General features: G+C 63.6%; 51 protein-coding genes and 2 pseudogenes (2 of these 53 running past the window's edge). 29 read left to right on the top strand and 24 right to left on the bottom strand.

Annotated elements, in window-relative coordinates:
- On the top strand, positions 1-99 hold the 3' portion of the coding sequence (locus ACQKPS_RS05240) for an APC family permease (protein ID WP_054884736.1). The gene continues 1,440 nt to the left of window position 1, outside the view; only the last 99 of its 1,539 coding nucleotides appear in the window; its start codon lies off the left edge, out of view; the stop codon is at positions 97-99.
- Between the two features lie 35 nt (positions 100-134).
- On the opposite strand, the gene gmk is transcribed toward ACQKPS_RS05240, so the two are convergent.
- Together gmk and ACQKPS_RS05250 are read right to left on the bottom strand one after the other, a co-directional pair.
- On the bottom strand, positions 135-755 hold the full coding sequence (gene gmk, locus ACQKPS_RS05245; protein ID WP_254482311.1) for a guanylate kinase: 621 nt from the start codon (positions 753-755) through the stop codon (positions 135-137).
- 13 nt (positions 756-768) lie between these two features.
- Entirely contained in the window at positions 769-1,632 is an 864-nt protein-coding gene (locus ACQKPS_RS05250; RefSeq protein ID WP_254482310.1) for a YicC/YloC family endoribonuclease, read from the bottom strand.
- Positions 1,633-1,837: 205 nt separating this feature from the next.
- Here ACQKPS_RS05250 and rph point away from each other — a divergent pair, with 205 nt between their 5' ends.
- Positions 1,838-2,560, top strand: a complete 723-nt coding sequence (gene rph, locus ACQKPS_RS05255; RefSeq protein ID WP_082433665.1) for a ribonuclease PH — start codon at positions 1,838-1,840, stop codon at positions 2,558-2,560.
- A gap of 61 nt (positions 2,561-2,621) precedes the next feature.
- On the opposite strand, the gene ACQKPS_RS05260 is transcribed toward rph, so the two are convergent.
- Complete coding sequence (locus tag ACQKPS_RS05260) at positions 2,622-3,401, bottom strand: exodeoxyribonuclease III (RefSeq protein WP_008091582.1); 780 nt, start codon at positions 3,399-3,401, stop codon at positions 2,622-2,624.
- A gap of 80 nt (positions 3,402-3,481) precedes the next feature.
- Here ACQKPS_RS05260 and pyrE point away from each other — a divergent pair, with 80 nt between their 5' ends.
- A complete protein-coding gene (gene pyrE / locus ACQKPS_RS05265) occupies positions 3,482-4,123 on the top strand; it encodes an orotate phosphoribosyltransferase (protein WP_170033799.1) in 642 nt (213 codons plus the stop codon).
- A gap of 166 nt (positions 4,124-4,289) precedes the next feature.
- On the opposite strand, the gene argB is transcribed toward pyrE, so the two are convergent.
- The 4 genes and pseudogenes from argB to coaBC form a co-directional block, all read right to left on the bottom strand.
- Positions 4,290-5,198 (bottom strand): acetylglutamate kinase, encoded by a 909-nt coding sequence (argB, locus tag ACQKPS_RS05270; RefSeq protein WP_254482309.1) that lies wholly within the window; start codon positions 5,196-5,198, stop codon positions 4,290-4,292.
- A gap of 30 nt (positions 5,199-5,228) precedes the next feature.
- Positions 5,229-6,620: pseudogene (locus tag ACQKPS_RS05275) on the bottom strand (phosphomannomutase/phosphoglucomutase); the annotation flags it as partial.
- Between the two features lie 120 nt (positions 6,621-6,740).
- Positions 6,741-7,196 carry a dUTP diphosphatase gene (gene dut, locus ACQKPS_RS05280; protein ID WP_254482308.1) on the bottom strand — a complete coding sequence of 152 codons (456 nt, stop codon included), beginning with the start codon at positions 7,194-7,196 and terminating at the stop codon, positions 6,741-6,743.
- Positions 7,197-7,201: 5 nt separating this feature from the next.
- Positions 7,202-8,413: a bifunctional phosphopantothenoylcysteine decarboxylase/phosphopantothenate--cysteine ligase CoaBC gene (gene coaBC / locus ACQKPS_RS05285; protein ID WP_054886763.1), complete on the bottom strand. Its 1,212-nt coding sequence runs from the start codon at positions 8,411-8,413 to the stop codon at positions 7,202-7,204.
- Positions 8,414-8,541: 128 nt separating this feature from the next.
- Here coaBC and radC point away from each other — a divergent pair, with 128 nt between their 5' ends.
- Complete coding sequence (radC, locus tag ACQKPS_RS05290; protein ID WP_254482307.1) at positions 8,542-9,222, top strand: RadC family protein; 681 nt, start codon at positions 8,542-8,544, stop codon at positions 9,220-9,222.
- Positions 9,223-9,327: 105 nt separating this feature from the next.
- Here the strand turns inward: radC and ACQKPS_RS05295 are convergent, their stop codons facing one another.
- A complete protein-coding gene (locus tag ACQKPS_RS05295) occupies positions 9,328-10,917 on the bottom strand; it encodes an ABC transporter substrate-binding protein (protein ID WP_254482306.1) in 1,590 nt (529 codons plus the stop codon).
- A gap of 384 nt (positions 10,918-11,301) precedes the next feature.
- Here ACQKPS_RS05295 and rpmB point away from each other — a divergent pair, with 384 nt between their 5' ends.
- A complete protein-coding gene (gene rpmB / locus ACQKPS_RS05300; protein WP_003253504.1) occupies positions 11,302-11,538 on the top strand; it encodes a 50S ribosomal protein L28 in 237 nt (78 codons plus the stop codon).
- An 11-nt stretch (positions 11,539-11,549) separates the two neighbouring features.
- The gene (gene rpmG, locus ACQKPS_RS05305) at positions 11,550-11,705 is read left to right on the top strand and encodes a 50S ribosomal protein L33 (RefSeq protein ID WP_003253507.1); all 156 of its coding nucleotides are present in this window, start codon (positions 11,550-11,552) and stop codon (positions 11,703-11,705) included.
- Positions 11,706-11,773: 68 nt separating this feature from the next.
- Here rpmG and ACQKPS_RS05310 read toward each other — a convergent pair whose 3' ends face one another.
- Both ACQKPS_RS05310 and ACQKPS_RS05315 read right to left on the bottom strand, forming a co-directional pair.
- A complete protein-coding gene (locus ACQKPS_RS05310) occupies positions 11,774-11,977 on the bottom strand; it encodes a hypothetical protein (protein ID WP_254482305.1) in 204 nt (67 codons plus the stop codon).
- Between the two features lie 83 nt (positions 11,978-12,060).
- Entirely contained in the window at positions 12,061-12,420 is a 360-nt protein-coding gene (locus ACQKPS_RS05315) for a cupin domain-containing protein (protein WP_254482304.1), read from the bottom strand.
- Between the two features lie 196 nt (positions 12,421-12,616).
- Between ACQKPS_RS05315 and ACQKPS_RS05320 the strand changes: the two genes are divergently transcribed.
- The gene (locus ACQKPS_RS05320; protein ID WP_099815011.1) at positions 12,617-14,110 is read left to right on the top strand and encodes an aldehyde dehydrogenase; all 1,494 of its coding nucleotides are present in this window, start codon (positions 12,617-12,619) and stop codon (positions 14,108-14,110) included.
- A 127-nt stretch (positions 14,111-14,237) separates the two neighbouring features.
- Positions 14,238-15,377, top strand: a complete 1,140-nt coding sequence (locus tag ACQKPS_RS05325; RefSeq protein WP_427603063.1) for an MFS transporter — start codon at positions 14,238-14,240, stop codon at positions 15,375-15,377.
- A 2-nt stretch (positions 15,378-15,379) separates the two neighbouring features.
- Here ACQKPS_RS05325 and ACQKPS_RS05330 read toward each other — a convergent pair whose 3' ends face one another.
- Together ACQKPS_RS05330 and ACQKPS_RS05335 are read right to left on the bottom strand one after the other, a co-directional pair.
- Complete coding sequence (locus ACQKPS_RS05330; protein ID WP_427603065.1) at positions 15,380-16,936, bottom strand: phospholipase D family protein; 1,557 nt, start codon at positions 16,934-16,936, stop codon at positions 15,380-15,382.
- Between the two features lie 60 nt (positions 16,937-16,996).
- Complete coding sequence (locus ACQKPS_RS05335) at positions 16,997-18,427, bottom strand: PLP-dependent aminotransferase family protein (RefSeq protein WP_283723384.1); 1,431 nt, start codon at positions 18,425-18,427, stop codon at positions 16,997-16,999.
- Between the two features lie 179 nt (positions 18,428-18,606).
- On the opposite strand from ACQKPS_RS05335, the gene ACQKPS_RS05340 reads away from it, so the two are divergent.
- Positions 18,607-18,837, top strand: coding sequence for a DUF1127 domain-containing protein (locus ACQKPS_RS05340; RefSeq protein WP_176508479.1), 231 nt, complete (start codon positions 18,607-18,609; stop codon positions 18,835-18,837).
- A 27-nt stretch (positions 18,838-18,864) separates the two neighbouring features.
- Here ACQKPS_RS05340 and ACQKPS_RS05345 read toward each other — a convergent pair whose 3' ends face one another.
- Positions 18,865-20,157, bottom strand: coding sequence for an NAD(P)/FAD-dependent oxidoreductase (locus ACQKPS_RS05345; protein ID WP_427603067.1), 1,293 nt, complete (start codon positions 20,155-20,157; stop codon positions 18,865-18,867).
- Between the two features lie 102 nt (positions 20,158-20,259).
- Here ACQKPS_RS05345 and ACQKPS_RS05350 point away from each other — a divergent pair, with 102 nt between their 5' ends.
- Complete coding sequence (locus tag ACQKPS_RS05350; protein WP_254482298.1) at positions 20,260-20,613, top strand: YkgJ family cysteine cluster protein; 354 nt, start codon at positions 20,260-20,262, stop codon at positions 20,611-20,613.
- Between the two features lie 2 nt (positions 20,614-20,615).
- On the opposite strand, the gene dadR is transcribed toward ACQKPS_RS05350, so the two are convergent.
- Complete coding sequence (gene dadR, locus ACQKPS_RS05355) at positions 20,616-21,104, bottom strand: transcriptional regulator DadR (RefSeq protein ID WP_003258963.1); 489 nt, start codon at positions 21,102-21,104, stop codon at positions 20,616-20,618.
- 153 nt (positions 21,105-21,257) lie between these two features.
- Here dadR and dadA point away from each other — a divergent pair, with 153 nt between their 5' ends.
- From dadA to ACQKPS_RS05380, 5 genes are all read left to right on the top strand, one after another.
- Positions 21,258-22,562 carry a D-amino acid dehydrogenase gene (gene dadA / locus ACQKPS_RS05360; RefSeq protein WP_427603069.1) on the top strand — a complete coding sequence of 435 codons (1,305 nt, stop codon included), beginning with the start codon at positions 21,258-21,260 and terminating at the stop codon, positions 22,560-22,562.
- Between the two features lie 130 nt (positions 22,563-22,692).
- On the top strand, positions 22,693-23,766 hold the full coding sequence (alr, locus tag ACQKPS_RS05365; protein WP_283723381.1) for an alanine racemase: 1,074 nt from the start codon (positions 22,693-22,695) through the stop codon (positions 23,764-23,766).
- A 110-nt stretch (positions 23,767-23,876) separates the two neighbouring features.
- On the top strand, positions 23,877-24,425 hold the full coding sequence (locus tag ACQKPS_RS05370) for a cupin domain-containing protein (protein ID WP_254482295.1): 549 nt from the start codon (positions 23,877-23,879) through the stop codon (positions 24,423-24,425).
- A gap of 136 nt (positions 24,426-24,561) precedes the next feature.
- Complete coding sequence (locus tag ACQKPS_RS05375) at positions 24,562-24,984, top strand: c-type cytochrome (protein WP_254482294.1); 423 nt, start codon at positions 24,562-24,564, stop codon at positions 24,982-24,984.
- A gap of 133 nt (positions 24,985-25,117) precedes the next feature.
- A complete protein-coding gene (locus ACQKPS_RS05380; RefSeq protein ID WP_254482293.1) occupies positions 25,118-26,977 on the top strand; it encodes an acetyl-CoA hydrolase/transferase C-terminal domain-containing protein in 1,860 nt (619 codons plus the stop codon).
- A gap of 113 nt (positions 26,978-27,090) precedes the next feature.
- Here the strand turns inward: ACQKPS_RS05380 and ACQKPS_RS05385 are convergent, their stop codons facing one another.
- Both ACQKPS_RS05385 and rep read right to left on the bottom strand, forming a co-directional pair.
- Positions 27,091-27,663: a xanthine phosphoribosyltransferase gene (locus ACQKPS_RS05385; RefSeq protein ID WP_003253535.1), complete on the bottom strand. Its 573-nt coding sequence runs from the start codon at positions 27,661-27,663 to the stop codon at positions 27,091-27,093.
- Between the two features lie 62 nt (positions 27,664-27,725).
- Positions 27,726-29,735 (bottom strand): DNA helicase Rep, encoded by a 2,010-nt coding sequence (gene rep, locus ACQKPS_RS05390; RefSeq protein ID WP_054886748.1) that lies wholly within the window; start codon positions 29,733-29,735, stop codon positions 27,726-27,728.
- A gap of 300 nt (positions 29,736-30,035) precedes the next feature.
- Here rep and ACQKPS_RS05395 point away from each other — a divergent pair, with 300 nt between their 5' ends.
- Positions 30,036-31,703, top strand: a complete 1,668-nt coding sequence (locus tag ACQKPS_RS05395; protein WP_427603072.1) for a putative bifunctional diguanylate cyclase/phosphodiesterase — start codon at positions 30,036-30,038, stop codon at positions 31,701-31,703.
- 27 nt (positions 31,704-31,730) lie between these two features.
- Here the strand turns inward: ACQKPS_RS05395 and ACQKPS_RS05400 are convergent, their stop codons facing one another.
- The gene (locus ACQKPS_RS05400; RefSeq protein ID WP_254482290.1) at positions 31,731-33,113 is read right to left on the bottom strand and encodes a NorM family multidrug efflux MATE transporter; all 1,383 of its coding nucleotides are present in this window, start codon (positions 33,111-33,113) and stop codon (positions 31,731-31,733) included.
- Positions 33,114-33,269: 156 nt separating this feature from the next.
- Between ACQKPS_RS05400 and ACQKPS_RS05405 the strand changes: the two genes are divergently transcribed.
- The 3 genes and pseudogenes from ACQKPS_RS05405 to ACQKPS_RS05415 all read left to right on the top strand — a co-directional run bounded on the left by ACQKPS_RS05405 (position 33,270) and on the right by ACQKPS_RS05415 (position 36,285).
- Complete coding sequence (locus ACQKPS_RS05405; protein ID WP_254482289.1) at positions 33,270-34,196, top strand: LysR substrate-binding domain-containing protein; 927 nt, start codon at positions 33,270-33,272, stop codon at positions 34,194-34,196.
- A gap of 190 nt (positions 34,197-34,386) precedes the next feature.
- Positions 34,387-35,427, top strand: a pseudogene (locus tag ACQKPS_RS05410) (Cache 3/Cache 2 fusion domain-containing protein); the annotation flags it as partial.
- A gap of 135 nt (positions 35,428-35,562) precedes the next feature.
- A complete protein-coding gene (locus tag ACQKPS_RS05415; RefSeq protein WP_390898714.1) occupies positions 35,563-36,285 on the top strand; it encodes a methyl-accepting chemotaxis protein in 723 nt (240 codons plus the stop codon).
- Positions 36,286-36,324: 39 nt separating this feature from the next.
- Here the strand turns inward: ACQKPS_RS05415 and hglS are convergent, their stop codons facing one another.
- Both hglS and ACQKPS_RS05425 read right to left on the bottom strand, forming a co-directional pair.
- Positions 36,325-37,710, bottom strand: a complete 1,386-nt coding sequence (gene hglS, locus ACQKPS_RS05420; protein ID WP_254482287.1) for a 2-oxoadipate dioxygenase/decarboxylase HglS — start codon at positions 37,708-37,710, stop codon at positions 36,325-36,327.
- A gap of 138 nt (positions 37,711-37,848) precedes the next feature.
- On the bottom strand, positions 37,849-38,739 hold the full coding sequence (locus ACQKPS_RS05425) for a LysR family transcriptional regulator (RefSeq protein WP_254482286.1): 891 nt from the start codon (positions 38,737-38,739) through the stop codon (positions 37,849-37,851).
- Between the two features lie 136 nt (positions 38,740-38,875).
- Between ACQKPS_RS05425 and amaB the strand changes: the two genes are divergently transcribed.
- Together amaB and amaA are read left to right on the top strand one after the other, a co-directional pair.
- On the top strand, positions 38,876-40,366 hold the full coding sequence (amaB, locus tag ACQKPS_RS05430) for an L-piperidine-6-carboxylate dehydrogenase (protein WP_283723562.1): 1,491 nt from the start codon (positions 38,876-38,878) through the stop codon (positions 40,364-40,366).
- A gap of 160 nt (positions 40,367-40,526) precedes the next feature.
- Positions 40,527-41,813 (top strand): L-pipecolate oxidase, encoded by a 1,287-nt coding sequence (gene amaA / locus ACQKPS_RS05435; RefSeq protein ID WP_427603076.1) that lies wholly within the window; start codon positions 40,527-40,529, stop codon positions 41,811-41,813.
- A gap of 108 nt (positions 41,814-41,921) precedes the next feature.
- On the opposite strand, the gene ACQKPS_RS05440 is transcribed toward amaA, so the two are convergent.
- On the bottom strand, positions 41,922-43,349 hold the full coding sequence (locus ACQKPS_RS05440; RefSeq protein ID WP_427603078.1) for a mechanosensitive ion channel domain-containing protein: 1,428 nt from the start codon (positions 43,347-43,349) through the stop codon (positions 41,922-41,924).
- 220 nt (positions 43,350-43,569) lie between these two features.
- Between ACQKPS_RS05440 and ycaC (ACQKPS_RS05445) the strand changes: the two genes are divergently transcribed.
- The 4 genes from ycaC (ACQKPS_RS05445) (at position 43,570) to ACQKPS_RS05460 (ending at position 47,919) form a co-directional block, all read left to right on the top strand.
- Positions 43,570-44,199: an isochorismate family cysteine hydrolase YcaC gene (gene ycaC / locus ACQKPS_RS05445; protein ID WP_254482283.1), complete on the top strand. Its 630-nt coding sequence runs from the start codon at positions 43,570-43,572 to the stop codon at positions 44,197-44,199.
- A gap of 114 nt (positions 44,200-44,313) precedes the next feature.
- Positions 44,314-44,880 (top strand): antibiotic biosynthesis monooxygenase, encoded by a 567-nt coding sequence (locus tag ACQKPS_RS05450; RefSeq protein ID WP_254482282.1) that lies wholly within the window; start codon positions 44,314-44,316, stop codon positions 44,878-44,880.
- Positions 44,881-44,931: 51 nt separating this feature from the next.
- The gene (locus tag ACQKPS_RS05455; RefSeq protein ID WP_254482281.1) at positions 44,932-45,750 is read left to right on the top strand and encodes an alpha/beta fold hydrolase; all 819 of its coding nucleotides are present in this window, start codon (positions 44,932-44,934) and stop codon (positions 45,748-45,750) included.
- Positions 45,751-46,077: 327 nt separating this feature from the next.
- The gene (locus ACQKPS_RS05460; protein ID WP_254485635.1) at positions 46,078-47,919 is read left to right on the top strand and encodes an amidohydrolase; all 1,842 of its coding nucleotides are present in this window, start codon (positions 46,078-46,080) and stop codon (positions 47,917-47,919) included.
- A gap of 95 nt (positions 47,920-48,014) precedes the next feature.
- Here the strand turns inward: ACQKPS_RS05460 and ACQKPS_RS05465 are convergent, their stop codons facing one another.
- Positions 48,015-49,277 (bottom strand): OprD family porin, encoded by a 1,263-nt coding sequence (locus tag ACQKPS_RS05465; protein ID WP_427603081.1) that lies wholly within the window; start codon positions 49,275-49,277, stop codon positions 48,015-48,017.
- Between the two features lie 108 nt (positions 49,278-49,385).
- A complete protein-coding gene (locus ACQKPS_RS05470) occupies positions 49,386-50,243 on the bottom strand; it encodes a LysR family transcriptional regulator (protein ID WP_427603083.1) in 858 nt (285 codons plus the stop codon).
- Between the two features lie 129 nt (positions 50,244-50,372).
- On the opposite strand from ACQKPS_RS05470, the gene ACQKPS_RS05475 reads away from it, so the two are divergent.
- Positions 50,373-51,572, top strand: a complete 1,200-nt coding sequence (locus tag ACQKPS_RS05475) for a YbfB/YjiJ family MFS transporter (RefSeq protein ID WP_254482278.1) — start codon at positions 50,373-50,375, stop codon at positions 51,570-51,572.
- Here the strand turns inward: ACQKPS_RS05475 and ACQKPS_RS05480 are convergent.
- Positions 51,533-52,444, bottom strand: coding sequence for a LysR substrate-binding domain-containing protein (locus ACQKPS_RS05480; protein ID WP_054887115.1), 912 nt, complete (start codon positions 52,442-52,444; stop codon positions 51,533-51,535). The genes ACQKPS_RS05475 and ACQKPS_RS05480 overlap by 40 nt on opposite strands.
- Before the next feature lie 135 nt (positions 52,445-52,579).
- On the opposite strand from ACQKPS_RS05480, the gene ycaC (ACQKPS_RS05485) reads away from it, so the two are divergent.
- The 3 genes from ycaC (ACQKPS_RS05485) to ACQKPS_RS05495 all read left to right on the top strand — a co-directional run bounded on the left by ycaC (ACQKPS_RS05485) (position 52,580) and on the right by ACQKPS_RS05495 (position 54,078).
- Positions 52,580-53,209 carry an isochorismate family cysteine hydrolase YcaC gene (ycaC, locus tag ACQKPS_RS05485; protein ID WP_254482277.1) on the top strand — a complete coding sequence of 210 codons (630 nt, stop codon included), beginning with the start codon at positions 52,580-52,582 and terminating at the stop codon, positions 53,207-53,209.
- A gap of 293 nt (positions 53,210-53,502) precedes the next feature.
- Positions 53,503-53,781: a type II toxin-antitoxin system RelE/ParE family toxin gene (locus ACQKPS_RS05490; protein WP_197895730.1), complete on the top strand. Its 279-nt coding sequence runs from the start codon at positions 53,503-53,505 to the stop codon at positions 53,779-53,781.
- Positions 53,782-53,793: 12 nt separating this feature from the next.
- The gene (locus tag ACQKPS_RS05495) at positions 53,794-54,078 is read left to right on the top strand and encodes a HigA family addiction module antitoxin (RefSeq protein ID WP_254482276.1); all 285 of its coding nucleotides are present in this window, start codon (positions 53,794-53,796) and stop codon (positions 54,076-54,078) included.
- A 4-nt stretch (positions 54,079-54,082) separates the two neighbouring features.
- Here ACQKPS_RS05495 and ACQKPS_RS05500 read toward each other — a convergent pair whose 3' ends face one another.
- On the bottom strand, positions 54,083-55,684 hold the 3' portion of the coding sequence (locus ACQKPS_RS05500) for a monovalent cation:proton antiporter-2 (CPA2) family protein (protein WP_254482275.1). The gene runs 186 nt beyond the window's last position; only the last 1,602 of its 1,788 coding nucleotides appear in the window; its start codon lies beyond the right edge, outside the window; its stop codon occupies positions 54,083-54,085.

Below are 55,684 nucleotides of genomic sequence, written 5' to 3' on the forward strand. Positions count from 1 at the left end.
TTGGGCATCGTGCTGATGATGATTTCGCGGATGCGTGCGCCGGCTTACTTCCTCGGGGCGACCCTGCGTCAGCAGGCCACCCTGCCACTGCAGGACTAAGTAATTGGGGCCGCTTTGCGGCCCCATTTGGTCTATCAGGCGAGTAGTTCTTTCAGCAGCCCACTGTAACGCTGCTGCTGCTTCTTCAGCAGCAACCGGTTGGCCACGAATACTGCCTTCAACTCTTCCAGCGCCACATCGAAATCGTCATTGATGATGACGTACTCGTACTCGTCGTAGTGCACCATCTCGCTGACCGCTTCCTTCATGCGCCCGGCGATGATCGCTTCGCTGTCCTGACCGCGGCCATCCAGACGCTCGCGCAGGGCCTGCCGGCTCGGCGGCAGGATGAACACCGAACGTGCCTCAGGCATCAACTTGCGCACCTGCTGGGCGCCTTGCCAGTCGATTTCCAGGATCAGGTCATTGCCCCGGTCCAATACCTCCTGCAGCGCGCTGCGGGAAGTCCCGTAGAAGTTGCCGAACACTTCGGCATGCTCAAGGAAGTCACCCTTGGCGATCAGCGCCTTGAACTCGTCATGGCTGACGAAGTGGTAGTTCACGCCGTGCTCTTCGCCCGGGCGCATGGCACGGGTGGTGTGCGATACCGAGACGCTGACGCGCGGGTCGGCCTTGATCAGGGCGGTGACCAGACTGGTCTTGCCGGCGCCGGACGGTGCCGAAACGATATAGAGGGTGCCGCTGCTTTGATTCATGGTCGGGGAGGCCTTACTCGATGTTCTGTACTTGTTCACGCATCTGTTCGATCAACACCTTCAGGTTGACCGCCGCTTGCGTGCTGCGTGGGTCGAAGGCCTTGGAGCCCAGGGTGTTGGCTTCACGGTTGAGTTCCTGCATCAGGAAGTCCAGGCGCCGGCCAGCAGCACCGCCGGACTTGAGCACCCGGCGCACTTCGTTGACGTGGGTGCTGAGGCGGTCGAGTTCCTCGGCGACGTCGCTCTTCTGCGCCAGTAATACCATCTCCTGCTCCAGGCGCTGCGGGTCGAGCTCGGCCCTGAGGTCACTGAAACGGTCGATGATCTTCTGCCGCTGGGCGGCGAGCATCTGCGGCACCAGGGCACGCAGAGTGGTGACTTCGGTGGCCATGTTGTCCAGGCGCTCATTGATCAGCCGGGCCAGCTCCTGGCCTTCGCGCAGGCGCCCGGCCTTGAGTTCGGCCAGGGCCTCGTCGAACAGCGCCACGGCCTCGGCGTTCAGGGCCTGCGGGTCAGTGGCGTCGGCCACCAGCACGCCCGGCCAGGACAGCACTTCCAGCGGGTTGAGCGCGGCCGGTTGCCTGATCAGGCTGGCCACCTCTTCAGCGGCGGCGACCAGTTGTGCAGCGCGCTCGCGGTCGACCTTGAGCGGCTTGCCGTCGCTGTCTTCGTGCAGGCGCAGGGTGCATTCCACCTTGCCGCGCGACAGGCCCTGGCGCAGGCCTTCACGTACCGCGCCTTCCAGGTCGCGCAGGGCGTCCGGCAGGCGCAGGTGAGGTTCAAGGTAACGGTGGTTGACCGAGCGCAGTTCCCAGACCAGGGTGCCTTGGCTGCCTGCACGCTCGACACGAGCAAAAGCGGTCATGCTGTGCACCATGGAAAGTACCTCGCGTAAATGAATTGAAGGCGCGCGATTGTAGCGCAGTGCGCACGTGACGCCCAATCCACCCATGTTACAGAGCGCGTGGCGGTGAGTGGGAAAACTCGACAGGCTGCCCGGGGCGCGACAATAGGCATGTCCTCTGTGGGCGACGGGCTCTATAATGGCGGGCAGATTCAAAGTCCCAGTACAGGTATCCCAGATGAAACGTCCAAGTGGTCGCGCCGCCGATCAGCTCCGCTCGATCCGCATCACCCGCAACTACACCAAGCACGCCGAAGGGTCGGTACTGGTCGAGTTCGGTGACACCAAGGTCATCTGCACGGTCAGCGTCGAAAACGGCGTACCGCGCTTTCTCAAAGGCCAGGGCCAGGGCTGGCTGACCGCCGAGTACGGCATGCTGCCGCGTTCCACCGGCGAGCGTAACCAGCGCGAAGCCAGCCGTGGCAAGCAAGGTGGCCGCACCCTGGAAATCCAGCGTCTGATCGGCCGTTCGCTGCGTGCCGCACTGGACATGAGCAAACTCGGTGACATCACCCTGTACATCGACTGCGACGTGATCCAGGCCGATGGCGGCACCCGCACCGCATCGATCACTGGCGCCATGGTCGCCCTGTGCGACGCCCTGGCCGTGATCAAGAAACGCGGTGGCCTGAAGGCCGGCAACCCGCTCAAGCACATGATCGCCGCCGTATCGGTGGGTATGTACCAGGGCGAAGCGGTACTTGACCTGGACTACCTGGAAGATTCCGCTGCAGAAACCGACCTCAACGTGGTCATGACCAGCGCCGGTGGTTTCATCGAAGTGCAGGGCACCGCCGAAGGTGCACCGTTCCAGCCTGCAGACTTCAACGCCATGCTGGCGCTGGCGCAGAAGGGCATGAACGAAATCTTCGAACTGCAGCAGGCCGCACTGGCCGACTGATTGTTCAGATAGACACAAAAAAGCCGACATCACTGTCGGCTTTTTTGTGTCTGAGCAGCGCTCAGATGGTCAACGTCCAGTCGTAGTCGACGATCAGCGGCGCATGTTGCGAGAAACGCGGCTGACGCGGCAGTCGGGCGTTGCGCACGAAGCGGCGCAGGCCCGGGGTGAGGATCTGGTAGTCGAACCGGTAGCCCAGGTTGAGCATCTCGGCCTGCTCGTTGTCCGGCCACCAGCTGTACTGGTCGCCTTCACGGCTGACTTCACGCAAGGCATCGACGTAGCCCATGTCGCCGGTGATCGCATCCATCCATGCCCGCTCTGGCGGCAGGAAGCCCGGCGACTGCTGGCTGTCACGCCAGTTCTTGATGTCGAGCTTCTGCTGCGCCACGTAGAACGAGCCGCAATAGATGTATTCGCGACGCTTGCGACGCTGTTTGTCCAGGTACTTGGCGAAGTCGTCCATCAACTTGAACTTCTGGTTCAAGTCTTCGTCGCCGTTCATGCCCGAAGGCAACAGCAGGCTGGCAATACTGACTTTGTCGAAATCTGCTTGCAGATAACGCCCGTAGCGGTCGGCTGTCTCGAAACCCAGGCCGGTGATGACTGCCTTGGGCTGCATGCGCGAGTAGAGTGCCACGCCACCTTGGGCGGGTACCTCCGCGTCGCAGGCATAAAGGAAATAGCCATCGAGCTGGAAAGCTGGGTCGTCGAGTTCAAAGGCCGAGGCGCGGGTATCCTGAAGGCAGATGACGTCGGCATTCTGGGCTTGCAGCCAGCTGAGCAATCCACGCTCGGCCGCAGCCTGAATGCCATTCACGTTCACACTGATGATCCGCATAAATGGCCCCAAAAATCTCGTGCGTGTATGATACCCGAGCTCAACCCATTTAGCTAAATCCGTGGTGTCCGGGACTTTACATGCAGCCGTATCAGCGCGACTTCATCCGTTTTGCCATCGATCGCGGCGTACTGCGCTTCGGTGAATTCACCCTGAAATCGGGGCGTACCAGCCCGTATTTCTTCAATGCCGGCCTGTTCAACAGCGGTTCCGCCCTTGCGCAACTGGGCCGTTGCTATGCGGCAGCCATCGTCGACAGCAAGATCCCGTTCGACGTGCTGTTCGGCCCGGCCTACAAGGGTATTCCCCTCGCGGCGGCCACTGCCGTGGCGCTGGCCGAGCAGCATCAGCTCGACGTGCCTTGGTGCTTCAACCGCAAGGAAGCCAAGGACCACGGCGAAGGCGGCAGCCTGGTCGGCGCACCGCTGGCTGGAGAGGTGCTGATCATCGACGACGTGATCACTGCCGGTACCGCCATCCGTGAGGTCATGCAGATCATCAACGCCCAGCAGGCCAAGGCCGCTGGCGTGTTAATCGCGCTGAACCGCGAAGAACGCGGCAATGGCGAGCTGTCGGCGATCCAGGAAGTGGAGCGTGATTTCGGGATTCCGGTGGTCAGCATCGTTTCGCTGACCCAGGTACTGGAGTTCCTGGCAGACGATCCGCAGCTGAAGCAGCACCTGCCGGCTGTCGAGGCCTACCGGGCGCAGTACGGGATCTGATCCTGGCCTGGTAACGAAAAAAGGCGACCTTTTGTGAAGGTCGCCTTTTTTGTGCCGCCTGTTCCGGCTTCTTCGCGGGTGAACCCGCTCCCACTGAATCTCCACGCGGCCAAAGCCGGTGCTATTCCTGTAGGAGCGGGTTTCCCCGCGAAGAGGCCTGAGCCGGTTAACCGTGACGCTTGCGGTTGGTGATCAGGGTACCGACGCCGCTGTCGGTGAAGATCTCCAGCAGCACGGCGTTTGGCACGCGGCCGTCGATGATGTGCGAGCTGTTCACGCCGCCTTGCACTGCATCCAGCGCGCACTTGATCTTCGGCAGCATGCCGCCGTAGATGGTGCCGTCGGCGATCAGTTCGTTGACCTGCTCGGTGGTCAGGCCGGTCAGGACCTGGCCCTGCTTGTCCATCAGGCCGGCGATGTTGGTCAGCAGCATCAGCTTTTCAGCCTTCAGTGCTTCGGCAACCTTGCCTGCCACGAGGTCGGCGTTGATGTTGTACGACTCACCGTTGGCACCCACGCCGATTGGCGCGATCACCGGGATGAAGTCACCTTTGACCAGCATGTTCAGCAGGTCGGTGTTGACGCTCACCACTTCGCCGACGTGACCGATGTCGATGATTTCCGGCTGGGTCATCTCTGGGGTCTGGCGGCTGACGGTGAGCTTCTTCGCACGAATCAGCTCGGCATCCTTGCCGGTCAGGCCGATGGCGCTGCCGCCATGGCGGTTGATCAGGTTGACGATGTCCTTGTTGACCTGGCCGCCGAGGACCATTTCCACCACGTCCATGGTCGCCGCGTCGGTGACGCGCATGCCATCGATGAAGTGGCTCTCGATCGACAGGCGCTTGAGCAGGTCGCCGATCTGCGGGCCGCCACCGTGCACGACCACCGGGTTGATGCCCACGGCCTTCATCAGCACGATGTCACGGGCAAAGCCGGTCTTGAGCTCTTCGCTCTCCATCGCGTTGCCGCCGTACTTGATCACCAGGGTCTTGCCGACAAAGCGGCGGATGTAAGGCAGTGCTTCGGACAAAACCTCGGCTACATGGGAAGCGGCATCGCGATCGAGGGTCATGCAGGGCTCCTGTAAGGAACAGATAGTCGGTCAGAACGGCAGTTGCAACTCAGGGGCTACCCGCAGCAACTGGGCACGGAATACATCCTTGATACGTTGCAACTCGGCGGCGCTTTCAGCCTCGAAACGCAGCACCAGCACCGGCGTGGTGTTGGAAGCGCGGACCAGGCCCCAGCCGCTGGCGTAATCGACCCGCACACCGTCGATGGTGGTCAGGTTGGCTTCGCCCCAGTCGGCGTCGCGTTGCAGTGCATCAATGATGCTGAATTTACCCTCGTCGGTCACATCAATATTGATTTCCGGCGTGGAAATATCGTTCGGGAAGGCGGCGAACAGCGCTTCGGCGCTCTGCGAGGCCTTGCTGAGGATCTCCAGCAGGCGCGCGGCGCTGTAGATGCCGTCGTCGAAACCATACCAGCGCTCTTTGATGAAGATGTGCCCGCTCATCTCGCCAGCCAGCAGCGAGCCAGTCTGCTTCATCTTCTTCTTGATCAGCGAATGGCCGGTCTTCCACATCAGGGCGCGGCCACCGTGCTGTTCGATCAGCGGGGTCAGGCGGCGGGTGCATTTGACGTCGAAGATGATCTCGGCACCCGGATTGCGTTCCAGCACGTCCAGGGCGAACAGCATCAGCAGACGATCGGGATAGACGATATTACCGGTATTGGTCACCACGCCCACGCGGTCGCCGTCGCCGTCGAAGGCCAGGCCAATGTCGGCGCCGGTTTCCTTGACCTTGGCGATCAGATCTTCGAGGTTTTCCGGCTTGCCCGGGTCCGGGTGGTGATTGGGGAAATTGCCGTCGACGTCGCAGAACAGCGGGATGACTTCGCAGCCCAGGGCTTCGATCAGCTGCGGCGCTACCACGCCGGCGGCGCCGTTACCGCAGTCCACCACGACCTTGAGCTTCTTCGCCAGCTTTACGTCCGCGATGATCTGCTGGAAGTAGCGATCAAGGATTTCGACCTTCTGCACGCTGCCTTCGCCGCGCGGCACGTCGTTGCTCTTCAGGCGGGTCAGCAGGGCCTGGATCTGCTCGTTGGCCAGAGTGTCGCCAGCGATGACGATCTTGAAGCCGTTGTAGTCAGACGGGTTGTGGCTACCGGTGAGCATCACGCCCGATTTGCCGGCCAGCACGTTGGCGGCGTAGTACAGGGCAGGGGTCGGCACCAGGCCGACGTCGCTGACCTGGCAACCGGCATCGACCAGGCCTTTGATCAGCTGCTCGACCAGCATCGGGCCGGACAGGCGGCCATCGCGGCCAACGGAAATCTGCGGTTCGCCCTGGGCAATGGTCTGTGCGCCGATGGCGCGGCCGATCCAGTAGGCGGTTTCGCCGTGCAGGGTCTTGCCGACCACGCCACGGATGTCATAAGCGCGGAAAATGCTGTCTGGCAGCGCGGCGGGTGCCAGGTTGGCCATGTCGTTCATCTCGGGAAACTCCATTAGTCAGAGGCTTTCTGGGCAGGCGCAAACTGAGCGCTTGGACGGTGGATTCGCCTGAGAGTTCGCCATCCATGGCCTGAACGGTCGTTGCCTGGCTCAGTGGCTGCCGGAATGGCCGAAGCCGCCTGTGCCACGCTGGCTCTCGTCGAAGTGCTCGACGATGTCGAAATGCGCTTGTACCACAGGAACCAGGACAAGCTGTGCAATGCGCTCGCCGACAGCGATGGTGAATGGCGTGTTGCCACGGTTCCAGCACGACACCATCAGCTCGCCCTGGTAGTCCGAGTCGATCAGGCCGACCAGGTTGCCGAGCACGATGCCGTGTTTGTGGCCAAGGCCCGAGCGGGGCAGGATCATGGCCGCCAGGCCCGGGTCGCCGATGTAGATCGACAGGCCGGTCGGGATCAGCACGGTTTGGCCCGGCTCAAGGACGGTGTCCTCTTTCAGCAAGGCGCGCAGGTCGAGGCCGGCGGAACCTGGGGTAGCGTATTGCGGCAGCGGGAATTCGCTGCCCAGGCGTGGGTCGAGGATCTTGGCTTGAAGAGCGTGCATGTAACTTATTGAACCTGATTGAGCCGTTCGGCGATGAAGGCGACCAGTTGCCGGGCGATCTTGCCCTTGCTGGTCTGCGCGAAGAGGGTCTGGTGCTGCTGGCGGTCGATCACGGTCAGGGCGTTCTCCTCGCTGTTGAAGCCGATGCTGGGGTTGGCCACATCATTGGCGACGATCAGGTCGAGGTTCTTGTCCTTGAGCTTGCGCGTGGCGTAATCGAGCAAGTGTTCGGTCTCGGCGGCGAAGCCGACGCTGAACGGGCGGTCGGCGCGGCCAGCGAGGGTGGCAAGGATATCGGGATTGCGCACCATCTGCAGCAGCATGCCGTCGCCGGTCGTAGGATCTTTCTTTAACTTTTGCGGGGCGACTACTTCTGGGCGGTAGTCCGCGACCGCTGCGGAAGCGATGAACAGGTCACACGGCATGGCCGCTTCACAGGCCGCAAGCATGTCCCGCGCGCTGACTACGTCGATACGCTGCACGCGGTCGGGGGTCTGCAGGTGCACGGGGCCAGTGACGAGGGTCACCCGGGCACCGGCTTCGGCGGCCGCCTCGGCCAGGGCGAAGCCCATCTTGCCGGAGCTATGATTGGTGATGTAGCGCACCGGGTCGATGTTTTCCTGGGTCGGGCCGGCGGTAATCAGCACGTGCTTGCCGGTCAGCGCCTGGCGCTTGAAGCTCTCCGCGGCGCACCAGGCCAGGTCGGTGGCTTCGAGCATGCGGCCCAGGCCCACGTCGCCACAGGCCTGGCTGCCGGAGGCCGGGCCGAACACCTGGATGCCACGGCTTTTGAGCAGGTCGAGGTTGGCCTGAGTGGCCGGGTCGCGCCACATCGCCTGGTTCATCGCTGGGGCTACGGCCACGGTGGCGTCTGTAGCCAGCACCAGGGTGGTCAGCAGGTCGTCGGCCATGCCTTGGGCCAGGCGCGCCATGAGGTCGGCGGTGGCCGGGGCAATCAGTACCAGGTCGGCCCACTTGGCCAGTTCGATGTGGCCCATGGCCGCTTCGGCGGCAGGGTCGAGCAGATCCATGTGCACCGGGTGGCCGGACAGCGCCTGCAGGGTCAGCGGGGTGATGAATTCGGCACCACCACGGGTCATGACGACGCGCACCTGCGCGCCGTGCTCCAGGAGTCGGCGAATCAGTTCGGCACTTTTGTAGGCGGCAATGCCACCTCCGACGCCGAGAACGATGCGCTTGCGATACAGCCGCTGCATAGGCTTGCCTTTTTCCAGTGAGAGCGGGCGGCGACGTTTGAACATGCCTGCGGCAGAACGTCGCATGTACGAGGCGAAATAGATTAACACAGGGCCGAAACGGGCCGCAGCAAGGGCAGGGAGCGGGGATGAATATCAGGGAATGGCCGGCTGAAGAGCGGCCGAGGGAGAAGCTGCTGCAGCGTGGGGCCGGGAGCTTGACCGATGCGGAATTGCTTGCCGTATTTCTCGGCTCTGGCGTGCGCGGGTGCAATGTCGTGGAGTTGTCGCGACGGTTGTTGGTGAAGTTCGGTGGCTTGCGGCAGTTGCTGGAAGCCGAGCGGGACGCCTTTGTCGGCGAGCTCGGCCTGGGGCCGGTGCGATACGGCCAATTGCAGGCATTGCTGGAGATCGGGCGCAGGCACCTTGCCACGACCATTGAACGAGAATCGGCGATGGACAGCCCGGCGGCAGTGCGGCGCTATCTGAAGTCGATGCTGAGGCATGAGGTGAGCGAGGTGTTCGGCTGCCTGTTTCTGGATTCCAAGCACCGGCCGCTGGCATTCGAGATCCTGTTCAGGGGCACGATTGACCGTGCGAGCGTCTACCCGCGGGAAGTGGTGCGTCGGGCGCTGCAGCACAATGCGGCGGCGCTGATCCTGTGCCATAACCATCCCTCGGGCAATTGCGAGCCGAGCCAGGATGATGTGCACCTGACGCTGTCGCTGAAGCGGGGGTTGGGGTTGATCGATGTGCGGGTGCTGGATCACATCATCATCGGTGATGGCGAGCCGCTGTCGATGGTCGAGCATGGGTGGATTGTGGCTTAGGGCTTTGTGCAGGCTGTGCCGGCCTCTTCGCGGGTAAATCCGCTCCCACAGGTACCGCGCGATACCTGTGGGAGCGGGCGAGCCCGCGAAGAGGCCAGTACTGGCTTACTTGGTCACCGACACCTTGCTGAAATCCAGCCGCCCGAACGGGCTTACCTGATAACCCTCGACTCCCTGGCGCAACAGCGTCGCCGCTGTCGGATGCGCCAGCGGCACCCACAGTGCTTGCTGCTGGATCAGCGTCTGCGCCTGCTGGTACAGCCGGCTACGCACGCTCTGGTCGTTGGTGGTGCGCCCTGCACTGATCAGCTGGTCCAGGCGGTTGTCGCAGAATCGTGCAAAGTTGGTCCCCGATTGCACCGCCGCGCAGGAAAACTGCGGGCTGAGGAAGTTGTCAGGGTCGCCGTTGTCGCCGGCCCAGCCCATGAACAGCAGATCGTGTTCGCCGGCCTTGGCCCGGCGAATCAGCTCGCCCCACTCGATCACCCGGATCTCGGCCTTGATGCCGATCTTCGCCAGGTCGGCCTGGAGCATTTGCGCGCCCAGGCTCGGGTTGGGATTGAGCAGGCTGCCCGACGGACGGGTCCAGAGGGTGGTATTGAAGCCGTCAGCCAGGCCAGCCTTGGCCAGCAGCGCCTTGGCCTTGGCCAGGTTCAGCGGGTAGCCGGGCAGGTCCTTGGCGTAGCTCCAGGTGTTGGGCGGGTAGGGGCCGTTGGCAGCGGTGGCGGTGTCTTCGAATACGGCCTTGAGGTAGGCCTGCTTGTCGAAGGCGAGGTTGATCGCCTGGCGCACCTCAGGCTTGTCCAGCGGCGGGTGTTCGCTGTTGATGGCGACAAAGGCGGTCATGAATGCCGGGGTGGTGGCGACCTTCAGGTTGCCGTCCTTGCCGGCCTCGGCGATGTCCACCGGCTTGGGCGAAAGGGCGACCTGGCATTCGTTGCGCTTGAGTTTTTGCAGGCGCACGTTGGCGTCGGCGGTGATGGCGAAGATCAGCGGGTCGACTGCCGGCTTGCCGTCGAAGTAATCAGGGTTGGCGCGATAACGCACCACAGCGTCCTTCTGGAAGCGCTGGAAAACGAACGGGCCGGTGCCGATCGGTTGGCTGTTGAGCTTTTCCGGGGTGCCGTCCTTCATCAGCTTGTCGGCGTACTCGGCCGAGTAGATCGAGGCGAAGCCCATGCTCAGGGTGGCCAGGAAGGTGGCGTCGGCGTGGGTCAGGGTGAAGCGCACAGTGTTCGGCTCGGGCGCTTCGATCGTCTTGATCAAGCTGGCCAGTTGCAGCGACTGAGCATGCGGGTAGCCGCCTGGAGCGGTCTTGTGCCAGGCGTGGGCGGGGTAGAGCATGCGCTGGAAGCTGAACAGCACGTCGTCGGCGTTCAGTTCGCGGGTGGGCTTGAAGTACGGCGTAGTGTGGAACTTCACCCCACCGCGCAGCGTGAAATCGTAGGTCAGGCCATCGGCCGACACCGTCCAGCTCTGCGCCAGGCTTGGCACCACCTTGCCCTGGCCCGCGTCGAACTCGACCAGGCGGTTCATCAGCACGTCGGCCGAAGCGTTGGTGGTGGTCAGCGAGTTGTACTGGACTACGTCGAAGCCTTCGGGGCTGGCCTCGGTGCAGACGCTAAGCGGGGCGGCCTGAGCAACGCCTGCGGCGAACAGGGATGTGAACAATAAGGAAAGGGCGGCAGCACGCATGGTGGCTCCTTGGCTGGTCGATGGCCCATCTGCCGGTGCAGTCTGGAAACGTCCTACCCTAGTGGGGCCGACCGCAAATGGCCACACCCTTTTTTACGAAAACGGCGACGAGTGGTCGACGCTGGGCAAGACCTGCCGCTATGCTGGGCGGCGAGCTTGATCGAGGGGCTTGAAGGTCGGCAATGACTACGTGGGATATCACGAGATGTTGTTGCAACCGAGTCTTTCTGGTATAAAGCAGCGCTCTTTTCTAGGGGCTCGGCCTGTCGCATCAGCGGATCCGGTCGGTAAGACCTCCAGAATCACGGCGCCTGGCGCCAAAGACTGAGAGATTAAGCGGCCAACCCATGCCGGGTTGGGCATGTGGTTTTAGAGGGCTGAGTCATGTCGAGAGTCTGTCAAGTTACTGGTAAGGGTCCAGTAACCGGGAACAACATTTCCCACGCAAACAACAAAACCCGTCGTCGTTTCCTGCCGAACCTGCAGCACCACCGTTTCTGGGTTGAGTCCGAGAAGCGTTTCGTGCGTCTGCGCGTATCCGCCAAAGGCATGCGTATCATCGACAAGCGCGGCATCGACGCCGTTCTGGTTGATATCCGTAAAGCTGGCGCCAAGGTTTAAGGGAGAACATCATGCGTGAATTGATCCGTCTGGTTTCGAGTGCCGGTACCGGCCACTTCTACACCACCGACAAGAACAAGCGCACCACCCCGGACAAAATCGAGATCAAGAAATACGATCCGGTTGTTCGCAAGCACGTGGTGTACAAGGAAGCCAAGATCAAGTAATTGATCGGCGACCTGAAAAAAAACCCGCATCCGAAAGGACGCGGGTTTTTTTATGCCTGCGATGGGGTTCAGTTGAAGGCGAAGCCCGTGATCAGTTGATTGGCATCGGCACGGATGTGAATGCGGTTGCTGTCGAAGTCACGGGTGCTGAACTCGTTGGGCCCCACGATACGGGTGCGGCCGGTCAGTTCCCTGATGATTTCTTTGACCGATGGCTCGTAAGGGGTGCCGATCAGATGGGCGAGGGTTTGCAGGACTTCGTCATTGTTCATGTGCAATTTCCTTTGATGTGGGGATGGCCCGATGCGGGCTGGGTCATCCTCCTGCATGCCTGCAAACCGGCTGCGCTACATAGTTACTTCTGCTCGAACATCACGTAGATCTTGCGGCACGGTTCCAGCACTTCCCAGGTGCCCTTGAAGCCTGCCGGGATGACGAACCGGTCACCGGCACGCAGGGTCTTGGCCCCGCCCTCCTGGTCGCGCAGTACCGAGACGCCTTGCACGATCTCGCAATATTCATGTTCGGTGTAGCTCACCGTCCATTGCCCGATTTCCCCTTCCCAGACGCCTGCAGCGAACTGCCCGCATGGGCTGGAGTAATGGTTGTAGACAGCCTGGTCCGGCTCGCCCTTGAGGATTTTTTCCGCCGCCGGGCGGTAGCGTTCAGCCTCGGTGAGAACCTGGGCGAAGTCGATGATGCTGTCGATGCTCATGGTGCGGCTCCTTTTGTTGTTTAATAAAATGCACATCAGTAGGCTTTTAGGCCGTTCGTGTCAAATATATTGATACTTTACCCAGCCTGGTTTAGGGTATCGCTTGCCAGTGTGCGTTCGTCGCCCGGCCAGAATTCTGACAACGCCTGTGAGTCCTCAGTGCGGCGTTGCACCTAAACAAGAGGAGGAGTTTCGTATGACCACCCTGACCCGTGCGGATTGGGAACAACGTGCCCAGCAACTGAAGATCGAAGGCCGCGCCTTCATCAACGGCGAATACACCGACGCCGCATCCGGTGAAACATTCGACTGCCTGAGCCCGGTCGACGGACGCTTCCTGGCCAAGGTTGCCAGCTGCGACCTGGCCGACGCCAACCGCGCCGTGGAAAACGCCCGTGCCACCTTCGATTCCGGCGTCTGGTCGCAACTGGCCCCGGCCAAGCGCAAGGCCACGCTGATCCGCTTCGCCGACCTGCTGCGTAAAAACGTGGAGGAGCTGGCGCTGCTGGAAACCCTGGACATGGGCAAGCCGATCAGTGACTCCTCCAGCATCGACATCCCGGGTGCGGCGCAAGCCATTCACTGGACTGCCGAAGCCATCGACAAAGTCTACGACGAAGTTGCCCCGACCCCACACGACCAGCTCGGCCTGGTTACCCGTGAGCCAGTCGGCGTGGTCGGCGCTATCGTGCCTTGGAATTTCCCGCTGCTGATGGCTTGCTGGAAGCTCGGCCCGGCGCTTGCCACCGGTAACTCGGTAGTGCTCAAGCCGTCCGAAAAATCTCCACTGACCGCCATCCGCATTGCTCAGCTGGCGATCGAAGCGGGTATTCCGGCGGGCGTACTGAACGTGCTGCCAGGTTACGGCCATACCGTAGGCAAGGCCCTGGCCCTGCATATGGACGTCGATACCTTGGTGTTCACAGGTTCCACCAAGATCGCCAAGCAGTTGATGGTCTACGCGGGCGAATCGAACATGAAGCGCATCTGGCTGGAAGCCGGTGGCAAGAGCCCGAACATCGTCTTTGCTGACGCCCCGGACCTGCAGGCCGCCGCTGAAGCTGCCGCCAGCGCCATCGCCTTCAACCAGGGTGAAGTGTGTACTGCCGGTTCGCGTCTGCTGGTCGAGCGCTCGATCAAGGACAAGTTCCTGCCAATGGTGGTCGAGGCCCTCAAGGGCTGGAAGCCAGGCAACCCGCTGGACCCACAGACCACTGTCGGTGCCCTGGTCGATACCCAGCAGATGAACACCGTGCTGTCGTACATCGACGCCGGCCACAAGGACGGCGCCAAGCTGCTGGCCGGTGGCAAGCGCACCCTTGAAGAGACCGGTGGCACCTACGTCGAGCCGACCATCTTCGACGGCGTGACCAACGCCATGCGCATCGCCCAGGAAGAAATCTTCGGCCCAGTGCTGTCGGTGATCGCCTTCGACACCGCCGAAGAAGCCATCGCCATCGCCAACGACACCCCGTACGGCCTGGCCGCCGGCATCTGGACCTCGGACATTTCCAAGGCCCACAAGACTGCCCGAGCCGTGCGCGCTGGCAGCGTCTGGGTCAACCAGTACGACGGCGGCGACATGACCGCACCGTTCGGCGGCTTCAAGCAGTCGGGCAACGGCCGTGACAAGTCGCTGCACGCGCTGGAGAAGTACACCGAGCTGAAAGCGACCTGGATCAAGCTGTAATCCGGTAGCCTTTTTCGCGGGCAAGCCCGCTCCCACAGGTACTGCGCTGCTCTCGATGCCAGCGCCGCACCTGTGGGAGCGGGCTTGCCCGCGAATGGACCTGGAACAATCTGCCTGGGAGGCTGCAATGCGTTGGGGAACCTATTTTGCCGTGCTGGCGTCGGTGCTCAGTGTCGGGCTTGCGCTCGGTGTGAGCATGCCGCTGGTGTCCCTGCGCCTTGAGGCATGGGGCTACGGTGGGTTCGCCATCGGCGTGATGGCGGCGATGCCGGCGCTGGGCGTGCTGCTCGGCGCCAGCCTGGCCAGCCGCCTGGCCGGCTGGGTCGGCGTACCCTCGGCGATGCGCCTGTGCCTGTGGGGTGGGGCGCTGTCCATTGGGCTGGTGGCGCTGCTGCCGAGCTACCCGCTGTGGCTGGCCCTGCGTTTGCTTATCGGCATGTCGCTGACCGTGGTGTTCATCCTCGGCGAAAGTTGGATCAACCAGTTGGTGGTCGAGCAGTGGCGCGGCCGCCTGGTGGCCTTGTACGGCAGCAGCTACGCCTTGAGCCAGCTGGCCGGGCCTCTGGTGCTGGGCTTCCTGGGTTCCGACGATGACTTCGGCTTCTGGGCCGCGACCGCCCTTTTGCTGCTGGCACCATTACTGTTGTTGGGCCGCGGTGGCGCACCGAGCACCGAGGCATGCATCGTAACCTTCGGCGACCTGTTCGCCTTCTGCCGGCGTTTGCCGGTGATCGCCTGGGCTGTCGCCTTGTTCGCCGCGTTTGAAGCGATGATTCTGACGCTGTTGCCGGTGTATTGCCTGCAGCAGGGTTTCACTACCGAAATTGCCTTGTTCATGGTCAGCACCGTGGTGGTAGGCGATGCCGTGCTGCAGCTGCCGATCGGGGCGCTGGCCGACCACCTGTCGCGGCAGGCCCTGTTCACCGGTTGTGCCGTGACCTTGATGGTGACCAGCCTGGCGATTCCGTTGTTGCTGGAGACGTTGGCGATCTGGCCCCTGTGGGTACTGTTCGGCGCTAGTGCCGGTGGCTTGTTCACCTTGTCGCTGATCTTGATCGGTGAGCGTTACCGCGATGATGCCCTGGTGCGGGCCAATGCTCATGTGGCGCAGCTGTGGGGCATCGGGTGCCTGCTCGGGCCATTGCTGGCTGGGGCGGGCAGCCAATGGATCAGCGGCCATGCACTGCTGTGGCTGATGGCGGCAGGGGCGGCCGGCCTGGTACTGCTGACCCGCAGGCGCGGTGCGTTCGAGCCAGCCTCGGCCTGAGCCTACAGCATCTTCTCCAGGCCAACGGCCTTGCTGATCCAGGCATTGAAGCGTCGCCAGAGGCCACCTGGCTCTGAGGTCAGCATGTGCCGATGGCCATTGTCCTCGGTGGCCCACACCAGCTTGTCACCCACCAGTTTCACCTGATAGCTCAGTGCCGGCGCCATACCCTGCTGGGCCAACTCGCGGGTGTATTCGGCCAGCTCCGGGCTGTCCACCAGCACGCCGACCTCGGTGTTCCACAGCACTGAACGGGGGTCGAAGTTGAACGAGCCGATGAAGGTCTTGCGCCGGTCGAAGACGATGGCCTTGGTGTGCAAGCTCGAATCCGAACTGCTGCCGTGGAAGCTCAGGCGCGCAGGTGTCGGGTCGCCCGGCTGACGACGCAGTTCGAACAGCTGCACGCCGTGTTCGAGCAGTGCACGGCGATAGGGTGCATAGCCGCCATGAACAGCCGGCACATCGGTGGCCTCCAGCGAGTTGGTCAGCAACTTCACCGAAGCCCCGGCGTCGGCCCGGCCGGTCAGGTACAGCAGGCCCGGCTCGCCCGGTACGAAATAGGCCGACATCAGGATCAGCTCATGCTGCACGCCGGCCAGGTCCGGCGCCAGCTGCTGGCTCATCAGCAACTGTGGGTCCGGCTCATTATCGGCCAGCACCTTGCTCGGGGCGTCCCACAGCGCTTGGGCGTGGGCCCAGATCAGCTCGTTGCGCCATACATCCAGGCGCGGCTGCGACTGGTAGGACATGAGCCGGTCGTACAGGGCCTTGCGCTCTACCCGCGCCTGGGCCAGGGACACTTCCAGGCGCTGGCGGCTGGCGCGCAGGTCGTCGGCATCCGGCGCCTGCCAGAGGAAATCGGTGATCGGCCGGCTCAGGGCGCTGTTCCAGTACTGGTCGAAGCTGTGCCCTAATTGTTCGGCCACCGGACCGACGCCGAGCAGGTCGATGTCGGTGAAATTGAGGTTGGGTTCGGCATCGAAGTACTCGTCACCCAGGTTGCGCCCGCCGACGATGGCCATGCTGTTGTCCACCAGGAACAGCTTGTTGTGCATGCGCCGGTGCTGGCGCGACAGGTTGAACAGGCGGCCGACTGCCCGCGTCGCCCCGGTGCTGCGCCCCAGGTGCAAGGGGTTGAACACGCGGATCTGGATGTTCGGGTGGGCATCGAGGGTGCCCATGATGGTGTCCAGGCCATCGCTGGTGGTGTCGTCGAGCAGGATGCGCACGCGCACGCCGCGGTCGGCTGCGCGCAGCAGTTCGTGCACCAGGGCGCGGGTGCTCAGGCCATCGTGGACAATGTAGTACTGCAGGTCGATGCTCGCTTGCGCATTGCGGATCAACTCGGCGCGGGCGCGAAATGCCTCGTTGCTGTTGGGCAGCAGGCGAAAGCCCGAGCGCCCCTCATAGGGCGCGGCCTGGCGCAGTACCGAGCGGCCGAAGGCCGACTCGCTGGCCGGCAGCGCCTGGCTGGTTTCGCGGGGCGTGCCGATGCTGGCACAGCCATTGAGGCCGAGCAGCAGCACCAGCAGCAGAGGCAAGGCTCGCTGGAGTCTCAAGGGGGTATCGTCCTGTACGGCAAAGCGCTAAGGGGTTGGACTGCCAAAGGCGGCGCAAAGTTACGCTTGGGCGCTATCTTCAGCCAGTAGACGAAGGGCGGTTTCACCGACCTTGCGCACCGCCGCTTCGATTTGCGGTGTTGGCCGGGCAGCGAAATTCATGCGCAGACAATGGCGGAACTTGCCCGAGGCCGAGAAGATGCTGCCCACGGCGATCTGCACACCCTGGTCCAGTAAAGCGCGGTTCAGCCGTAGCGTATCGAAATGTTCAGGCAATTCCACCCACAGCATGAAACCGCCCTGCGGCCGGCTGACCCGGGTGCCGGCCGGGAAATAACAGGTTACCCAGTCGCTCATCAGGTCGCGACCACGCTGGTACTGGCTGCGCATGCGTCGCACATGGGGCTGGTAGTGACCGGCGGCAATGAAGTCGGCGATCGCCAGTTGCGGCTGGCTGGCGGTGCTGCCGGTGCTGATGTATTTCATGTGCAGCACCCGCTCCAGATAACGACCGGGGGCGACCCAGCCGATACGCAGGCCTGGGGCGAGGGTCTTGGAGAACGAACTGCACAGCAGCACGCGGCCGTCGTCGTCGAACGACTTGAGGGTGCGCGGGCGCGGGTAGGTGTAGGCCAGATCGCCATACACGTCGTCTTCCAGGATCGCCACATCGTAGCGCTGGGCCAGGCTCAGCAGGGCCTTCTTGCGCGCCTCGGGCATGATATAGCCGAGCGGGTTGTTACAGCTCGGGGTGATCTGGATAAGCTTGATCGGCCATTGTTCAAGCGCCAACTCCAGGGCTTCAAGGCTGATGCCGGTGACCGGGTCGGTAGGGATTTCCAGGGCCTTCATGCCCAGGCCCTTGAGGGTCTGCATGGCGCCGTGGAAGCTTGGCGAGTCGACCGCAACGATATCGCCTGGCTCGCACACTGCGCGGATGCTGCACGACAGCGCCTCGTGGCAGCCCGTGGTCACCACCAGGTCGGCCGGGTTCAGGCGGCAGCCGGAGTCGAGCGTCAGCCGGGCGATCTGCTCGCGCAGGGCCAGGTTGCCATGGATGTTGTCGTAGTACAGGCCCGGCATGTCCTGGCGTCGGCTCAGTTGAGCGAGGCTGCGCAGCAGCGGCTTGAGGGTCGGGCTGTCGATGTCGGGCATGCCGCGGCCGAGCTGGATGACGTCCTGACGCGGGGTACTGCGCACCAGTTCGAGCACCTGTTCCCATTGCGAGATATCCACCGGGCGTTGGGCCGGGCGGCTGACGGCGGGCAGGGCAGGGAGGTGGCGATGGTCGCTGACGAAGTAACCGGACTTGGGCCGTGGCGATACCATGCCGCTGTCTTCTAGCATGCGGTAGGCCTGCTGTACGGTGCTCAGGCTGACCCCATGCTCAACGCTCAGGGCGCGCACCGATGGCAGGCGCTGGCCGGGGCGGTAGAGGCCCTGTTCGATGCGCGCACCGAGCAGTTCGGCGAGGTTCAGGTAGAGGGTCAAGGCATACTCCTACGCTTCTTGTAGGAAGCGACCAGTACAGTTGCGGTGAAAATACAGCATTCAGGTGTAAGACGGCCAATTCTGTATGGGAATAATAAGCCTGTATTGGTTCTGTATTGCCAGGCCCATCGTCGCGCATGCTTTCTCCACGGTTACACACTGAACGGGAGAGAGCAGCGATGGGTGGCATGAGCGATGTGCGCTTGCAACTGTTGGCCAAGGAACTGGACGCCGGGCAGCAGACCAAGGTTTTCAACGCACCGGAAGGGCTCGGGCGTTGGGGGCTGATGCTGCATCGCTGGCACACCCGCCGGGCCTTGCTGCAGCTGGACGATGACCAGCTGCGGGATATCGGGCTGAGCTGGGAACAGGCACGTACCGAGGGGCGTAAACCCTTCTGGAGAGACTGAGGCGGTCAACTGTAGGAGCGCTGGTTTTCAAACCAGCTCTTTCAGGCGATGCCAGAGCATCCCCAGCGCCAGGATCGGCGAGCGCAGGTGCTTGCCGCCGGGGAAGGTGACGTGCGGCACCTTGGCGAACAGGTCGAAGCGCCCGCTTTCCTGGCCGCTGATCGCTTCACCCAGCAGGCGTGCGGCCAAGTGCGTGGCATTCAGGCCGTGGCCGGAATAGGCCTGGGCGTAATAGACATTCGGCTGGCTGGCCAGGCGGCCGACCTGGGGCAGGCGGTTGGCGCCGATGCCGATCATGCCGCCCCACTGATAATCGATGCGCACATCGGCCAGCTGCGGGAACACCTTGAGCATCTTCGGCCGCATGTAGGCCGCGATGTCTTTAGGGTCGCGTCCGGAATAGTGGCAGGCACCCCCGAACAGCAGGCGGCGGTCGGCCGACAGGCGATAGTAGTCCAGCGCTACGCGTTGGTCGCACACCGCCATGTTCTGCGGCAGCAACTGATGCGCGCGCTCTTCGCTGAGTGGCTCGGTGGCAATGATGTAGCTGCCGGCTGGCAGCACCTTGCCGCCCAGCTCGCGGTTGAGGTCGTTGTGGTAGGCGTTGCAGCACAGCACGAGTGTCTTGGCGCGCACCCGGCCCTGGGCAGTGTGCACCTGCACTTCAGGGCCGTAGTCGATGCGCGTGACCTCGGACTGCTCGAACAGCTTTACGCCCAGGCGACTGGCGACAGCCGCTTCACCCAAGGCCAGGTTGAGCGGGTGCAGGTGGCCCGAGCCCATGTCGATCAGGCCGCCGACATAACGGTCGGAACCCACTACGCTATGCATGTCGTCCTTGCCGACCAGGCGCAGTTCGTGGCGGTAGCCCAGGCTGCGCAGTTCATCGGCATCCTCGGCAAACCCTTTCAGCTCGTCGGGTTTGTTGGCCAGGTCGCAGTAGCCCCAGGTCAGGTCGCAGGCGATGGCGTGGCGCTCGACCCGTTCGCGGACGATTTCCACGGCTTCCAGGCCCATCAGCTTCATGCTGCGTACGCCGTCTTCTCCTATCACCGGCAGAAACTGCTCCAGGCCGTGGCCGACGCCGCGGATCAGCTGGCCGCCATTGCGCCCGCTGGCACCCCAGCCGAGCTTGCGGGCTTCCAGGAGGACTACCGAGAAGCCGCGCTCGGCCAGTTCGATAGCCGTGTTCAGCCCCGAATAGCCGCCACCGACGATACACACATCGGCGTTGTGTTCGCCTTGCAGGAAGGAATGGTCCGGGTGGGGCGCGCTGCTGGCGGCGTAATAGGAGGCGGCGTGCTGCGCGCTGTGGATCATGGGCGAAGTCCTGTTGCTGTTCTGAAAGTGGCAGAATAAGCCGTGGCCTGACAGTTGGCCTTATAATTCAGCCTGATTTAAATTTCATGTGTTTTCCCGGCCATGTCCTGCAACCGTCACAAAATCCATTTCCTGCGCGAACTCATTCCTTCATTCGAATGCGAGCCCGGCTGCCACGACTGCTGCGGCCCGGTCACCACTTCGTCCGAAGAGATGGCCCGCCTGCCGCGCAAGACCCAGGCCGAGCAGGATGCCGCGCTGGAGCACCTGAACTGCGTGCACCTGGGCCCCAATGGCTGCACCGTCTATGAAGAGCGGCCACTGATCTGCCGCTTGTTCGGCACCACGCCGCGCATGGCCTGCCCGCGCGGGCGTGGCCCGGAGCCGATGATCGAGCCCGAAGCCGAGCAACTGGTCCACCAGTTCATCGCCAGCACCCGCCAGGTGCTGGTCTAGGTTCAGTCAGGGATCGGCAGGCAGAGGCTCTCTTTCACCTCTTCCATCACGATGTAGCTCTTCGACTCGCGCACGTGTGGCAGCTTCAGCAGGATGTCGCCGAGCAGCTTGCGGTACGAGGCCATTTCCGAAATGCGCGCTTTCACCAGGTAGTCGAAGTCGCCGGACACCAGGTGGCACTCCAGCACATGGGGCAGCTTGAGCACCGCCCGGCGGAACTCCTCGAAGGTGTCGCCGGACTTGTAGTCCAGGCTGATTTCCACGAACACCAGCAGGCTGCCCTTGAGGTGCTGCGGATTCAGCCGGGCGTTGTAGCCCATGATGATGCCCTCGCGCTCCAGGCGGCGTACGCGCTCGGTGCAAGGGGTGGTGGACAGCCCGACTTTCTCGCCCAGTTCGGTGAAGGATATACGCCCGTCATTCTGCAGGATACGCAGGATGTTACGGTCGATCTTGTCCAGTTCACGCTTGCTCTGGTGCTGGGTTCTCATAGGGGATGCCCCTCCGTGAAAGGCGATTTTGCCGAGAATTCTCGCCAATAATAGGCTTTTATATAGTGAATTGCACTGGGCTGAGATTCTTATACTGCGCGCATCCATGCCATATCAACAAAATAGCGGTGCGCCGCGTGCGAGGGATGAACGATGCGAGTATTGGTACTTGGTAGCGGTGTGATCGGTACCGCCAGTGCCTATTATCTGGCCCGGCAAGGCTTCGAGGTGACCGTGGTCGACCGCCAACCGGCAGTGGCCCTGGAAACCAGCTTCGCCAACGCCGGCCAGATCTCGCCCGGCTATGCCTCGCCCTGGGCCGCCCCAGGCGTACCGCTGAAAGCCATCAAGTGGCTGCTGGAGCGCCACGCGCCCCTGGCCATCAAGCTGACCGGTGATGTCGACCAGTACCTGTGGATGGCGCAGATGCTGCGCAACTGCACCGCCAGCCGCTATGCGGTGAACAAGGAGCGCATGGTGCGCTTGTCCGAGTACAGCCGAGACTGCCTTGACGAACTGCGTGCCGAAACCGGTATCGCCTACGAAAACCGTAGCCTGGGGACTACCCAGCTGTTCCGCACGCAGGCCCAGGTGGACGCTGCGGCCAAGGACATTGCCGTGCTCGAACAGTCCGGGGTGCCCTACGAACTGCTCGACCGCGACGGCATCGCCCGCGTCGAACCGGCCCTGGCCGGGGTGAAGGACATCCTTGCCGGCGCCCTGCGCCTGCCCAACGACCAGACCGGCGACTGCCAGCTGTTCACCACCAAGCTCGCCGAAATGGCCGTGAAACTGGGCGTGGAATTCCGCTTCGGTCAGGACATCCAGCGGCTGGACTTCGCCGGTGACCGCATCAACGGCGTATGGATCGACGGCAAGCTGGAAACCGCCGACCGCTACGTGCTGGCCCTGGGCAGCTACTCGCCGCAGATGCTCAAGCCACTGGGCATCAAAGCCCCGGTGTATCCGCTCAAGGGTTACTCGCTGACCGTGCCGATCACCGATGCCGACATGGCGCCGACCTCGACCATTCTCGACGAGACCTACAAGGTCGCGATCACCCGTTTCGACAACCGTATCCGCGTGGGCGGCATGGCTGAGATCGCCGGCTTTGACCTGTCGCTGAACCCGCGTAGACGCGAAACGCTGGAGATGATCGTCGACGACCTTTATCCTCGCGGCGGCGACCTGAGCCAGGCCAGTTTCTGGACCGGCCTGCGCCCGGCGACTCCGGACGGTACGCCGATCGTGGGGGCCACCGCGTTCCGCAACCTGTTCCTCAACACCGGCCACGGTACGTTGGGCTGGACCATGGCGTGCGGTTCCGGCCGCCTGCTGGCTGACCTGATTGCGCGCAAGAAGCCGCAGATCAGTGCTGAAGGCCTGGACATCTCCCGGTATGGCAACAGCCCGGAAGTCGCCAAGCACGGTCAGACCGCGCCTGCCCACCAGCAGTAAGGTCGCCTGTACCGCACTCTTCGCGGCTAAAAGCCGCTCCTGCAGGCATGTGCGATCCCTGTAGGAGCGGCTTCAGCCGCGAAGAACCCGACACCGTTTTCAACCTGTGAATCACCATAAGGCAGCCGCCATGCGTCCCGCCCGCGCCCTGATCGACTTGCAAGCCCTCCGTCACAACTACCGCCTGGCCCGTGAACTGTCCGGCGCCAAGGCCCTTGCCGTGGTCAAGGCCGACGCCTACGGCCACGGCGCCGTGCGTTGCGCCCTGGCCCTGGAGCCCGAGGCCGACGGCTTTGCTGTGGCCTGCATCGAGGAAGCGCTGGAGTTGCGCGCTGCCGGCATCAAGGCGCCGGTGCTGCTGCTCGAAGGCTTTTTCGAAGCCAGTGAACTGGCGCTGATCGCCGAACACGGCCTGTGGTGTGTGGTGCATTCGCTGTGGCAGCTCGAAGCCATCGAGCAGACCCAGGTGCACAAGCCACTGACTATCTGGCTCAAGCTCGACAGCGGCATGCACCGCGTCGGCCTGCACCCCAAGGACTACCGCGACGCCTACCAACGCCTGCTGGCCAGCGGCAAGGTTTCGCGCATCGTGCTGATGAGCCACTTTGCCCGCGCCGACGAGCCGGAGGCCGATGCCACCGAGCAGCAGATTGCCGTGTTCAACGCCGCCCGCGAAGGCCTGGCTGCCGAGTGCAGCCTGCGCAATTCGCCCGGTGTGCTGGCCTGGCCGCAGGCCCCGAGCGACTGGGTACGCCCAGGCATCATGCTGTATGGCGCCAGCCCCTTCGAAGCCGACCAGGCCCAGGCCGCACGGCTGCAGCCGGTGATGACCCTGCAATCGCGGGTCATCAGCGTGCGCGAGCTGCCCGCCGGGGAGCCAGTGGGTTACGGCGCCAAGTTCGTCAGCCCGCGGCCGACCCGCGTTGGCGTGGTTGCCATGGGCTACGCCGACGGCTACCCGCGCCATGCCCCCACCGGCACCCCGGTAGTGGTCGCTGGCAAGCGCAGCCAGCTGATTGGCCGCGTGTCGATGGACATGCTCTGCATCGACCTGACCGACGTGCCCGAAGCCACCGTCGGCAGCCCGGTCGAGCTGTGGGGCAAACAGGTGCTGGCCAGTGATGTGGCCATGCAGGCCGGTACCATTCCGTACCAGATCTTCTGCAACCTGAGGCGTGTGCCGCTGGACTATCACGGCGAATAAGACGCCGAAGCGGACAGCGTGAGGGGCGGTGTGTTGTAAATACTGAACGGCATTGCCATGATATCGTTCACATTCACCCCGCCATCTCACCGTTTCAGGAGGCGCAAGCTTTGGACGTCGGCGAACGACTGCAAGCCATCCGCAAGCTCAAGGGCCTTTCCCAGCGGGAACTCGCCAAGCGCGCGGGGGTGACCAACAGCACCATCTCGATGATCGAGAAGAACAGCGTGAGCCCTTCGATCAGTTCGCTGCGCAAGGTGCTCAGCGGCATTCCCATGTCGATGGTCGAATTCTTTTCGGTGGAGCTTGAGGCCGAAAGCCCGGCACAGATCGTCTACAAGGCCCATGAGCTGATCGACATCTCCGACGGCGCAGTGACCATGAAACTGGTCGGCAAGTCACACCCCAACCGCGCCATTGCCTTCCTCACCGAGGTCTATCCACCCGGGGCGGACACCGGTGCCGAGATGCTCACCCACGATGGTGAAGAAACCGGCATCCTGCTCGAGGGCAGGCTAGAGCTGGTGGTGGGCAACGAGATCTTCATCCTCGAAGCGGGCGACAGCTATTACTTCGAAAGCACCCGCCCGCACCGTTTTCGCAACCCGTTCGACGCGCCTGCGCGGCTGATCAGCGCGGCTACTCCTTCGAACTTTTGATCCAGCGCAGTGCATTGCTTCGGCAATACCCCTTTCCCGAGTAGGGTCGTTCCACGGTATCCGGGTTCCCGCTATACTTTTCAACGCTCGCATTACCGTGGCCGCGGGCGTGATTAGCCACCATGAGGGTGTTCGCGTGAACCAAATCAAGAAGATGCTGGCCGTACCAGCAGCCGTACTCGCCCTTTGGGCAATGAGCGCAACCGCAGCGACCAACGATGAGCTTGCCAAACGCCTTGAGCCGGTCGGCCAGGTGTGTGTGCAGGGCCAGGAATGCAAGGGTATGGAAGTAGCCGCCGCAGCCGGCGGTGGTGGGGCCAAGACCCCGGATGAGGTGATTGCCAAGCACTGCAACGCCTGCCACGGCACGGGCTTGCTCGGGGCACCGAAGATTGGCGATACCGCTGCGTGGAAAGAGCGCGCCGACCATCAGGGCGGCCTGGACGGGATTCTGGCCAAGGCCATTACCGGCATCAACGCCATGCCGCCAAAGGGCACCTGCGCGGACTGCTCGGATGATGACCTGAAAGGGGCCATCAAGAAGATGTCCGGGCTCTGAGCCACAGATGAATTGCACAAGGCCCGCCTTCTTTGGCGGGCTTTGTTTTTGGGTTGCCTGTGCCGGCCCAGGCAACCAACCCGCTTGAGCCCATGTCCAACCCCTGACCCCATGGATGATTCAGGAGGCCCCGATGCACCTCTGCTCCATCGACCAGGCCGTCGAGCAAGTCCTTTCCAAGTTGCCAGCTCACATCCACATGGGCCTGCCGCTGGGCCTGGGCAAACCCAATGCCTTCGTCAACGCGCTCTACGCCCGCGTCCGCGACCTGCCTGAGCGCCAGCTGACCATCTACACCGCGCTGTCCCTGGGCCGCCCAAACCTTGGCGATGGCTTGCAACGGCGCTTCCTCGAGCCCTTCGTCGAGCGCGTGTTCGCCGACTATGAAGAACTCACCTACCTCGCCGACCTGCGCAACGACAGCCTGCCGCCGAACATCCGCGTCGAGCAGTTCTTCATGCAACCCGGCAGCCTGCTGCACAGCGAAACCGCCCAGCAGGACTACATCAGCAGCAACTACAGCCACGCCGCGCGTGACATCAACGCCAAAGGCCTGAATCTGGTCGCCCAACTGGCCGCTGCCACGCCCGAGAAACCCGTCCACCTGAGCCTGGCCTGCAACCCCGACATCACCCTCGACCTGCAGCCGATGATCGCAAAGCGTCGTGCGGCAGGGGAAACCATCCTCATGCTCGGCCAGGTTCACAGCGAGTTGCCCTACATGCCGGGCGATGCCGAACTGCCGATCGATGCGTTCGACCTGCTGATCGACGAAGCGGAGCAGCGCCGACTGTTCTCCACCCCCAACATGCCTGTCACCACGCAGGATCACTGCATTGGTTTGCACGCAAGTTCACTGGTGCGCGACGGTGGCACGCTGCAAATCGGCATCGGAGCCATGGGCGATGCACTGGCGGCGGCATTGCTGGCGCGCCAGGGCGACAACGCAGGCTACCGTGCCTTGCTCGACGAACTGGATGTCGGCCCCTGGCAGACGCTGATCGAGCGCGAAGGCGGCCTGGAGGCCTTCGCCCAAGGCCTTTACGGCTGCAGCGAGATGTTCGTCAACGGTCTGCTGGCGCTGGTCGAAGCGGGCGTGGTGCGCCGCCCGGCAGATGAGCAGGGTGTGCTGGTGCATGGCGGTTTCTTCCTCGGCCCGCAGGCGTTCTACCAGCGCTTGCGCGAGATGCCGCTGGAGCAGCGCGCCCGGTTCGCCATGACCCGCATCAGCTTCATCAACGAATTGTACGGCCAGGAAGAGCTCAAGCGCCGCCAGCGCCGCGATGCGCGCTTCGTCAACACGGTGTTCGGCATGACCCTGCTTGGCGCTGGCGTGGCCGACCAGCTGGAGGACGGGCGGGTGCTTAGCGGCGTCGGCGGGCAGTACAATTTCGTGGCCCAGGGCCATGCGCTGGAGGGCGGGCGCTCGATACTGCTGCTGCGCAGCTGGCGCGAGTCGGGGGGTGAGGTGACGTCCAACCTGTTCTGGAACTACGGCCATTGCACCATTCCCCGGCACCTGCGCGATATCGTGGTAACCGAATATGGCATCGCCGATTTGCGCGGGCAGACCGACAGCGAAGTGATTGCGCGGTTGCTGGCGGTGAGCGATTCGCGGTTCCAGGGGGAGCTGATGGAACAGGCCAAGCGCGCCGGCAAGCTGGCGAGCGATTTTCAGCTGGATGCGCGGTTTAGTGACAATACGCCGGAGCGCCTGGAAGCAATCAGGGCGCGTCATGGGCGGTTGTTCCCGGAATATCCGCTCGGTACGGATTTCACGGCTGAGGAGCGGGATTTGTTGCGCGCGCTGAACTGGCTGAAAAGCAAGTTCAAGCTGAGCGAGGTGCTGGAGCTGGGCAAGGCGGCACTGGAGGCACCGGGGCCGGAGGGGTATGAGGCGCACCTGGCGCGGATGCAGCTGGATCGGCCGCAGGGGTTGAAGGAGGAGCTGTATCAGCGGTTGTTGCTGGCGGGCTTGGCGGCTAGCCGATAGATAGGTGCTTTGGCCATTCGCGGGACAAGCCCGCTCCCACAGGATATTCACTAGCCTTCAGGCTGGTGGGGGCTATGTGGGAGCGGGCTTGTCCCGCGAAGCAGGCGACGCGGTTACTCGATGAACGAAACCACACCACCTTCCAGCGATTTCACCCGGGCCAGCGATTCGACGCGGTAGCCCTGGCTGTCCAGCTCGGCACGGCCGCCCTGGAACGACTTCTCGATGACGATGCCCAGGCCGGCAACGGTGGCGCCGGCCTGCTTGATGATCGAGATCAGCGCCTGCGATGCCTTGCCGTTGGCCAGGAAGTCGTCGATCACCAGCACGCGGTCGCTGCTGTTGAGGTGGCGCGGCGAAATGGCCACGGTGTTTTCGGTCTGCTTGGTGAAGGAATACACCGAGGCGGTCAGCAGGTTCTCGGTCAGGGTCAGCGACTGGTGCTTGCGCGCGAAGATCACCGGTACGCCCAGCTTCAGGCCGGTCATCACCGCCGGGGCAATGCCCGAGGCTTCGATGGTGACGATCTTGGTCACGCCGGCATCGGCGAACAGGCGGGCAAACTCGTCACCGATCAGCTGCATCAGCGCCGGGTCGATCTGGTGGTTGAGAAACGCGTCGACTTTGAGAACCTGATCGGAAAGCACGATGCCTTCTTCGCGAATCTTCTGATGCAGTGCTTCCACTGTGGTATTCCTCGAAACGAAGGTGGCCGCTGAAAGCGGCAGATTTAAAGGATAAGGGTTGATCAGCGTTTGAGCATTGCCCGGATGTCGGCCAGGGCGTTGTTGCCGCGTGCGGCCTTCACCTCGACCGGCGCGTCGTCCAGGCCTTCCCAGGCCAGGTCGTCGGGCGGTAGTTCGTCGAGGAACCGGCTGGGTGTGCAGTCGATGATTTCGCCGTACTGCTTGCGCTTGGCGGCGAAGGTGAAGGCCAGGGTCTGGCGTGCGCGGGTGATGCCCACGTAGGCCAGGCGGCGTTCCTCTTCGATGGTGTCGGCCTCGATGCTCGAGCGGTGGGGAAGGATCTCTTCCTCCATGCCCATGATGAACACGTAGGGGAACTCCAGACCCTTGGAGGCATGCAGGGTCATCATCTGCACACCTTCGGCGTTTTCTTCCTCTTCCTGCTGGCGCTCGAGCATGTCGCGCAGCACCAGCTTGCCGATGGCGTCCTCGATGGTCATGTCACCCTCTTCGTCCTTCTCGAGGGTGTTCTTCAGCGCTTCGACCAGGAACCAGACGTTGCTGATGCGGAACTCCGCTGCCTTGTCGCTGGCGGTTTGCTGGCGAATCCAGTTCTCGTAGTCGATGTCGCGGATCATCTCGTGCAGCGCGGCGATCGGGTCTTCCAGGGCAACCTTGTGGCGCACCCCGTCGAGCCAGTGCTTGAAGCGCTGCAGGCGCTCGGTGTAGCGAGCATCCAGGTGCTCACCCAGGCCCAGCTCCTCGCTGGCGGCGTACATCGAGATGCCGCGCTCGGTGGCGTAGTTACCGAGCTTTTCCAGGGTGGTCGAGCCGATTTCCCGGCGCGGTACGTTGATCACCCGCAGGTACGCGTTGTCGTCATCCGGGTTCACCAGCAGGCGCAGGTAGGCCATCAGGTCCTTGACCTCCTGGCGGCCGAAGAAGCTGTTGCCGCCCGACAGGCGATACGGCACCTGGTGGTGCTGCAACTTCAGCTCGATCAGTTTGGCCTGGTAGTTGCCGCGGTAAAGGATCGCAAAGTCGCTGTACGGGCGGTTGGTGCGCAGGTGCAGGGTGAGGATTTCCATGGCCACCCGCTCGGCCTCGGCTTCCTCGTTCTTGCAGCGGATCACGCGGATCTCGTCGCCTACGCCCATCTCGCTCCACAGCTGCTTTTCGAAAGCATGCGGGTTGTTGGCGATCAACACGTTGGCGCAGCGCAGGATGCGGCTGGTGGAGCGGTAGTTCTGCTCGAGCATGACGATCTTCAAGGAGGGGTAGTCCTCCTTGAGCAGCATCAGGTTCTCTGGGCGTGCGCCACGCCAGGCATAGATCGACTGGTCGTCATCGCCCACCACGGTGAACTGGTTGCGCATGCCAATCAGCATCTTCACCAGCAGGTACTGGCTGGCGTTGGTGTCCTGGTATTCGTCCACAAGCAGGTAGCGCACGCGGTTCTGCCAGCGTTCGAGCACGTCGGGGTGCTCCTGGAACAGCTTGACCGGCAGCAGGATCAGGTCGTCGAAGTCCACCGCGTTGAACGCCTTGAGCGTGCGCTGGTAGTGGGTGTAGACGATGGCAGCGGTCTGCTCGCGAGGGTTGCGCGCCTTTTCCAGGGCCTCGGCGGGCAGGATCAGGTCGTTCTTCCAGGCACCGATCATGTTCTTGATCTCGTCGATGCCGTCGTCGCCGGAGTATTCCTTCTGCATGATGTCCGACAGCAGTGCCTTGATGTCGGATTCGTCGAAGATCGAGAAGCCCGGCTTGTAGCCCAGGCGTTCATGCTCCTTGCGGATGATGTTCAGGCCCAGGTTGTGGAAGGTACACACCGTCAGGCCGCGGCCTTCCCCCGGACGCAGCAGGGTGGCGACCCGCTCCTTCATCTCGCGCGCGGCCTTGTTGGTGAAGGTCATCGCCACGATGTACTGGGCACGGATGCCGCAGTTCTGGATGAGGTGGGCAATCTTGCGCGTGATGACGCTGGTCTTGCCCGAGCCAGCACCGGCGAGCACCAATAGAGGGCCGCCGACGTAGTCACGGGCTTCCTGTTGCCGGGGATTGAGTCGGGACATGCTAGAAACCGGGGGTCGCCAGAAAATAGCCGCGCATTCTAACAGGCATGGGCCAGTTGTGGCGCGACCGTCTGACGTTTGGGTCAGACTTTTGTTTTGGCATGAGCATTAGTGAAACTAATGCTATTCACGGAAAAAATCGTAATTGCCGGTTTCGCGACTTTCGCGCAGGATGCACGTCAAAATGCGACGGGCGGCACTGTAGGCAAAGGATATGTCTAAAAGTGAAAATCATTTTCACTTATGCAGTAGCATATCCGACATCCAACGCTACACCTTTCGAGCCTTTGAGGAGCCCGCTTGTCCACGCCTGTCGAACCTTTGCGTTTGCTGCTGTTGGCTGATGAGCCGGAATGGGCCGCCTTATTACGCGAATGCCTGCTGCCGCTGGACGGTAGCGCAGTTTTGCTGACCGCGCCGAACTGGGCGGCGGTCGATACCCTGTTCAGCCATGATCGCCAGGCCGTGGTGCTGGCCACGCCGGAGTTGCAGCCTGCACCCGGGCGTTGCGAACTGCCGACCATCCTGTTGCTCGACCACGAACCCGACACGCCGCCCACCGGGGTCAGCGACTGGCTGGTACGTGACCAGCTCAACGTCGATGCCTTGCGCCGCTCGCTGCGCCATGTGCGCGAGCGCGGTGTACTGGTGGCGACGTTGCAGCGCCTGGCCGAGCAGGACCCGCTCACCGGCATCGCCAATCGCCAGGGATTCCAGGCCCTGCTGACCACGCGCCTGGCGGAGAACGAAGGCCGCGGCGTGGCCCTCGGCCACCTGGACCTGGACAACTTCCGTCATGTCAACGATGCCCTTGGCCATCAGTGCGGCGACCGCCTGATACTGCAGGTAGTAGCGCGCCTCAAGCAGCAACTGGAAGCCGGCGACCAGCTGGCGCGCCTGGGCAGCGACGAGTTTGCCCTGCTGATCGACACGCGCCGCGATGCCAACCGCGCCGAATGGATCGCCGAACGTATCGTCGAGGCGCTGGCCGAACCCTACTGGATCGACGGCGAGAGCCTGCTGCTCGGCTGCAGCCTGGGCCTGGCCCACGCCCGCGCCCAAGGTGGCCCTGACCCGCTGATGTGGCATGCGCACATTGCCATGCGCCAGGCAAAAGGTAGCCAGGGCTGCACCTTCCACGTATTCAACGAACGCATCAACCGCAATGCGCGCAGCCTGGCCGACCTGGAAAGCGAGCTGCGCCGGGCGCTGCGCCGCGACGAACTGGAGCTGCACTACCAGCCGCGGCTGAACATGGCCGATGGACGCATCGTCGGCCTGGAGGCCTTGGTGCGCTGGCGCCATGCCGAGCGCGGCCTGCTGCCACCGAGCGAGTTCGTGCCGCTGGCTGAGCAGAGCGGGTTGATCGTGCCGCTGGGCTACTGGGTGATTTCCCGTGCCCTGCGCGATATGCAGGCGCTGCGCGAACAGGGGCTTGCACCGCTGCACATGGCGGTGAACCTGAGTTTCCGCCAGTTCCAGGACAGCCAGTTACTGGCGACCCTGAGCCGGCTGATCATCGAGCACGGTGTGGATGCCCGTTGGCTTGAATTCGAACTGACCGAAACCGCGGTGATGCGCCGCAACGAACGGGTGCGCCAGACCATGGACGCCCTCGGGCGGCTGGGGGTGCGCTTCTCGCTGGATGACTTCGGTACCGGTTTCTCGTCGTTCGTGCACCTGAACAGCCTGCCGATCACTTTGCTCAAGGTCGACCGCAGCTTCGTTGCCGAGATGGAGATGCGCGAAGAGAACCGCAAGCTGGTGCACGCCATGATCAACCTGGCACATAACCTCAACCTGGAGGTAGTAGCCGAAGGTGTGGAAAGCCAGGAGCAGATGGACCTGCTGCGCGGGTTCGGTTGTGATCAGGTGCAAGGGTTCCTGGTCAGCAAGCCGCTGCCGGTGGGGGAGTTGATCGGCTTCCTGCAGCAAGCGTCCGACCGCCCTCTGTTGGCTGCCCTCTAGGGGCGTGCCCGCGAATAGGCCCTCAAGTCAGGCCGAAACGGCAGCCCCAACCCCGGCCTTGCCCAGCAACCGCTTCATCCGCCACTCAAAGCCGATTGTCAACGCCACCGCCGCACAGGCCAGCCCCAACGCCAGCCCCCACCACACCCCCACGGCCCCGCCGCCCAGGGTGAAGGTGAGCAGCCAGGCGCTCGGCGCCCCTACCAGCCAGTAGCAGCACAGCCCGATCAGGAAGGTCGTCTTGGCGTCCTTCAAGCCACGCATCGAGCCCATGGCGATGGTCTGCATGCCATCGAACAGCTCAAACCAGGCCGCCACCATCAGCAACTGCACCGCCAGCTGGTAGATCGCGGCGAAGCCGGGGTCGCTGCGGTCGATGAACAGCCCTACCAGCGGCTCCGGCATCAGCAGGAACAACGCTGCAAAGGCAAACATGATCGTTGCGCCGAAGCCGATCCCCACCCGCCCGGCGCTGCGTGCGGCCAACAGATTGCCGGCGCCGTAGTACAGGCCCACGCGCATGGTTACCGCATACGACAGCCCGGTCGGCACCATGAACGCCGTGGATACAATCTGCAGGGCAACCTGGTGTGCCGCCAGTTGCGTGCTGCCCAGCACGCCCATGCACAGTGCGGCGAAGGCGAACAGCCCGACTTCCACCATGTAGGTGCCGCCAATCGGCAGGCCCAACCGCCACAGCTCACGCAGGGCCGGCAGGGAAGGGCGCGACAGCCCTTTGCGCAGCGGGTAGGCGGCATAGGCCGGGTGCCAGCGGATGTACAGCGCCAGCGCGATGGCCATGCCCATCGACACCACGGCCGTGACCAGGCCGATACCCATCAGGCCCAGCTTCGGCAGGCCGAACATGCCTTCGATCAGGGCGATGTTGAACAGGTAATTGAGCACCGTGCCGACCAGGCTGATGACCATTACCGGGGTCGAGCGCCCCAGCGCGCTGGTGAAGCCGCGCAGGGCCATGAAGGTCAGGTAGCCGGGCAGGGCCAGTGGCAGCAGGGTGAGGAACTCGGCAGCCGAATTGACGTTCTCCGGCTGCTGGCCGAACAGCAGCAGTACCGGTTTCAGGTTCCACAGCACCAGAGCCGCCGCCAGTGCCAGGCCCCAGGCCAGCCACAGGCCGTTCTGCGCCAGGCGCGTGGCGCCCTCGATGTCGTTGGCACCCTTGCGAATCGCCACCAGGGTGCCGACGGCGGCGATCACGCCCAGGCAGAAGATCGACACGAACGAATAGCTCGCCGCGCCCAGCCCGCCACCGGCCAGGGCCTGCGGGCTGATGCGCGCCATCATCAAGGTGTCGGTGAGCACCATCAGCATGTGCGCCAACTGCGAGGCGATCAGCGGCCCGGCCAGGCGCAGCAAAGCCTTGAGTTCTTTGGTGGGCGCGACGTGCATGGGTGAGGTCCTTGTGCCTGATCCTGTGAGCGAGGGACGATTCTGAGGCTTCGGTCAAGTTTGCACAAAAGGATAAATGCGATGGTTGGCATGAGTTGAACTCATGCATATATGATTCTGTGCATTCCAATCCCAGCCCCGGATGACAGGTGCCTTATGTCCCGCCAGCTCCCCCCCTTGTATGCACTGCGCGCATTCGAAGCGGCTGCGCGGTTGAGTTCGTTCACCCGCGCCGGTGAAGAGCTGTCGATTACCCAGAGCGCAGTGAGCCGGCATATCCGCACCCTCGAAGAACATTTCGACTGTCGGCTGTTCGTACGCAGTGGCCGCAGCCTGCAACTGACCGAGGCGGCCCGGGTGCTGCTGCCCGGTGTGCGTGAAGGCTTCGCTGCGCTGGAGCGGGCCTGCGATACCTTGCGTGGGGAAGACGACATCCTGCGCATGAAGGCGCCTTCGACCCTGACCATGCGCTGGCTGCTGGCGCGGCTGAGCCGCTTCCGGCACCTGCAACCTGGCAACGAGGTGCAACTGACCAGCGCCTGGATGGATGTCGACCATGTCGACTTCAACCAGGAACCGTTCGATTGCGCGGTGCTGCTCAGCGACGGGGTGTTCCCGTCGGATTGGGAGGTGCGTCGGTTGTTTTCCGAGTTGTTGATCCCGGTGGGTGCACCGGACCTGCTGAAGGAGGGGCGGTGGGACGAGCGGCGCCTGGCGAGCATCGAGTTGCTGCACCCGACGCCCGACAAGCGTGACTGGCGCGAATGGCTGGAGCGCATGGGCCTTAGCGACAAGGTGTCGCTCAAGGGCGGGCAGGTGTTCGACACCCTGGAGCTGGGCATGATTGCTGCTGCGCGGGGATACGGCATTTCAATGGGCGATTTGCTTATGGTCGCCGAAGATGTGGCCCAGGGGCGCCTGAGCCTGCCATGGCCCACGGCGGTGCCCAGTGGCATGGATTACTACCTGGTGTGGCCGCGAACCCGGCCGGGCGGGGAGCGGTTGCGGCGGTTGAGCGTGTTTCTGCAAGAGGAGGCGGCAGCCGTGGACCTGCCAGCGGTGGACATCCTGCCCACTCTTTGACTGTCTGTACCCGCGAAGAGGACGAAACAAGGAAAACGTTTGCGAATACCCCGGTCCGACACTCAAGTATTCACCAGCGACGCCGATCCAGTGGCACCAGCGTCCCGGAAGAGGGCGCGATTTCCCGACTAAAACAAGCGGGTGGTCAGCGTGATCAGGACGATCCCGGCCTCTTGCCAGGAGCTTCATCATGTCTCAACCGCGTGCCCGAATTGCTTCGCAGCTCGGTGTCGCCCTCGCCATCGTGCTGGCGCTGGTGATTTCCGGCAGTACCTTGTTCGCCCTGCGTGCGCTGGATGACGCCAACCTCGCCACCCGCCAGGCCCACCTGGCCAGCGAGGCGCGACTGCTGGCCGACCAGCTCGATACCTTCCACGGGTCGCTCAAGGACAACACCCAGCGCCTGAGCGGCCTGTTCGAGCGCCGCTTCGCCTCGGGCCTGTCGCTGCACACTGGCGAAACCGTGCAGGTCGCCGGTCAAAGCACGCCCGCCCTGTACCTGGGCGACCAGCTGCTGAACAATGACTTCCAGGTGGTCGACGAATTCCAGCAGATGACTGCCGGCATTGCGACGCTGTTCGTGCGCAGCGGTGATGACTTCGTGCGCATCAGCACCAACCTGAAGAAACAGGACGGCACCCGCGCCATCGGCACCCAGCTCGACCGTCAGCATCCTGCCTACAGCAAGCTGCTGGCCGGGCAGATGTACGTCGGCCGCGCCGTGCTGTTCGAGCGCAACTACATGACCCGCTACGTGCCCGTCAGCGACAGCAGCGGCCGGGTGATTGCCGTGCTGTTCGTCGGCTTCGACTACACCGACGCACAGAATGCCCAGTTCTCCAACCTCAAGCGCTTCCGCATCGGCGCAACCGGTTCGTTGGCCATACGCGATAACCAGGGCCAATGGCTGGTGCCGCCGGCCAACGCCGACCAGGACCTGTTCAGTGCCAGCGCGCCGTTCGCCGAGGGCCCCTGGACTGTGGTCGCGAGCATGCCCAAGGCGGAAATCCGCGAGGTGACCTGGAGCGTCGGCCTGCGTCTTGCCATCGGCAGCTTGCTGGCGATGCTGCTGGCCGTGGCCGCCACCCTTTGGCTGCTGCGCCGCAAGCTGCGCCCGCTGGATGATCTGGTGCGTCAGGCCGAGGCACTGGGTGCCGGCGACCTGAATGCGCGCCTAAGTGTGACCAGCCATGACGAGATCGGCCAGCTGGCCCGCAGCTTCAACCAGATGGGCGAGGCGCTGGCGACCATGGTCGAGCACATCCGCAGTGCTTCCGAGCAGGTCAGCAGCCGTGCGCGTTCGCTGTCCGGGTTGTCTACCGGTGCCTGTGAAGGCATGGATCAGCAGTCCGGCGAGATCACCAGCATGGCCGGTGCGGTGGAGGAATTCAGCGCGACGTCGATGAACATTGCCGACAACATGGCGGGTACCGAGCGCATGGCCCGCGACAACGCCCAGCAGACCCGCATCGGCCGCAGTGCCATGGACGAAGCGTCGAGCTCGCTGCGCCAGATTGCCGAAGCGCTGGGTGGCACCGCCACTGTCATGGACAGCCTGGGCGCTCGTTCGCAGGAGATTGGCGGCATCATCAGCGTGATCACCGCGATTGCCGAACAGACCAATCTGCTGGCATTGAACGCCGCCATCGAGGCTGCCCGTGCCGGTGAACAGGGCCGTGGGTTTGCCGTGGTCGCAGATGAGGTGCGTGGGCTGGCCGCGCGCACGCGTCAGGCCACCGATGAGATTTCCGGGATGATCACCAGCATCCAGCAGCAGACCGGGCACGCCATCCATACCCTGGAGCAGGGTAACCTGCTGATGCAGGAAGGCCTGGCGCGCAACGACAAGGTCGCCGAAGCGCTGGCGCGGATCGATGAGCAGAGCCGTACGGCGGGTGAGCAATTTGCCGTGATCAGCACGGCGACCCAGGAGCAGAGCAGCACGGCCACCGTGCTCAGCCGCAACCTGCAGAGCATTGCCCAGGCCAACAGTGAGCAGCGTGATGTAGCCAATGAGCTGGCCTTGACCGCGCGCGAGCTGGAAGGGTTGGCGGCGCAACTGCGCCAGGAAGTGGACCGCTTCCGCTGAACCGCAGGGGGCGCAAAGCGCCCCCGGCAAGCCTGAGGCTTACAGTGAACCCAGGTTCAGCGCTTGAGCACAGGCCTGCAACGAGCGCTGCTCGCTCTGCGCATACAGCGCCAGCTCATCCTGCACCTGTAGCCCCAGCGCCGCTTCGAAAGCCTCGCGGTTGGCATTGCTGCCATACTCGGCCTGCCCCGCATCCCCCAGGTTCGACTGGAAGATCCCTGCCGCGCTCACCGGCAGGAAGTCCTCGTACACCAGTGCCTCGTAGTGCACATGGCCGGCCGCGATCAGGCCTTCCAAGGTGGTCGGGCGATCCGCCTGCTCCCGCGCTGCCAGGCCCTGCTCGGTAGCAAAGTAGCGGAAGTAGGCCAGCCCCTGCTCACGCATCTGCGCCAGGTCATCCGGGAATGCAGCGAAGCTTTCCTGCAGCAGCGCCATGTAGCGCTCGGCGTTGGCCTCGGCTGGCGCGCCCCCCAGGCCGGCGCGGGTGGCATCGAGCAGTTGGTCGTACAGCTGTCGGCCCTTCGGCGTCAGTGCGGCACCGCGCTGTTCGATCTCGCCGAAACGGGCGGTGTGGCTGCCCTGGTGATCGCTGAATGCAACCTTCTCCTGCAGCGCCTTGAAGCTGGTCTGGCGCAGCAGGATAGGGTGGCGGCGGGTGGGCGGGCCTTCGACCACGGCTTTCGGCGGGATGCCCTTGGCCGGCATGCCCACCTGGATCGCGTCGATGTCCAGGGTGCGTGGAGTCAGGTGGTTGATGTGCGGGCCTTTGAAGGCCACCACGTCGGCGATCAGGCGGTGCTGGTCATGCAGCTGCTGATACTGCTCGGCGGTGACCGTGGCGTCCTGGTGCCAGCGGAAGGTGTGCAGGGCTTCACGAACGAATTCGCCGGCATCGGCCGCGTTCAGGCCGCCATCGCGCTCGGATTGCTCAATGAGTTCGAGTGCGCGAGCGGTAAAGATCTTGCGCTTGGCCAGGATGCCCTGAGCCAGTTCGCGCAGGGGCAGGTTGTCGATCAGCTCCAGGCGCAGCAGCGACGTGAACACGCGGAACGGGCTGACATGCAGCGACTGCTCGTGCACAGCGCGGAACGCGGTGGAGTGCACCGGCACGCCGGCCGAACTGAGGTCATAGTAGCCGACCGGCGCCATGCCCATCACCGCGAACAGCCGGGCGATGGTCGCCAGCTCTTCGGCGGTGCCGACGCGGATGGCGCCGTGGCGCTCCTGGTCCAGGCGTTCGATCTCGCCGGTCCAGCGCAGGGCCTCGGCCACCTTGGGCTGCTCGGCCATGACCTGCTGGTTGATTTCGCTCACCAGCTCCAGCAACGTGCCGTACAGCGGCACTTCCTGTTTGTACATGAGCGACATGGCGGCAGAGAACTGCGCACGGATGCTGTCGGGGCTGACGAAATCGTGGGCGGGCATCGCTAGCTTCCTGGGTAGGTTCGGATGCTTACATGAAAGCTGGGAATGCACCTGGCCCACAAGCGAAAAAAAGTGAGTCAGTCATTCCGTTTTTGATCGACCTTAGGGCCATGGGGCCGCAGAGCGGCCCCGGCAATCTCAAGCCTGAAGCTGCTCGCGAATCCATTCCACCAGAGCCCGTACTTTCGGCACCTCCGCCGCATGCTCGGCATACGCCAGGTAGTGCTTGCCGGCACTGCGCATCGCATGATTCCACGGAATGACCAAACTGCCCTCGGCCAGCTCCTTGGCCACCAGATACTGCGGCACCAACGCCACCCCACACCCGGCCTGCGCCGCACTCAGCGCCATATAGAACGTATCGAAGCGCGGCCCATGGTAGGCGCTGACGCTGTGCAACCCCAACTCCAGGAACCATTCATGCCAGGCCTCGGGCCGCGACGTACTCTGCAACAGCACCAGTTCGGCCAGTTCACCGGCATCGCTCAGTGCACGGCCGCCCAGCAACTCCGGCGCGCACACCGGCACTACCTCTTCACCGAACAGCTCCACGCAGGTGGCCCCCGGCCAGGTGCCCTGGCCATAGAAGAACACCACATCGGCCGAGCCCTGCAGCAAGGCAAACGGCTCCATTTCGTTGCGGATGTCGAGGTGGATGTTTGCGTGCCGTTTGCCGAAGCCCTTGAGGTGGGGGATCAGCCAGCGCACGCCAAAACTCGGTTGAGTGGCTACTTTCAATATCTCGGTCTGCTCGCCGTAGGTGAGCACGTAGCGGCTGGACATGTCGACCTGGGTAAGGATCTTGTTGACCTCGGCCAGGTACAGGCTGCCAGCGGGGGTGAGTTGCAGGCGCCTGCGGATGCGCAGGAACAGGTGGTGGCGCAGCATCTCCTCGAGCTGCGCCACCTGCTTGCTGACCGCGCTCTGGGTCAGGTGCAGCTCTTCGGCGGCACGGGTAAAGCTCAAGTGACGGGCTGCAGCTTCGAAGCACTGCAGGGCGGTCATGGAGGGCACCAGGCGTTTGGACATAGCGTTCTCTGCGGCTCAAATCATTACCTGACGGAATGATATGCGGAATAAAGGTCGTTTGTTGCACCGGTGTGATCGGATTAATACTGATCCACATCATTTTTCCACCCCATCACCCGATGTAGGAGAAGCACAAATGGTTGCTGGATTGCTCGAGCGCCTTGGCGTTGCCGCCGAGGCTTACACCCAGGGCGACTACCCTGTTCACACGCCGATCGACGGCAGCCAGATCGCCTCGGTGAAATTGCTCGGCAAGGCCGAGACCATCGCCCGCATCGATCAGGCCCAGAGCGCCTTCGAAGCCTGGCGCAGCGTGCCGGCCCCGCGCCGTGGCGAGCTGGTGCGCCTGTTCGGCGAAGTGCTGCGTGAGCACAAGGCCGACCTCGGCGAGCTGGTCTCGATCGAAGCCGGCAAGATCACCCAGGAAGGCCTGGGCGAAGTGCAGGAAATGATCGACATCTGCGACTTCGCCGTCGGCCTGTCGCGCCAGCTGTATGGCCTGACCATCGCTTCCGAGCGCCCAGGCCACCACATGCGTGAAACCTGGCACCCGCTGGGTGTGGTCGGCGTGATCAGCGCCTTCAACTTCCCGGTTGCGGTATGGGCCTGGAACACTGCGCTGGCCTTGGTGGCGGGTAATTCGGTGGTATGGAAGCCGTCCGAGAAGACCCCGCTGACCGCCCTGGCTTGCCAGGCGTTGTTCGAGAAAGCCCTGAAAGCCTTCGGTGAAGCCCCGGCTGGCCTGGCGCAACTGGTGATCGGTGGCCGTGAAGCTGGCGAAGCCATGGTCGACGACCCACGTGTACCGTTGGTCAGCGCCACCGGCAGCACCCGCATGGGCCGTGAAGTCGGCCCACGCGTAGCCGCCCGCTTTGGCCGCAGCATTCTGGAGCTGGGTGGCAACAATGCCATGATCCTGGCCCCGAGCGCCGACCTCGATCTGGCCGTGCGCGGTATCTTGTTCTCCGCGGTCGGCACCGCTGGCCAGCGTTGCACCACCCTGCGTCGCCTGATCGTCCACCGTTCGATCAAGGATGAAGTGGTAGCCCGCGTCAAAGCCGCCTACGGCAAAGTGCGCATCGGTGACCCGCGCAAGGACAATCTGGTCGGCCCACTGATCGACAAGCAGTCGTTCGACGCCATGCAGGGTGCGCTGGCCAAGGCCCGTGACGAAGGTGGCCAGGTATTTGGTGGCGAACGCCAGCTGGCCGAGCAGTATCCGAATGCCTACTACGTGTCGCCCGCCATTGCTGAAATGCCGGCCCAGAGCGATGTGGTGCGCCATGAAACCTTCGCGCCGATCCTCTACGTGCTGGCTTACGACGATTTCGAAGAGGCCCTGCGCCTGAACAACGAAGTGCCGCAAGGCCTGTCGTCGTGCATCTTCACCACCGACATTCGCGAGGCCGAGCGCTTCCAGAGTGCTTCGGGCAGTGACTGCGGCATCGCCAACGTCAACATCGGCACCAGCGGCGCCGAGATCGGCGGGGCGTTCGGTGGCGAGAAGGAGACTGGCGGTGGTCGTGAGTCCGGTTCCGATGCCTGGAAAGGCTACATGCGTCGCCAGACCAACACCGTGAACTACTCGCGCGAGCTGCCGCTGGCGCAGGGTATCGTCTTCGACTGATGGAATGATGCTGCATGGCCGGGGGCCTTGCCCCCGGTTCGCGGGGCAAGCCCGCGCCTACAGGGATCGTGCAGGCGATGGAGATCCCTGTAGGAGCGGGCTTGTCCCGCGATGGGCTGCGAAGCAGCCCCAATAAGAACAACACTGCTGGAGCCGGGCCATGTCCGAACTGCGTCAACAATGCTTGTGGGAACATGTCAGCCAACCCACCGTCGCCAGCCAGGCCCTGGCCGGTGAGCACAAGGCCGATGTCTGCGTGATCGGCGGCGGCATTACCGGCCTGTCAGCGGCCATCCACCTGCTCGAACAGGGCAAGTCGGTGATCTTGCTGGAGGCCTGGAAGATCGGCCACGGCGGCTCCGGTCGCAACGTCGGCCTGGTCAACGCCGGCACCTGGATCCGTCCCGACGACGTCGAGGCAACCCTTGGCCAGCAGCAGGGCAGCCGCCTGAACAAGGTGCTTGGTGAGGCCCCGGCTGAAGTGTTCGCCATGATCGAACGCCTCGGCATCGACTGCCAGGCCCAGCACAAAGGCACGCTGCACATGGCGCACAACGCCACCGGCATCGCCGACCTCGAAGCTCGTCATGAACAATGGCGCCGCCGTGGTGCCGACGTCGAGCTGCTGACCGGCGCCCAGTGCCAGGAATACTGCGGTACCGACAAGATTTCCGCCGCGCTGCTCGACCGCCGCGCCGGCACCATCAACCCGATGGGCTACACCCAGGGCCTGGCCGCCGCCGTGGCGCGCCTGGGCGGCAGGCTGTTCCAGCAATCCTCGGTCGAAGGCCTCGAGCGCGATGGCGATGCCTGGCGGGTGAAGACCGCACGTGGCTCGGTACGCGCCGAGAAAGTGGTGATTTCCACGGGCGCCTACACCGAAGGCGACTGGAGCAACCTGCAGAAGCAGTTCTTCCGTGGCTACTACTATCAGGTCGCGTCCAAGCCGCTGCATGGCGCAGCCGCCGACAAGGTGCTGCCGCACGGCCAGGGTTCCTGGGACACCCGCACCGTGCTCAGCAGCATCCGCCGTGACGATCAGGGGCGTCTGTTACTGGGCAGCCTCGGCCGGGTCGACAACAAGCCGGCCTGGTTCGTGCGCAGCTGGGCCGACCGGATCCAGAGCCATTACTACCCGCACCTGGGCAAGGTCGAGTGGGAAATGCACTGGACCGGCTGCATCGACTTCACCCCGGACCACCTGATGCGGTTGTTCGAACCGGCGCCGGGACTGGTGGCGGTGACGGGCTATAACGGCCGCGGCAATACCACCGGCACCGTGATTGGCCGGGCGTTTGCCGAGTTGCTGCTGAAGGGCGAGGCGGACAGCCTGCCGATCCCGTTCTCGCCGATGAAGGGCGTGAGTGCGCCTTCGCTGCGCACGGCGTTCTATGAGTCCGGTTTCTCGCTGTATCACGCGGGGCAATGCCTGAGGGTTGTGTTGTAGCCGCTGGCCCCTTCGCGGGTAAACCCGCTCTCACAGGTGCCATGCAATCCCGAAGATTGGGGTAGTCCTGTGGGAGCGGGCTTGCCCCGCGAAAGGGCCGGTACAGGCTTACTTGTGCAACCAGCTCAAGAAGCCGCCTTTCTTGATCGAAACCGGCTTCTGCAGCAACAGCGACTCCCGGCTCTGGCGCCGGAACCGTTGCAACTTGCTCAGCGCCGTCTGCACTTCCCCACGCTGCTGCAGGCAGCTCTTCACCTGTTCCTTCTCGATCCGATACAGCACGCAACTGGTCAAGGTCCGGAATTCGGCAAACGAGTCATCCTCATCGATGATCCCCTCGATCCCCAGCACCTCACCCGGCCCCATGCGCCCGGCCTCCAGCAGCTTGTCACCATCGCGCACCGACGCTGAAACCACGCCGCTGCCAATCACCAGCAAATGCTCGGACTGCTCGCCCACCTCCAGGATCACCTGGTCAGCCAGGTACTCCACAGCGGTCATGCGCTGGCTCAAGGCATCCCGCTCTTCGCTGGTCAGCGAGCGGAACACCCGCACCTCGTCCAGCACTTCGCGCTGGCGGCTGCGCGGTGGCAAGGCCAGGTCGACATTCCACATCACTCCGCTGGCTTCCAGATGACGGTGCGCCAGGTCGAACAGCTGGTTACGGGCATCGGTCTTGCCGGCCATGTCCGCGATGAAGCCGCTGGCCTCGTACTCCACCGACTCCAGTGTCGAGGCCTTCACCGTGACCTTGGGCTTGGGTGAGGCGAGGATTGCGCTGGTGCCCTGCAGGGCTTTTTCCAGCGCATCGAACACCCGCTTGGGGCGCACCTTGGCCGGCACCACCACACAGATCGATACCCCGTTCACATCGGCCGGGCGGCTGTGGTTGAGCAGCCGCGCCTTGGCCGCCACCGAGTTGGGGATCACCGCCAGGCTGCCACTGCCGGTGAGCAGGCGCGTGGCGCGCCAGTCGATGTCCAGCACCTTGCCCTCGGTGCCGTCGATGGAGATCGAGTCGCCAATCTGATAGGGCCGCGTGGTGTTCAGCACGATGCCGCTGAACACGTCGGCCAGGGTGCTTTGCAGCGCCAGGCCGATGACGATGGCCATCACCCCGGAAGTGGCCAGCAGGCCCTTCACCGGCAGTTGCAGCACATAGCCCGCAGCCGCGACCACGGCCGCGAGGAAGATCAGCGCCCCCAGTACATCCTGCAGCAGGCGCCCGCCGTGGCTGCCACGGGCGACCAGCAGCAAGCCGAACACTACTGTCACCGTGCGCGCGCCAAACAGCCACCAGCCGATGGCCAGTACCGTGGCGATCAGATTGCGCGGGACGTCGTCGGGCCACGGCGGCGGTTGCAGCGGGCTCATGCCTGCGGCCACCAGCACCGCGCTGAACAGCAGGAAGATCACCAGCCGCGTACCGATGCGCCAGGCCCGGCGCTGGATCGGGAGCAATTGCCAGAGCACGAGGTCGAGCAGGATCAGGGCGGAGCCGAGCAACAACGGGGACGACTGGATGAACGCCAGCATGGAGGTCTCGGAGGTGAGAAGAGGGGTGTGCGTAGTAATAGAGCAGCTTGGTCGGGCAAGCAATGAGGCCAGCAAAACCACTGCCAAGTGATCGTTCCTTAAATGGAACGCTAAAGCCAAAAAGCACTATCTACCGCGTCAAAGGTGATGGTTTTAATCTTCTCCCATCAACGCGAAACACCCAACTTACTGAACATCAAAACCCTTAGGAGCTACCACCATGACCAACTTCAAATACAACCGCCTGAACAAAGACGACGCCGCCGTTCTGCTGGTCGACCACCAGGCTGGCCTGCTGTCCCTGGTCCGCGACATCGAGCCGGACGCGTTCAAGAACAACGTCCTGGCCCTGGCCGACCTGGCCAAGTTCTTCAACCTGCCGACCATCCTCACCACCAGCTTCGAGCAAGGCCCCAACGGCCCGCTGGTGCCGGAGCTGAAAGCGCTGTTCCCGGATGCCCCGTACATTGCCCGCCCTGGCCAGATCAACGCCTGGGACAACGAAGATTTCGTCAAGGCGGTGAAGGCCACTGGCAAGAAGCAGCTGATCATTGCCGGCGTGGTGACCGAAGTGTGCGTAGCCTTCCCGGCGCTGGCTGCCCTGGAAGAAGAGTTCGAGGTGTTCGTGGTGACCGATGCCTCCGGCACCTTCAACGAAATGACCCGTGATGCTGCCCATGACCGCATGAGCCGGGCCGGTGCCCAGCTGATGACCTGGTTCGGCGTGGCCTGTGAGCTGCACCGCGACTGGCGCAACGACATCGAAGGCCTGGCTGCGCTGTGCTCCAACCACATCCCGGACTACCGCAACCTGATGACCAGCTACAACGCCTTCAACGCCAACAAGTAAGCCGCTCCCCCGGGCACCGCCAGGCGGTGCCCGGCAAGGGCAGCACACCCATCCAATCCTCCGCCCGTCCGCCGTTGCAAAGTGGATGCGGCAAGCTCATCCCAAGGAACGCCGATGAACACCGCACTCCAAGACAACCGCAACGTGGTGACCCTGGTCATCCAGCACAAGGCCCGTGCCGAGTCGCTGGCGGCTTACGAAGCGTGGCTCAAGCGCACGGTCAGTGCCGCCCGCAGGCAGCCGGGGCACCTGGACGTCAACGTCATCCGCCCTGATGAAGGCGGGCTGCACTTCACGACCGTGGTGCGTTTCGCCGACGCTGGCCTGCTGCAGGCCTGGGTCAACTCGGCCGAACGCCAGGCGCTGGTTAACGAAGTATTGCCGTTGCTCGACGGCGGTGACCAAACCCAGGTGCACGACGATCCGGAGTTCTGGTTCACCCCGCCGAGCGTCAACGCGGCACAACCGCCGCGCTGGAAGCAGGCGCTGCTGACTTACCTGGTGATCTGCCCGATGACCATGGTCGTTCCCCATCTGCTGGCGCCGTTGTTCGCGCGATTCCCGCAGCTCGGCGGCCCGATCAGCGGCAACTTGATCGGCAACCTGTTCGTCATCCTGCCCGTGGTGTTCTACATCATGCCGTGGGTGACCCGTCGCTGCGCCACCTGGCTGCGCGGCTGAGCCAACGCTTCAACGACGCTTTCAACTGCAGACTTTCAAGGAGATACCGACATGACCACTCTCGTTACCCGCGACGGCACTTCGATCTATTACAAGGACTGGGGCAGCGGCAAACCGGTGCTGTTCAGCCACGGCTGGCCACTGGACGCCGACATGTGGGACTCGCAGATGGAGTTCCTGGCCAGCCGCGGTTATCGCGCCATCGCTTTCGACCGCCGTGGCTTCGGCCGTTCGAGCCAGCCGTGGACCGGCTACGACTACGACACCTTTGCCGACGACATCGCCCAGCTGATCGAACACCTCGACCTGCGTGAAGTGACGCTGGTCGGCTTCTCGATGGGGGGCGGTGATGTCAGCCGCTACATTGCCCGCCACGGCAGCGAGCGGGTAGCGGGCCTGGTGCTGCTGGGGGCAGTGACGCCGGTGTTCGGCAAGCGTGAGGACAACCCGGAAGGCGTCGACCTGTCGGTATTCGAAGGTATCGTGGCTGGCCTGCGTGCTGACCGTGCGCAGTTCATCGCCGATTTTGCCACGCCGTTCTATGGCCTGAACCATGGTCAGCAGGTGTCCCAGGGTGTGCAGACTCAGACGCTGAACATTGCGCTCATGGCCTCGATCAAGGGCACCCTGGATTGCGTGACCGCATTCTCGCAGACCGACTTCCGCCCGGACATGGCCAGGATCGACGTGCCAACCCTGGTGATCCATGGCGATGACGACCAGATTGTGCCGTTCGAAGCCACCGGCAAGCGGGCGGCGGAGCTGATCCGCGGGGCTGAGCTGAAGGTGTACGCCGGTGCGCCGCACGGGTTTGCCGTGACGCATGCGCAGCAGCTGAATGAAGACCTGCTGGCATTCCTCCAGAAGTAATCGGGGAGGCCTTCGCGGGCGCTGTGGGAGCGGGCGTGCCCGCGAAGAGGCCAGCCCTGGCAGCACAAAGCTTGAACAGGGCTAACCTTCTACAACCCACCGCACATCCATCCAAGCCCTGACCCTGTATCAGCCGGCATGCTCTGCAGTTGCGCCTGCCGCCGCCGCACCCAGACGGAGAAGCCCATGTCCCAGGACCGCAACGACAAGACCCGTCGCCAGTTCCTCGCCACCAGCACCGTGCTAGGTGCCGCCGGCGCCCTCTGGTCCGCATTGCCCTTCACCGGCCAAGCCGGTTCCGCCCACGCATCCATCCAAGGAGGTTCCATGACCGCCGACCTGATTCTGTTCAACGGCAAACTGCACACCGTTGATCGCGAAAAGCCCACCGCCACTGCCGTTGCCATCAAAGACGGCCGCTTCATCGCCGTGGGCAATGACGCCGAGGCCATGGCCCACAAGGGCAGCGCCACGCAGATCATCGACCTCAAGCAGCGCACGGTGATCCCTGGTCTCAACGACTCGCACCTGCACCTGATCCGCGGTGGCCTGAACTACAACCTGGAACTGCGCTGGGAAGGCGTGCCGTCGGTGGCCGATGCCCTGCGCATGCTCAAGGACCAGGCCGCGCGTACACCGACGCCGCAATGGGTGCGTGTGGTCGGTGGCTGGAACGAATTCCAGTTCGCCGAAAAACGCATGCCGACGCTGGAAGAGATCAACCAGGCCGCCCCCGACACCCCGGTGTTCCTGCTGCACCTGTACGACCGTGCGCTGCTCAACCGTGCCGCGCTCAAGGCTGTCGGCTATGACAAGACCACGCCAAACCCACCGGGTGGCGAGATCCAGCGCGACAAGTTCGGCAACCCGACCGGCATGCTCATCGCCCGCCCCAATGCGATGATCCTCTACGCTACCTTGGCCAAGGGGCCGAAGCTGCCACTGGAGTACCAGATCAACTCCACCCGCCAGTTCATGCGCGAGCTGAACCGCCTGGGCCTGACCAGTGCGATCGACGCCGGTGGCGGTTACCAGAACTTCCCCGACGACTATTCGGTGATCCAGGAGCTGGCCGACAACAATCAGCTGACCGTCCGCATCGCCTATAACCTGTTCACCCAGAAGCCCAAGGAAGAGTTGGACGACTTCCGTAAATGGACCTCCAGCGTCAAGCTGCACAGCGGCACCGACTTCCTGCGCCACAACGGCGCTGGCGAGATGCTGGTGTTCTCCGCCGCCGACTTCGAGGACTTCCTCGAGCCGCGCCCCGACCTGCCGCAGACCATGGAAGAAGAGCTGGAACCGGTGGTGCGCCACCTGGTCGAGCAACGCTGGCCGTTCCGCCTGCACGCCACTTACAACGAATCGATCACGCGCATGCTCGACGTGTTCGAGAAGGTCAATCGCGACATCCCGTTCAACGGCCTGCCGTGGTTCTTCGACCACGCCGAAACCATCACCCCGCAAAACATCGAGCGCGTACGTGCCCTGGGCGGCGGCATCGCCATCCAGGACCGCATGGCCTTCCAGGGCGAGTACTTCGTCGACCGCTACGGCGCCAAGGCCGCCGAGCAGACCCCGCCGATCAAGCGCATGCTCGAGATGGGCGTGCCGGTGGGTGCCGGTACCGATGCCACCCGCGTATCCAGCTACAACCCGTGGACCTCGCTGTACTGGCTGGTCAGTGGCAAAACGGTCGGCGGCATGGAGCTGTACAAGGAGGGCCTGGACCGCGAAACCGCTCTGCAACTGTTCACTCAGGGCAGTGCCTGGTTCTCCAGCGAGCAGGGCAAGAAGGGCCAGATCAAGGTGGGCCAGCTGGCCGACCTGGCGGCACTGTCGCTGGACTTCTTCAGTGTCGATGAGGAAGCGATCAAGGGCATCGAATCGGTGCTCACCATTGTCGATGGTAAGGTCGTGTACGGTGCCGGCGAATTCGACCGTCTTGGCCCGCCGCAGGTGCCGGTGCTGCCAGAATGGTCGCCGGTGACCAAGGTGCCGGGGCACTGGCGCGTGGGAACGCCGTCGCTGGCGGCAGCCGTGCACCAGTGCTCGGGGCCATGTGGGGTGCATGCGCACAGCCATGACAAGGCGCGTAAATCGAGTGTGCCGGTAAATGACTTCCAGGGCTTCTGGGGTGCGCTGGGTTGCTCGTGCTTCGCGTTCTAAGCTGACGTGATGGCGAAAGGAAGGGGCCGCGATGGCCCCTTTTTTTGTTTCTGCCCGAGCCTCGGCAATCAGCGCCGTCTGCTGACAGCATGAGCTCAGAAACTGCCTTTGAGCGGGTACTCGATGATCAGGTAGATACGGTCGATGTCATCGCCGGCCTGGGCTTGGTTGGCTCTGTGGCTGACGTGTGAAAACGACAGGCTGAGGTCTTTCGCTGCGCCCGACTGCACCACGTATTTCAGGTCGACGTCACGCTCCCAGTGCTTGCCGCCCTGGCCGTACTGGTTCATGTAGGCGCCGCCTGCAGGTGCATGGCTGCCGTCGATGCCACGGCCGCTGACGTAGCGGCCCATCAGGCTCAGGCCCGGCACGCCGAGGGTAGCGAAGTCGAGGTCGTAGCGCAGTTGCCACGAGCGCTCGCCGGGGCCGTTGAAGTCGGCGTATTTGATCGAGTTGGCCAGGTAGATGGAATCGCCGCCGACGAAGTCGAACGGGGTATTCCCCTCAACCTTCTGGTAAGCCACGCTCAGCGCCTGAGCGCCGAAGCTGTACTTGGCCAGCACACTGTATGCGAGGGTGTCGATTGTTCCTGCGCTGGCGTTGCCGGTATCGCGGGTCTTGTAGAGGTTGCCATCCAGGCGCCAATTGCCTTCGGCCAGGTTCAGGTTGAGGTAGGCCTGGCGCCAGGTGTCTTCCAGCTCCCCGGCGTACAACGCGCCACCGAACGGGCCGTGTGGCGCGAAGGTGGCACCGGCCAGGCTGATGGCGCGATTATCCGTCGTCGCGCCATAGCCGCTGAAGTCATCATGCGCCGAGCTGTTGTCCTGATTGTTGAACGCAGTGAAACGGCCTGCCTGCAAACGCCAATCGGGCAAAGCTGTGTTCTCCAGGAACCAGCCGGTGGCGTATTCAGGGTGCAGACGTTTGTCGCCTGTGTCGAATACAGGCGTCTCCACCATCATCTCGCCGTAGCGCAGCTGGGTGTTGCCCAAACGCAGCTTGAGCGCGGCGCCGGCACTGGAGTAGTCGGACTCGGCGCGACCGTCGCTGTCACGGGGCAGCAGGCCGGTGCCGGCATGGCCGCGGCCGCCGTCGAGCTTGAGACCGAGGAAACCGTGGGCGTCGAGGCCGACGCCGACCGTGCCCTCGGTGAAACCTGAGCGAACCTCGCCGATGAAGCCTTGCGCCCATTCCTGACGATAGTTCTGGCCGCTGGCGGAGGGCGAGCGAAAGTCGCTGTGCAGGAAGTAGTTGCGGCTGAGCAGCGACCAGCCGGGTTCATCTGCCTGGGCAATGGCGGGGCAGAGGGCGAGGGCGGCGAACAGGGCGCGGCCTGGCCCGTGATTGGCGCGGATCATGGAGGCTCCGAGGGGGATGATCCGGGACTGTGGCGCAATAGCGGCCACGGGTCTTGCACGCGTGTGCTGGCGTTGGGGGTGCCTGTGGCAGCCCCTTCGTGAAGCAGCCTATTGGCTGAAGGCCTGCGCAATCGCCTCGATCACTACCCGCACCCTTGCCGTATGGCGCACGTCCTGATGGGTCACCAGCCAGATGTCGTAAGGCCTGCCGCGGTTCCAGACCTGCTGCAAGCCTGCCCGTTGCCCCATCGGCACCGGCAGTTCACCCAGGCCTATTCCGCAGGCCAGCGCGTGGCGCACCATCAGTCCCGAGGTACAGGTCATGGCGATATGCCCTTGGTCGATCGGCTCACCGGCCAGTGTGACCTCCTTGCCACTGTCCAGATACGGTTGATACACCACCAGTTCGTGCCCGGCGAACGCACTGCCCGGCATAGGCTCGCCACGCCGCTGCAGATACTCATGCGAAGCGAACAAGCCGGTGCGCCAGCGCGCCAGGCGTCGCACGACCAGCTCGGGGTTGTCCGGCTTGAGCGTGCGCACGGCGATATCCGCCTCGCGCTGGCTGAGGTTGAGCATCTGCGTGGATGCGTGCAGTTGCACCTCGATCCCAGGGTGCTCCAAGCGCAACTGCGCGACCGTCGGGATGATGAATTCCGATGCAAAGGCATCGGTACTGGTGATGCGCACCACACCGCTCAGGCGTTCATCCAGCCCAAGGATCTGCCGCTGCAGGCCGGCAGCCGCAGCCTCCATCTCCAGCGCAGCCCGCATTGCGACCTCGCCGGCGCTGGTCAGCGAATAGCCGCTGGAGGTGCGCAGGAACAGCGTGGCGTCCAGCGCGCCTTCCAGCGAAGCGAGTCGGCGGCCGACGGTGGCCTGGTCCACGCCCAGGCTGCGGGCGGCACCGCGCAAGGTTTGCTCGCGGCACAACGCCAGAAACACGCGGGTGTCGTCCCAGTTCATCGAAGCCTTCCTCGGTGATGCAAAAATGCAGCGCAGGGATGAAAACTCGCTGCGTTATTTCTTCGTTCGGCGAATTTATGCTTTTCCCATCACCATCAGCAAGCGCCGATCAGGGCGCAAGGGAAGATCATGAACGCTTCGATTCAACGTGCGCCCTGGTTGCCGATCTGGGCCGGGCTGTGCGCCAGTCTGGTCGGGATCGGCCTGGCGCGGTTTGCTTATACGCCACTGATCCCGGCGTTGATCAATGCCCACTGGTTTGCCAGTTCCGCAGTGGTCTACCTCGGTGCAGCCAATCTGGCCGGCTATCTGGTCGGCGCGCTGATCGGCCGGCCGCTGGCCAAGCGTTGGTCGGGCGCAACGGTGCTGCGCGGCATGATGGTGCTGGTAAGCCTGACCTTCCTCGCCTGTGCCTGGCCGTTGTCAGTGAGCTGGTTCTTTGCCTGGCGTATGCTGTCGGGCGTGGCCGGCGGGGTGATCATGGTGCTGGTGGCGAGCGTCATTTTGCCCCATGTCAGCGCCACGCGGCGGGGCCTGGCCAGCGGCGCCATCTTCCTGGGCCTGGGCCTGGGCGTTGCAGCGTCGGCTAGCCTGGTGCCATGGCTGCTGGAGAAAGGGCTGCAACAGACCTGGCTGGGTCTGGCCGCGTTGGCGCTGCTCCTGACCTTCAGCAGCTGGGCCGGCTGGCCCGGCGAGCATGGGCTTCAGCCAGCGGCACCTGCATTGCCACAGTCGGCGGTTTCACCTGCGATTCTCGTACTGTTCGGGCAGTACGCCCTGATGGCTACGGCCTTGGTGGCGCCGATGATGTTCCTGGTCGACTACGTGAGCCGGGGCCTGGGCGCAGGCTCTCATGCGGGCGCTGCCATGTGGGGGCTATATGGCCTGGGCGCGATTGTCGGCCCGGTGTTGTATGGGCTGTTGGCCGACCACCTGGGGGCACGCGCCGGCATCCGCCTGGTGCTGCTGGCGCAGCTGGCCGCGCTCGGTGCCTTGCTGGTTAGTCACGATCTGCGGGTATTGGGGGCTGCGGCGCTGCTGATCGGCTCGTTCCCGCCGGGCATCGTGCCGCTGGCGCTGGCGCGGGTGCATCAGCTGGTCGAAGGCCACGCCCGGCAGAGCGCGACCTGGAGCCGGGCGACAGTTTCGTTCGCCAGTTTCCAGGCCATTGCCGGTTACGCTTATTCGGCGCTGTTCGCCGCCACGGATGGCCACTACGGCGCGCTGTTTGGCGTGGCAGCCGGGGCGGTGGTGCTGGCGCTGCTGGTCGACATGCTGCTCAAGGAACGTCAGGCCATGTCGCTGATCGCAAACTCCTCGGCCAGGTGATCGATCAGCGCCCGCACCGATGGCAGCAACCCACGCCGCGACGGGAAGATCGCATGCACGATGCCGCAGCGTGGGTGCCAGTCCGGGATCAGTTCCACCAGTCTTCCTGCCGCCAGGTCCTCGCGCACCGCGACTCGCGGCAAGTGCGCAATGCCCACCCCGGCCACCACGAAGTGGCGCAGGGCGAACAGGTCATCGGTCACCATGCGCGGGGTATGCGGGATGACGATGCTGCGGCTGCTGTCTTCACCCTGGAACAGCTCCCACTGATACTCCCGCTGGGCGCTGCCCCAATGCAGGCTCGGCAGGGTACTCAGCAACTGTGGGTCGAAGTCCTTGGGCAACTGCTCCAGGTACTGCGGCTGGCCGACCAGGCACTGGGTACTGTTGCTCAGCACCTTCATCACCATGTCGGTGTTCTCCAGCGGCGGGAAGCGCACCCGCAGGGCAATGTCAAAGCCCTCGTGCAGCAGGTCGACGCGGCGGTTGGTGCTCTCGATGAACAGCTCGACCTGCGGGTACTTGAGCATGTAGCGGGTCAGCATCGGCCCGACCCAGGAGTTGAGCAGGGTGGTCGGGCAACTGATGCGCACCAGCCCGCGCGGTTCGCTGCGGTTGCGCTCGATGATCTCTGCTGCGCCTTCGGCTTCCACGCGCATGGCCAGGCAGCGGTTGTAGTAGGCCTGGCCGATCTCGGTCAGCGAGCAGTGGCGGCTGGTGCGGTGCAGCAGGCGCACGCCCAGGCGGTCTTCGAGGTCGGCGATGCGCCGGCTGAGCTTCGACTTGGGCATGTCCAGCGCCCGCCCGGCCGGGGCGAAGCCACCGTGCTCGACGACTTGGGTGAAGTAGTAGAGGGAATTGAGGTCTTCCAATCATCGTTCTCCAGATAGAACGCTAAAGGCAATTTTCGCAGTCTACCGCCGTAAAGGTGATGATTTTAATCTGTGCCCATCAACGCGAAACACCCCAGATTGCTGAAAAATTCATAAACCTTAGGAGCACAGACCATGAGCAAATTCACCTACAGCCGCCTGAACAAAGACGACGCCGCCGTTCTGCTGGTCGACCACCAGGCTGGCCTGCTTTCCCTGGTCCGCGACATCGAGCCGGACAAATTCAAGAACAACGTGCTGGCCCTCGCCGACCTGGCCAAGTTCTTCAACCTGCCGACCATCCTCACCACCAGCTTCGAGCAAGGCCCCAACGGCCCGCTGGTGCCAGAACTGAAAGCGCTGTTCCCGGATGCCCCGTACATTGCCCGCCCTGGTCAGATCAACGCCTGGGACAACGAAGACTTCGTCAAGGCGGTGAAGGCCACTGGCAAGAAGCAGCTGATCATTGCCGGCGTGGTGACCGAAGTGTGCGTAGCCTTCCCGGCGCTGGCTGCCCTGGAAGAAGAGTTCGAGGTGTTCGTGGTGACTGATGCTTCTGGCACCTTCAACGAAATGACCCGTGATGCCGCACACGACCGTATGAGCCGGGCCGGTGCCCAGCTGATGACCTGGTTTGGCGTGGCTTGTGAGCTGCACCGCGACTGGCGCAACGACATCGAAGGGCTGGCGGCGCTGTGCTCCAACCACATTCCGGACTACCGCAATCTCATCACCAGCTATAACGCGCTGACTGCTGGTAAGTAACAGCGAGCGGTTCAAACAGAAAAGGCCGGCCCCAACGTGGGGCCGGCCTTTTCTTTTTGGGTACTGACAGCCCGCATCAGCACAGCCCCTGCGCAAGCGGCTGTGAGGATGATTTGGCTCCGGCTACATCCTTTTTGGGAAATCTCTTACATAGAGAAGCGGATGGCATCACGGCGCTAAGTGGGAAGTTCAAGAGCAGACTGGATAGCCCGGAAATCTTTCAGGAGTGTCCCCATGAGCCGCGCCAATGCCCGCTTGAAAAGTGTAAGGCATGACCTTACACTCAAACACCAATGATCAGGAGTTTCAGGCACAAAGGCCTGCGTCTGCTCCATCAACAGCGTGACTCGTCTGGGGTACGTGCAGATCATGTCAATCGCTTGCGACGCTTACTTGCTTCCCTGGAGGTCGCACAAGCGCCTGGAGACATGAACCGTCCTGGTAACCGCCTTCATCCTCTGCATGGAAAGCTGGACAGCTTTTGGGCAGTTAATGTCTCGGGTAACTGGCGTCTGGTGTTCCGCTTCGTTGGTACTGATGTGGAGCTTGTCGATTATCTCGATTACCACTAGGAGGTTTCATTCATGCCTATGTTCGATCCTCCCCACCCAGGGGAGTCCTTGCGAGAAGATGTGTTGCCCGCAATCGGCATGAGCGTCACTGAGTTAGCCCGCCATCTGGGCTATTCAAGGGGACAGTTATCCACAGTGCTCAATGGGCGCGCCGCCATTTCAGCCGATCTTGCGTATCGACTTGAGCTGGCAGGCCTTGGTGCTGCCCGGCAGTATCTTGCCGAACAGGCAGCCTACGATCTGTGGCAAGCCGCGCACCGTGAGCATCCACAGATAGCGCGGCTGGTGATTGCCTGACTACTCAGTCGGCATCCGAATCAAACAACCGCGCCAATTCCACTCGCGCCTCCTTGGCTGTTTGCATCACCTTGGCTCGGTCATCGCGCACAAGGCCCTGGGCCTCCAACACTTCCTCGTCATGCTGGGCAAAGCGTTGAATCCGGTCTGATGCCTGCTCATCGCTCAAGCCCAGCCCGACCAGCGCCCGGCGGGTCATCTCCAGGCTGGAATAGAAGGTCTCGCGAATCGGTTCCGCGCCCACATCCGCCAACTTGTGCACATGCTGGCGGTTACGCGCCCGGGCCAGCACTTTCAGGTGCGGGTACTGGCGCTTCACCCGGTCAGCGGTGTGGATGGCGGCCTCTGGGTCATCGATGGTGATGATGAAGTACTCCGCCTCACCGACCTTGGCCGCATGCAGCACCTCGGGGCGAAGAGGGTCGCCATAGAACACCGGCACTTGCTCGAACATGCGCGTCATCTCGATGGCGTCCACCGAGGTTTCCAGGGCAATGAACGGGATCTTCTGCGCCCGCAGGATGCGCGCGACGATCTGGCCCATGCGGCCCATGCCGACGATCACCACCCGCGGTGTGCCAGCGTCGATGGCCTTGTACTGCTCGGGCACTTCACGCGCCGGTTGCGGGCGCTTGAGGGCGCGGGCGCAGCCGAGCATCAGCAGTGGGGTGATGGCCATCGACAGGGTGATGGTCATCAGCAGCAGGTCGTAGGTCTGGGTGTCGAACAGGCCCTGGTCCTTGCCCAGCTTGAACACCACGAAAGCGAATTCGCCACCGGCAGCCAGCACCATGCCCAGGCGCAGCGCGCTGGCGCTGTTCAAGCCACCGGCCAGGCGGCCGACGGCGATCAGCAGCACCAACTTCACCGCCACCAGCAGCAGAGTCAGGCCCAGCAGCACCAGCGGCATTTCCAACAGCAGCCTCAGATTGGCGCCCATGCCGACGCTGATGAAGAACAGCCCCAGCAGCAGGCCCTTGAACGGCTCGATCTGCGATTCCAGCTCGTGGCGGTACTCCGAGTCGGCCAGCAGCAGACCGGCGAGGAAGGCGCCCAGGGCCATGGAAATGCCGGCTTCCTCCATCAGCCAGGCGGTGCCGATCACCACCAGCAGCGCGGTGGCGGTGGACACTTCCGGCAGGCCGGTGCGGGCCACGGTGCGGAACACCGGGCGCAGCAGGTAGCGGCCGCCGATGATGACCACGGCGATGCTGGCGAAGACCTTCAGGCCATGTTGCAGGCTGTCGCCGTGGCTGGTGTCCGGGCCGCTGGCGGCCAGCAACGGGACCAGGGCGATCAGCGGGATCGCGGCGATGTCCTGGAACAGCAGGATGGCGAACGCCAGGCGGCCATGGGGTGCATTGAGCTGCTTGGTCTCGGCCAGGCTTTGCAAGCCGAGCGCGGTGGACGACAGCGCCAGGCCGAGGCCGAGCACGACGGCCGCCGGCAGCGACTGGCCGAAGCCGAACAGGGCAATGGCGCCGATCACCGCGCCGGTCAGCAGCACCTGGGCGGTGCCGACGCCGAATACCGACCTGCGCATCAGCCACAGGCGCTTGGGCGACAGCTCGAGGCCAATGATGAACAGCAGCAGGACCACGCCCAG

Source organism: Pseudomonas sp. NPDC086566, assembly GCF_050280885.1.
Taxonomy (GTDB): domain Bacteria; phylum Pseudomonadota; class Gammaproteobacteria; order Pseudomonadales; family Pseudomonadaceae; genus Aquipseudomonas; species Aquipseudomonas vlassakiae.

Bases quoted from the DNA above. Each gene is read 5' to 3' on its own strand.
- gmk (WP_254482311.1), bottom strand. From the start codon at position 755: ATGAATCAAAGCAGCGGCACCCTCTATATCGTTTCGGCACCGTCCGGC.
- ACQKPS_RS05250 (WP_254482310.1), bottom strand. From the start codon at position 1,632: ATGGTGCACAGCATGACCGCTTTTGCTCGTGTCGAGCGTGCAGGCAGC.
- rph (WP_082433665.1), top strand. From the start codon at position 1,838: ATGAAACGTCCAAGTGGTCGCGCCGCCGATCAGCTCCGCTCGATCCGC.
- ACQKPS_RS05260 (WP_008091582.1), bottom strand. From the start codon at position 3,401: ATGCGGATCATCAGTGTGAACGTGAATGGCATTCAGGCTGCGGCCGAG.
- pyrE (WP_170033799.1), top strand. From the start codon at position 3,482: ATGCAGCCGTATCAGCGCGACTTCATCCGTTTTGCCATCGATCGCGGC.
- argB (WP_254482309.1), bottom strand. From the start codon at position 5,198: ATGACCCTCGATCGCGATGCCGCTTCCCATGTAGCCGAGGTTTTGTCC.
- dut (WP_254482308.1), bottom strand. From the start codon at position 7,196: ATGCACGCTCTTCAAGCCAAGATCCTCGACCCACGCCTGGGCAGCGAA.
- coaBC (WP_054886763.1), bottom strand. From the start codon at position 8,413: ATGCAGCGGCTGTATCGCAAGCGCATCGTTCTCGGCGTCGGAGGTGGC.
- radC (WP_254482307.1), top strand. From the start codon at position 8,542: ATGAATATCAGGGAATGGCCGGCTGAAGAGCGGCCGAGGGAGAAGCTG.
- ACQKPS_RS05295 (WP_254482306.1), bottom strand. From the start codon at position 10,917: ATGCGTGCTGCCGCCCTTTCCTTATTGTTCACATCCCTGTTCGCCGCA.
- rpmB (WP_003253504.1), top strand. From the start codon at position 11,302: ATGTCGAGAGTCTGTCAAGTTACTGGTAAGGGTCCAGTAACCGGGAAC.
- rpmG (WP_003253507.1), top strand. From the start codon at position 11,550: ATGCGTGAATTGATCCGTCTGGTTTCGAGTGCCGGTACCGGCCACTTC.
- ACQKPS_RS05310 (WP_254482305.1), bottom strand. From the start codon at position 11,977: ATGAACAATGACGAAGTCCTGCAAACCCTCGCCCATCTGATCGGCACC.
- ACQKPS_RS05315 (WP_254482304.1), bottom strand. From the start codon at position 12,420: ATGAGCATCGACAGCATCATCGACTTCGCCCAGGTTCTCACCGAGGCT.
- ACQKPS_RS05320 (WP_099815011.1), top strand. From the start codon at position 12,617: ATGACCACCCTGACCCGTGCGGATTGGGAACAACGTGCCCAGCAACTG.
- ACQKPS_RS05325 (WP_427603063.1), top strand. From the start codon at position 14,238: ATGCGTTGGGGAACCTATTTTGCCGTGCTGGCGTCGGTGCTCAGTGTC.
- ACQKPS_RS05340 (WP_176508479.1), top strand. From the start codon at position 18,607: ATGGGTGGCATGAGCGATGTGCGCTTGCAACTGTTGGCCAAGGAACTG.
- ACQKPS_RS05345 (WP_427603067.1), bottom strand. From the start codon at position 20,157: ATGATCCACAGCGCGCAGCACGCCGCCTCCTATTACGCCGCCAGCAGC.
- ACQKPS_RS05350 (WP_254482298.1), top strand. From the start codon at position 20,260: ATGTCCTGCAACCGTCACAAAATCCATTTCCTGCGCGAACTCATTCCT.
- dadR (WP_003258963.1), bottom strand. From the start codon at position 21,104: ATGAGAACCCAGCACCAGAGCAAGCGTGAACTGGACAAGATCGACCGT.
- dadA (WP_427603069.1), top strand. From the start codon at position 21,258: ATGCGAGTATTGGTACTTGGTAGCGGTGTGATCGGTACCGCCAGTGCC.
- alr (WP_283723381.1), top strand. From the start codon at position 22,693: ATGCGTCCCGCCCGCGCCCTGATCGACTTGCAAGCCCTCCGTCACAAC.
- ACQKPS_RS05380 (WP_254482293.1), top strand. From the start codon at position 25,118: ATGCACCTCTGCTCCATCGACCAGGCCGTCGAGCAAGTCCTTTCCAAG.
- rep (WP_054886748.1), bottom strand. From the start codon at position 29,735: ATGTCCCGACTCAATCCCCGGCAACAGGAAGCCCGTGACTACGTCGGC.
- ACQKPS_RS05400 (WP_254482290.1), bottom strand. From the start codon at position 33,113: ATGCACGTCGCGCCCACCAAAGAACTCAAGGCTTTGCTGCGCCTGGCC.
- ACQKPS_RS05405 (WP_254482289.1), top strand. From the start codon at position 33,270: ATGTCCCGCCAGCTCCCCCCCTTGTATGCACTGCGCGCATTCGAAGCG.
- ACQKPS_RS05415 (WP_390898714.1), top strand. From the start codon at position 35,563: ATGGCCGGTGCGGTGGAGGAATTCAGCGCGACGTCGATGAACATTGCC.
- hglS (WP_254482287.1), bottom strand. From the start codon at position 37,710: ATGCCCGCCCACGATTTCGTCAGCCCCGACAGCATCCGTGCGCAGTTC.
- ACQKPS_RS05425 (WP_254482286.1), bottom strand. From the start codon at position 38,739: ATGTCCAAACGCCTGGTGCCCTCCATGACCGCCCTGCAGTGCTTCGAA.
- amaB (WP_283723562.1), top strand. From the start codon at position 38,876: ATGGTTGCTGGATTGCTCGAGCGCCTTGGCGTTGCCGCCGAGGCTTAC.
- amaA (WP_427603076.1), top strand. From the start codon at position 40,527: ATGTCCGAACTGCGTCAACAATGCTTGTGGGAACATGTCAGCCAACCC.
- ACQKPS_RS05440 (WP_427603078.1), bottom strand. From the start codon at position 43,349: ATGCTGGCGTTCATCCAGTCGTCCCCGTTGTTGCTCGGCTCCGCCCTG.
- ycaC (WP_254482283.1), top strand. From the start codon at position 43,570: ATGACCAACTTCAAATACAACCGCCTGAACAAAGACGACGCCGCCGTT.
- ACQKPS_RS05450 (WP_254482282.1), top strand. From the start codon at position 44,314: ATGAACACCGCACTCCAAGACAACCGCAACGTGGTGACCCTGGTCATC.
- ACQKPS_RS05455 (WP_254482281.1), top strand. From the start codon at position 44,932: ATGACCACTCTCGTTACCCGCGACGGCACTTCGATCTATTACAAGGAC.
- ACQKPS_RS05460 (WP_254485635.1), top strand. From the start codon at position 46,078: ATGACCGCCGACCTGATTCTGTTCAACGGCAAACTGCACACCGTTGAT.
- ACQKPS_RS05465 (WP_427603081.1), bottom strand. From the start codon at position 49,277: ATGATCCGCGCCAATCACGGGCCAGGCCGCGCCCTGTTCGCCGCCCTC.
- ACQKPS_RS05470 (WP_427603083.1), bottom strand. From the start codon at position 50,243: ATGAACTGGGACGACACCCGCGTGTTTCTGGCGTTGTGCCGCGAGCAA.
- ACQKPS_RS05475 (WP_254482278.1), top strand. From the start codon at position 50,373: ATGAACGCTTCGATTCAACGTGCGCCCTGGTTGCCGATCTGGGCCGGG.
- ycaC (WP_254482277.1), top strand. From the start codon at position 52,580: ATGAGCAAATTCACCTACAGCCGCCTGAACAAAGACGACGCCGCCGTT.
- ACQKPS_RS05490 (WP_197895730.1), top strand. From the start codon at position 53,503: ATGATCAGGAGTTTCAGGCACAAAGGCCTGCGTCTGCTCCATCAACAG.
- ACQKPS_RS05495 (WP_254482276.1), top strand. From the start codon at position 53,794: ATGCCTATGTTCGATCCTCCCCACCCAGGGGAGTCCTTGCGAGAAGAT.